The following is a 41,809-nucleotide window of genomic DNA, read 5'->3' as shown; positions in this document are numbered from 1 at the left end:
ATTTAGGAGAAAAGCAAGAAGCACTCAAATACTACAACCAAGCTTTACCCATATACCGTGCAGTGGAGGACAAGGGAGGGGAAGCTAACACCCTCAACAATATTGGCAGTGTCTACTCCAATTTAGGAGAAAAGCAAGAAGCACTCAAATACTACAACCAAGCTTTACCCATACGCCGTGCAGTGGAGGACAAGGGAGGGGAAGCCACCACCCTCAGCAATATTGGCAGTGTCTACGACTCATTAGGAGAAAAGCAAGAAGCGCTCAAATACTACAACCAAGCTTTACCCATGCGCCGTGCAGTGGAGGACAAGGGAGGAGAAGCCACCACCCTCAATAATATTGGCAGTGTCTACCACTCATTAGGGGAAAACCAAGAAGCACTCAAATACTACAACCAAGCTTTACCCATACTCCGTGCAGTGGAGGACAAGCGAGGGGAAGCTAACACCCTCAGCAATATTGGCAGTGTCTACGACGATTTAGGAGAAAAGCAAGAAGCACTCAAATACTACAACCAAGCTTTACCCATACGCCGTGCAGTGGATGACAGGGGAGGGGAAGCCACCACCCTCAATAATATTGGCAGTGTCTACCACTCATTAGGAGAAAACCAAGAAGCACTCAAATACTACAACCAAGCTTTACCCATACTCCGTGCAGTGGAGGACAAGCGAGGGGAAGCTAACACCCTCAGCAATATTGGCAGTGTCTACGACGATTTAGGAGAAAAGCAAGAAGCACTCAAATACTACAACCAAGCTTTACCCATACGCCGTGCAGTGGATGACAGGGCAGGGGAAGCCACCACCCTCAATAATATTGGCTTAGTCTACGACGATTTAGGAGAAAAGCAAGAAGCACTCAAATACTACAACCAAGCTTTACCCATACGCCGTGCAGTGGATGACAGGGGAGGGGAAGCCACCACCCTCACTAATATTGGTAGTGTCTACCACTCATTAGGGGAAAACCAAGAAGCGCTCAAATACTACAACCAAGCTTTACCCATACTCCGTGCAGTGGAGGACAGGGGAGGGGAAGCTAACACCCTTAATAATATTGGCTTAGTCCACGACTCATTAGGGGAAAAGCAAGAAGCACTCAAATACCTCAACCAAGCTTTACCCATACGCCGTGCAGTGGACGACAGGGGAGGGGAAGCCATCACCCTCAACAATATTGGCGGTGTCTACTCCGATTTAGGGGAAAACCAAGAAGCGCTCAAATACTACAACCAAGCTTTACCCATACTCCGTGCAGTGGAGTACAAGCGAGGGGAAGCCACCACCCTTGTTAACATGGCTGCCCTAGAACGCGATCGCGGCAACTTCCAACAAGCCCAAACACATATTCAAGCAGCTATTGAAATCGTTGAAGATTTACGCACCAAAATTGCCAGTCAAGAACTGCGTACTTCCTATTTTGCCACCGTACAGGGTTATTATCGGTTATACATCGACCTGCTGATGCAGTTGCACAAAAAAGACCCATCTAAAGGATACGACGCTTTGGCACTGCATATTAGTGAGCGATCGCGTGCCAGAATTCTTTTAGAACTATTAACAGAAGCCAATGCCAAAATCCGTACAGGCGTTGACCCGAAACTACTAGCAGAAGAACAAAACTTGCAGCAGAAACTTGATGCTAGAGAGCAACTGCGTCAAGAGTTACCAAATCAAGCACCCACAACCGTAATCCAAAAGCTCGAAAAAGAAATTGCCGACCTCCGTAGCCAATACCGAGAACTACAAACCAAAATCCGTACAAGTAGCCCCAAGTATGCAGCACTGAAATATCCCGAACCTTTGAAATTAGCTCAAATTCAGCAACAACTCGATTCAGACACCCTGCTGTTGCAATATTCTTTGGGTAAAGAACGCAGCTATCTTTGGGCTGTCACTCCCAATTCTCTCGATACTTATGAATTACCTGGAAGCGAACAGATAGAGAAAGCTACAAATAATTTTCGCCAAAGTTTGGTAGTAGTTACAAACCCGAAGGATACTATCAAAGCTGCAACCCAACTGAGTCAAATCATCCTTGCACCTGTCGCTAAGAAGTTAGGGAAAAAACGCTTGGTAATTGTCGCTGATGGTGCTTTGCAAAATATTCCCTTTGCGGCATTAACTGACCTAAACCCCCAGGCTGCTTCTCTACCAGAGAAAAAGGGGGAGCAGAATAAACTCCCATCTCCTAACGGAGGCAGAAGGTTCAATTACCAACCCCTGCTCATAAATCATGAAATCGTCAATCTTTCTTCTGCCTCAACCATAGCCATACTCAGACAGGAAACCAAAGGACGCAAAGCCGCACCCAAAGCCCTAGCCATCCTCGCTGACCCGGTATTTACTGCTGATGTGCGGGTCACTGGCAAACCAGATAAAGATTCCTCAACTCCCGAATTAAACCTACAACGTTCTGCCTTAGAACGTTCTGCCTTAGAACGTTCTGCCAAAAATCTTAACCGCAACGGTTGGAAACGACTTGATGGTACTCGCCAAGAAGCAGAGGCAATTCTCAGACTCGTCTCGCCAAAAGATAGCCTACAAGCTTTTGATTTTGATGCTAACTACAACTGGGTAACTAACCCACAACTAAGTCAATACCGCATCATTCATTTTGCAACTCACGGCTTTGCCAACACCAGCAACCCAGAATTATCAGGCATTGTACTTTCGTTGGTAGACAAACAAGGTAAGCCCCAAAGAGGTTATCTGCGGCTCAACGATATCTTCAATCTGAATTTACCCGCCGAGTTGGTGGTGTTGAGTGCCTGTGAAACTGGGCTAGGTAAGGAAGTTCAGGGGGAAGGGTTGGTAGGTTTGACAAGAGGATTAATGTATGCAGGTTCACAACGACTAGTGGTGTCTTTATGGAAAGTTAACGATGAGGGAACTAAAGAATTGATGAGCGAATTTTATCGCCAAATGTGGCAGCAAGGTAAATCTCCTATTGCTGCTCTGAGAGATGCACAACTGTATTTGTGGCAACAGAAAGATTGGCAAGATCCCCGTTATTGGGCTGCTTTCACTCTGCAAGGTGAATGGCGAAATAATTCGTAATTCGTAATTCGTAATGACGCTCCTGCGTCGCTAACGCTGCGATAACGTAATTTTTAATTAATGATGAATTGGCAACTATTGATTAACAAAGGAGTTCTAACAATGACTAAAAAGCCTATCTACAAACAATTTTTTGCTCTCTTTTTCGCTGGAATTATTAGTGCGATAACTTTGGGCGGTTGGGTATCAGTTCATGCACAAGCACAGACAGAAACTCAAGAAAGTAAACCACCAACATTCAGCAAATTTCAAGAAGCATCTGAATTCAAACTACCCGCGAATGGAAACCCTTTTAAACCTTCTGACCTCAATCAGTCGAAAAAAGCTGATGAAGTCAACCGGGGAATACCTACTGGTAAAGATTATCGTATCCCCATGACTAGCAGAAAATATCCTTGGTCAACTATTGGTCGAGTCCAGGGTACAACAACTGATGCCAAAAACTATCATTGTACAGGAACTTTAATTGATGATGATATAGTTTTAACAAATGCCCATTGCGTTATTGACCCTGATACGCATAAATTAAGTCAAAAAATTCTGTTTATGCCAAATATGATTAATGGTGTTGCAGAGGATAAAGTTTTAGTGGAGCAAGTTGTTTACGGTACAGATTTCACTGATGACAAGCTCACAAATCAAATAAACGACTGGGCACTTCTCAAAATTAATCAGCCTCTCGGTCGGAAGTATGGTCATTTAGGCTGGAAATCTTTGCGTTCTTCGACTCTCATTAATAACCCAAAAACGTTATTCTTTGTTGGCTACTCTGGCGATTTTCCCAATCCTAAGAAAAAAGGCTATGAAGACCTGACTGCCGGTAGAGGATGGACTGCAAGCTTTGAAGCTGGGTGTAGCATTGTTGGGGAGGAGTCAGGGGTACTTTTGCATGATTGCGCTACCGCAGGTGGTTCTTCTGGCGGGCCTCTTATCGCCTATGTGGGTGAACAACCTTATATTATTGCCCTGAATAATGCTGAAATTAAGAACTTGGAAACCAATCAAGATATAACCAATCTGGCTGTAAAAATCGATTTCTTGGATAAGTTGGCTGCTGGTAATTAATCCTTAGTGATTTGAATTTAGTAGGACGTGCAAGATGCGTGTCCTACTAAATAATTAATTTCTCAAAGTTGCTTAAACACCTTTTGGGCAGATTTTCTAAGTAATATTACAGAGATAGAGGTTGACCTCCTTTGCAAGAGTGGAAGCGATCTATGATAAAATTTTTTGGAGGGTTGCCAGGGCTTAAGCTTGCTTTCGTAGTCTTTCTAGGTTCTGTTGATGTAACTCTGGGAAGTTTTCTAAATCATCTATTGACTGCGGCGCAGGAAAGATTACAGCGTCTTCAGAGGTGAATCTATCTAAATAAGTTTGAAAAGCTTGATCATCTTCTCTATGCTCAAGGATATATTGACGCAATTGGGCACGGGGCATTGTCATAAAATCTGGCTTACTCATACATATCTCCACTTCCCGTCTAGGTAAATTATAATTTCATTTTCCTCACCAGCGAGAATTACAAGATTTTTTGTTCGTTCATCGATTCGCACCAAAAACACAGGTAAATACATTTTAGTAGCCCAAAAACTTAAGATAAACAACGTTTTCAATTGTTCTACAGTAGGCATATTTAAATTATTGCTACAACAGATTTTTTACTTTGGTGTGAATTTCAGTCAGATCAGTATCTTTCAACTAGGAAGTTGTCTAAACACATTTTATGCAGATTGTCTCGGTGATAGTACAGAAATAGAGGATTCCTTCTTTGCCAGAGTGGGAGGCGATCGCTCCTAAAACCTCTAAAATCTATTTGATATAGTTATGGCAATCACTCGCTCTATGCTAGGGGCCGTTTATTTAAAAAACCTAAACTCTAACTAGTGCGATCGCTCACTGTATTTGTGACAGCAGCAGGATAAAATTCTAAAACCATAATCGTACTAAAAGGTCTAAATGGCAGAAACACTATTCTTCAACGCCTTACGGGAAGCCATTGATGAAGAAATGGCGCGTGACTCCAGCGTATTCGTTCTCGGTGAAGATGTTGGACACTACGGCGGTTCCTATAAAGTTACCAAAGACCTGTACCAAAAATATGGCGAACTCCGCATTCTAGATACCCCCATTGCTGAAAATAGCTTTACTGGGATGGCTGTGGGAGCCGCAATGACTGGCTTACGTCCGATCATTGAAGGCATGAACATGGGCTTTTTATTGCTCGCCTTCAATCAAATATCCAACAACGCTGGGATGCTGCGCTATACTTCCGGCGGTAACTTTAAAATTCCGATGGTAATTCGCGGCCCTGGCGGTGTAGGACGGCAGCTGGGTGCAGAACATTCCCAACGACTAGAAACCTACTTCCAAGCTGTGCCAGGGTTAAAGATTGTTGCTTGCTCCACACCAAGAAACGCCAAAGGACTCCTGAAATCCGCAATCCGCGATGATAATCCAGTGTTGTTCTTTGAACACGTTTTACTTTACAACTTGAAAGAAGATTTACCAGAAGAAGAATACCTGCTCCCTTTAGATAAAGCAGAAATTGTGCGTGAGGGAAAAGATGTCACAATTATCACTTATTCCAGAATGCGGCATCATGTGCTACAAGCAGTAAAAACTCTTGAAAAACAAGGATACGATCCAGAAGTTATCGATTTAATATCCCTCAAACCATTAGATTTTGATACCATTGGTGCATCAATACGTAAAACCCATAAAGTCATTGTTGTGGAAGAATCGATGCGAACTGCGGGTATTGGAGCAGAAGTCATCGCCTCAATCAACGATCGCTTTTTTGATGAATTGGATGCGCCAGTACTGCGGCTTTCTTCCCAAGATATTCCCACACCTTACAACGGCAATCTGGAACGACTAACAATCATCCAACCAGAGCAAATCGTAGAAGCTGTGGAAAAAATGGTAGCATTGCGAGTTTAAAAGTTAGGAGTTAGGAGTGAGGAGTTAAGAATTCAAGATTGAATTTACAACTCCTAACTCTCAACTACTAACTCCTAACTCTCAACTCCCAACTCATAACTCCTCAAAAGAACGCTATTATAGCGTTTGTCAGTTGCGAGTTATGGTATGCAAAGACAGCGATCGCTATTAATTTTGATTTTAGTCCTGATAATCGCCGCTATTACGGTGATTGCCACAATTCCGATACCTCTAGGGCTGGACTTGCGCGGAGGTTCACAGCTCACAATTCAGGTGAAACCATCAGCGGATATCCCCAAAATCACCGAACGAGAATTAGAAGGTGTGAAGAAAGTTGTCGAAGGCCGGATTAATGGTTTAGGTGTTTCTGAGCCAGTAATCCAAACAGTCGGCGCAGATAAAATACTGGTGCAACTACCAGGAGTCAACGATCCAGAACAAGCTGAACGGGTGCTAGGTGGTACAGCACAGTTAGAATTTCGTACCCAAAAGGCGAATACAGAAACTCAACTGCTTGCTTTTCAAGCATCAAGAGCTGAATTGAAATTCAAGCAAGAAGAATTAAGAAAGAGTACCGACAAAGCGGCAATTGTCAAGAATCAAGAAGACTTACAAAAAAATAATCAAGCGATCGCAGAATTGTTTGAAAGCACCGATCCACCACTAATTGGCAAATACCTCAAGGATGCCTATGGTGAACCCACTCAAGGTAACAACTGGAATGTTGCCATTCGCTTCGACCAAAAGGGTGGCGAACTGTTTGCCAATTTGACGAAAAATCTCGCCGGTACTGGGCGTAGCATTGGTGTCTTTCTAGACAATGAACTAATTAGCGCTCCTACCGTAGGTATAGAATTTGCCGCTACTGGGATTACCGGTGGTTCTGCCGTGATTACAGGACGTTTTACCGCCCAGCAAGCCAATGACTTAGGCGTGCAGTTACGCGGTGGCGCATTACCCGTACCTGTAGAAATCGCCGAAAGGCGGACAGTCGGAGCAACCTTGGGTAAAGATAGCATTCAAAGTAGTATTTATGCTGGAGTCGGTGGTTTGACTTTAGTATTAATATTCATGGTGGTTTACTATCGACTACCAGGATTGATTGCGGATATATCACTAGTGATCTACTCTCTCTTAACTTGGTCAACCTTTGCTTTGTTGGGCGTTACCCTAACTTTGCCGGGAATTGCTGGTTTTATTCTCAGTATTGGGATGGCAGTTGATGCCAATGTGCTAATTTTTGAAAGGACGCGGGAAGAATTGCGGGCGGGTAAATCTCTGTATCGTTCTGTAGAATCGGGTTTTTATCGGGCATTTTCTAGTATTTTAGATAGCAACGTCACGACATGGATTGCTTGCGCTGCACTGTTTTGGCTGGGGTCTGGTTTAGTCAAAGGCTTTGCTCTTACCTTAGCTTTGGGAGTAGCTGTGAGTATGTTTACCGCAATTACCTGTAGTCGGACATTGCTATTTTTGGCAATTTCAATTAATTCTTTGCGGAAGACAGAACTTTTCTATCCAAACCTGCCAGCGTCGAATAAGGCAGAGGTGACTCAATGAAACTAAGTATTAATAAATCGCGATCGCTTTGGTGGAGTATTTCTGCCGCTATCATCATCGCTGGTATCATCTCAATGGTGATTTCTTGGCAACAACCCAATATTCGCGCACCCTTACGCCCCGGTTTAGATTTTATCGGTGGTACGCGGTTGCAGTTTGTCCGAGATTGCACCAAACCCGGTAACTGCGACAAACCAATTGATATCAACGCTGTCCGGGAAGTAGCAAAAGCACAGGGACTAGGTGATAGCAGTATCCAACTTGTCTCAGAAAATGGTGCAGAAAATGGTGTACTAATTCGATCGAAAGATTTGAGTGTCGATCAGCGTACCAAATTACAAAACGCTTTGAGCGAAGAAATCGGCGTTTTTGACCCACAAAAGAACCAGATTGACTCCGTTGGCCCCACCTTGGGAAAAGAACTGTTTACATCGGGGATGTTAGCTCTGATAGTTTCCTTCATCGGTATTACTATCTACATGAGCTTCCGCTTCCAGTTAGATTATGCTGTGTTTGCGATCGTTGCCCTACTCCACGATATCTTGATCACAGTAGGGTCTTTTTCATTTTTGGGTTTGGTAGCAGGCATCGAAGTAGATAGCCTTTTTATCGTCGCCTTACTTACGATCACAGGTTTTTCTGTCAACGATACAGTGGTAATTTACGATCGCATTCGGGAAACCCTTAAAGTCCATCCCGAACAGCCGATTGCCGAAATTGTAGATGATGCGGTTAACCAAACATTGACAAGATCGATCAACACTACCTTAACTGTATTACTGACATTATCTGCAATCTTTCTATTTGGTGGGGAAACACTGAAATACTTTTCCCTCGCTTTGATTATTGGCTTCACAATGGGAGCTTATTCGAGTATTTTCATCGCCAGTACTCTTCTAACTTGGTGGCGAGAGCGTAAAGGGGAATCCCAGGTGTTAGACAATGCTGATTCAATTGATACATCTCCCAGTTCCCAGGATAGTTAAACTTGTGTATATTTCACAATTGGGTGAAAGCATTTTGAATTGCTCACCCACGCCTTGCAATTTTTTAAGAAGAATTCAGAACTCAGGAGCCAGAATTCAGTATGAATTTTGTATGACTGGGTAATGAATATTGGTTTAAAACCAAGCCGAATTGTGGGCGAAAGCAAATTCAAACATTATTGCCTTAAAACTCTATCCCTTCATGGGTCAAGTGTTCTGAATTCTGAATCCTGACTCCTGAATCCTGACTCCATTTATTCCCCTATGGATCAACCGGAAGAACGATTAAATACTGTCCCAGATTTTGAGAAATCTGACCCATCGTTTGCTCAACAAGTACAAAGGCTACATCAGCTAACAGTATATGGCAGGTGGCTATTTGTGGGCTGTTTATGGCTGACGATTGCGCCTGTCTCCTTGTGGGGTCTACGTACAGAAATTGCTCTGTGGCAACAATATTTTACCTGGGTGGCAGTGAGATTTGGATTATTCTACCATCCACTGTCTACCTTCGGTCTCGCCTTTTGTCTGGGGATGACTGCTGCTGTTTTAGTTTGGCAAAGTCGGAATATTCTACTTGGACTACCACCGCAGGAAAAACAACGTTTAGAAAAACAAGTTTATCGGATACGTCAACAGGGAAAAACTCATCCTCTATGGAAGTGGGTTTGTCATTAAATTTTCTTTCTCTACACGTACAGCAATTTATAGAAAAATATGAATTAACTCAAAGTTTAAATTAATGGGTAAGCAAGTTCGTAGTAAAGACTTGAGTCCTTAATTTTCTCAGCACTAAAGTGCTTAGGGATCTGCGGGTTAATAGCGTCGAAACTCGGTTTATTGGTACTTTATTTTCACGCAAGTCCCTTACTACCAACTTTTCATTACTAGCTTAGACATTGTACGAGACATCTGCTGAAAAAGAATGTAGAGATGTAGTAGTGCTAAGTCTCTACAATATTTCTGAATAATGCATATTTAATTTCACCAAATGTCTGCTCAAAGATACTGCTAAAAGTGGATGCCATACATGAACGATCTTCAGATTAAATTTAGCGATCGCAAGTCTGAAATTGACCTTTACCAACTCCAAGAACTGTTAAACGTTTCCGCTTTCTGGGCAAAGGGACGCAGTATTGAAGATTTAGGTATAGCTATTGCCAATAGTGAGCCAGTGATTTCCGTCTGGAATAGCGATCGGCTCATTGGCTTTGCTAGAGCAACATCTGATGGCATCTATCGCGCCACAATTTGGGATGTTGTGATTCATCCAGAGTATCAACATAGTGGGTTGGGAAGCAATTTAGTAGAAACTGTTTTGAGACATCCCCGGATGAAGTCGGTTGAGCGTGTTTACCTAATGACTACTCACCAGCAGGGTTTCTACGAAAAGATTGGTTTCCAAACCAACAGCACCACTACGATGGTGTTACACAATCAAGCTAACCGTGCTTTTGTTTCTGCTACAGAAGTTCAGTTTCAGGAATCACTAGGGGGATAGAGATTTGTAGTCTGGTAAGCTGTTGATGTGGTTCTTTCACAGTAGTCGAGGGCAAGATTTCTAACTTTCCTCCCATAACTTCCACCAAAGTTTGATTGATTAATAGTCTCATTCCTGGGGAAAGAGCAGCCTTTTTTTGTTCAATCTGAGCCAACCGATCTTCAAATTTGAGCAAATCAATCGGTTCGCTCGATGCTACAGCATGGGTTGGTAAATCTAGCCAAATGTTTACAAAATTGTTTGTAGGTAGAGTGCTAGTGGAAATACAAATGCTGCCTTCCTCCATCTGAGTAATGGCAGTGTCTATTAAACTTATCAATACTTGGCGGAGCCAGAGGTAATCTGTCAAAACATAAATTTCTGTGTCGGTGGGTAATAATTTTAAGGGAAAATTGCGATTTGCCGCCAGCATATAAGTTAAGTCATGAACCTCCTCTAAAATTTGGGCTAAGGGTCTGGGCTGAATATCTAATTTATTGGTGCCGTGTTCAGCTCTAGCAACGTTAAGAATTTCATCCATTAGCTTTAGCAACTTCAGCGTTCGCTCGTGAGCTTGGGCAATAAATTCTCGCTCTTCAGCTGGATTTTCACACAAATCTGACAAAATTAATTGATGTAAGCCAATCAAACCATTAAAAGGCGATCGCAATTCATGGGTAGTCCGCGCCAAAAAACCAGCTTTAAACTGGCTCATTTCCCTTGCCATCAGATATGCCAGCTGTGTTTGCTGTAGCTGTTGTGATATTAGTGACATATCCTGTTCAGCTGATGGCGCTACTGGGAATGAGCTAGATGAAACATTAGGCGTTCGCCCAAATAACTGACGGAAAACCATACCTAGTGCTATTCCTACTCCTAGATATATCCAGTTGCTCCAATTCATATCTGGCAATTATTAATTTGCTAATGAAGTACAACAGCGCAAACTAAAGTTTCAGATTTCTCTGTTGTTAACACCATGAAAACAACATTATAGCTACCTATACTTGGTTATCACTCGAAATCTCTAACTCGATCGCACCTTGTCGCAAAATTTGCCAATTTCTCCCTGTCCATTTTGCAACGGTGGAAGGTACACCTATCCCCTGTATTTCACCCTGGTATTCTGTCGTTGCTAAAGTCAAAACCTGGGGAAACTGAGTCTCAATTTCTGTCATTGTTTGCAAAGATGGCTGACCAGAAAAATTGGCGCTAGTGGTCGCAAGAGGGCCTGTTTGCGCCAAAATAGTTTGAGCGATCGCACTGTTAGGTACTCGAATCCCAATTGTTGTTGGATCGATGGGATTCATAACTTTTGGTAAGCGTTCACTCGCTGGCAAAACTAATGTCAGCCCTCCTGGCCAATATTTATCTGCTACTTCTTGCCAAACTTTATATTCATTCTCACTACCTTTGACATACGGCCACAAATCTTCAGCACTAGCCGCCATCAAAATCAAAGGTTTGTCTTGACTACGTTGCTTCGCCGCAAATATTAATGCTGCTTTTTCTGGTATCGCTGCAAGTGCCGGAACAGTATCCGTAGGAAAGCTCACCAAAAGACCAGCGCGTGCGCCACTAATTAGATTTATTAGAGAAACTTGGGTCATATTTACAAAATTAGGAGTTAGAAGTTAGGAGTAAAGAATTTCATAACTCATAACTCATCACTCCTAACTTTTGTAGGCCAGGGCAAAACGTTCAATTCCAGCTAAATCAGCGTGAATTTGAATTTTACAATAGCTACCTTGATTTTGTAAAAGTTCTCGCACTGCATCTGCTTGCCCTGTCATCATCTCAATTAGCCAGACGCCACCCGATTGCAAATAACTGGGGGAGACTTCGATCAAATGACGAATGCAATCTAAGCCATCAGCCCCACCATCCAAAGCTAGATGTGGTTCATGCTTTACTACTTCTGGTTGCAAAGTAGGTAAGGTGCTGGTGGGAATGTAAGGAGGGTTGGACACCATACCACTGAACTGACCTTTTAAGAATGCCAGTGGCTCCCACCAGGAACCTTGATAAAATTGAATCCGGTCAGCAAAACCCAAATTATCAGCGTTGGTTCGAGCGATCGCCAGAGCCTCTAAACTGTAATCAACTGCATGAATTGTGGCTTTTGGCAAGACATCTGCTAATCCGATGGCGATCGCACCACTCCCAGTACCCAAATCTGCCCAGTGTCCTGAAGCATTGCTAGCAGATGCTTCAGCTAAATCGATTAAACACTCTGTCTCTGGCCTGGGAATCAAAACCGCACTCGACACCGCAATTTTAAACTGACGCCAAGTTGTAGCTCCCGCAATATATTGCACTGGTAAGCGGTCATTTAATCGCCTCTGCCACAACTGTTCTAACTCTTCTAGCGGCAATTGCAGTTGAATTTGCGGCCAGTTTTTAAAAGACTCCAAACGTAGTGCCAAACGGTCTAAGCCAGCAACTTCCAGGAGCAGCCAATCTACTTCCATTGGTGGGACATCAGTGGCGATCGCTGCTTTGAGAGCTGCATTCCGCCACTGCCAAAGTTGTAAACCAGAGACTATCAGATGTTTCTCCCCCATATCTCAACCTTGGAACGCATATCCGTTATTTTTTCGGAGCGGCGGCAGGAGCTGGCTTGGCAGCGGGTGATTGATTTGGCGCCAGGGAGCGAATAAAGTTGATCGACTCCCGTGATGGATACAGAACAATTTTATTGATACTAGGATCGCTGCTGCTATTGAGAGCTTCCATAACACCGTACAAATCCACCACCTGAATTTCAGTATTGGCTCCTTCCTTTGGCACGGCTTTTTTGAATTCTTCTAACAGAGCCACTGCTTGTTCTTTCTCAAAAAAGAAAGGGATGTATCGTTCATTACCTTTAGCAAGGGGAATAGTCAAATAGCTATTATCTTTCTTAAATTTAGGTACAAATAAGGGAATACCATTGAATTGCTCTCCCTTTTTACCATTTTGATTGAGCATACTTGTTGCCGAGGCTACTTGCTGTTGCGTCGGCACTAAAGTATAAATCACAGAATCTGATTTCTTTTTGCTTTCTTGGACTATTTTATAGTAGTCTGCCAAGGACAAAGGTCTAACCTGTAGAGTGCTTGCTAACTGGGGATTTTCTTTTTTGAGGCGATTGTCAAGGAATTTTTGAGCATCTTGCTTGCTAATAAAAAATCCCACTTGTGATACAGGCTTGGATGCGTTGTTTGCGTTGTTTCTCGAAAGAACTACGAATTCGCCTTTAGGATTGGTGAGCGTGAATACAGGCACTTCTTGGAGCTTTTTCACTACCTGATCTTGTGGCAGAGCGATCGCCTCTAGATTGCCCATTCCTGGTAGATTGCCTATTCCTGAAAGCCCCGTTAAAAATACACTGCCAGCTATACCCAATGTTGCGCCTAAGCGAATAAATGATTTCATGACTGCTCCTCGCATCAATAGTCCAATTAAATTAACAAATGGTTGGATTTGCACAGCACCAACTAGCTTTAGTTATATAGCAATCTATTTCAGTTGTGAAAAATTCATTATGCGCGTTGAGGTTGAGTGTTAAGCTCAACGGTCAAAATCCAATGTTCCCTAACTATTTATAGTTACTGTAGTATCGTTTTCACAAATTGGCTGTGCTAACGTTGTGTTTTTCGAGGTTTTGCTTCGCTATATGACCGCGAAATGCCGTAGATGCTTATTATATGTCTTCTCAAACAGCAAAAACTCTCTCCATCTCTCCAACCTTGGAGATGATAAATGCCATTTTATCGGCTTTTTCTAAAATTAGTTGACGCTATTAGTTAATCAATCGTTCCATCTGCGATTGCTTTAATATCTTCTCAAATCTATACAAAGCTCAGTGTTAAAAATCACCTTACTACTTAACTGCAAAATTTACCTGTTAAGCCTCAACAGGAAAACAGCTTAATTGGTCTTCTCCATAAAAATATCCAATTAAATTGCAGATGTTAGCAAATAAAACCTACCTAACTGCTCTAACTATTAACTATATTAATTAAATCGGGATGACAGGATTTGAACCTGCGGCATCCTGCTCCCAAAGCAGGCGCGCTACCAAGCTGCGCTACATCCCGTTATACTCATCCGCTTTTTTGGGTTTAGTTTTAGCTTTCCATCAAAGCGATCGCGCTTTCACAAAAGCATTAAGGCAATCATATCACATAACATCGCTCATGCCTAATATATTTATATCTTCTGCAAATAGTAGCTAGATTAGATATTTAGACTCACAAAGGTTTGTCTGCCGACTTAGTTTTACAAGAGATATTACTTGTGCGTTCGTCGGCTAAACCTCGTCAAACCAAATTTAAATAATAGATTTGTACTACTATACCTGACTTTATTGTGCGAATCGGGTTTTATTTGGATTGAGCATTAGTGAGGATACCAGAACATACCTTTGATACCTTCTGGATCAGCCATAAACCCCATAGTTCGGTAGAAATCTACAACATGGGGATCAGCGAAGAGAGTGACATTACTAATTTCTTCACTCCTAAGTTTTTTGAGAACGTATTTCATCAGCGCTTTTCCCAGTCCTTGACTTTGAAAGTCTGGGTGAACCACTACATCCCAAATAGTGGCATTAAAGGCGTGATCTGAGGTAGCACGGGCAAAACCAATGAGCCGCTTTTGGTTTCCTCTCACTTGCCACATTGAGGCAACGAGAAAACTATGCTCAATAGCTTTTTTTACTTTTCTTAGAGGACGACGCGACCAACCAACTGCATCACAGAGTTCTTCTAGCTCATATAGGTCAATATCTCGTTCCGTACTGAAGACGATCCGAGCCTCCTTTGAAGCAGCTTCGCTAATACTACTGGGGCTGGAGTTGCCCGCAGTTTCCGCGGTATGCTCTTCAAAGAGGTTTGTCCTACTTGTCCCTACAGATTCAGGAGTACTAAACCAAGTTTTCCAAAAACCCATGCCAACGCGGTTCGGGTAGTATAACTGAATTGGTTTCCACTCTCAGGAGTGTTGATTCACTTTTAACATCGCTACTCCCATTTATTACCCTTTACACTCAAAGTTTTTCGGTTGTTTTCGGGATTTGCAATGGTAGCAGCCAGTTAGAGCGTGTTTCACACCAATCATTTTCAACTTTAGCATTTTGTTGTAAAGGCTAGGAGAAATTCACTAAAAGGGTAAGGATATAAACAATTCAAAATTTAAAATTCATAATGGAAAAACCTAATCCTGGCAATTGCTCGTATAGAGCTTAAATGCACGTTAGCTTAGGAATGAATTGTATACACGGGATTGGGCATTGATAAAGAGGCAGAGGGGCGGGGTGTAGGGTAAAACTCTTCTCCCTTGATCCCTCCTCTCAGTCCCCAATCCCCAGTCCTTAACACCCAGCCCCCAACACCCAGCCCCCAGATGACGAAAGCAAGCGAGTCTTACCTTTAACAATGGCTTCTGGTTTAAAATCTTCGACACTGGAACTCCTAAAGCGCTTTAACCGAGCGTTTCCCCAGTTTTATGAGCAATTCGTCAGTAGTGAAATTCAACTGCAAAATTTGCGGTTAGCCTACCGTCTCTATAAAACTAGACGCGCTGTTATTGAGCTGAAACCGGAAGGTAGCAAAAGTGCCCTGCATTTTGCTTACCGCAACCAGTCTTTTCTCCTCAGCGATATTTTTGGTGTACTAGCAGCTTATGGGTTGACTATCCACGGTTTAAGTCTATACGGTCAAATCCGTCCGCCAATGTTAGTTTTTATCAAACTGTTGGTATCTCGTGGTAGTAAAGCCTTGACCGAGAAAACCGCAGAAAATGTTTGTCGCGCCATTCGCGAGGCTTTAGGAGGTCGGTTTGAGGTAGAAGAGATGCTGGCAGTAGAATTTAATCTTGACACTGGCTTAGAGCAGGTACAAACTGAATTCTATGTAGATCCGGTATTTCATCTCCCTGCCTTAGTGATTGAAGCTGATAATCAACCAGGATTATTCTACAAAGTAATGTACGCTATCTGGCAGGAAGACCTTCTGGTAGTCAATGCGAATTTACTGGTTTGGCGCGGACGTACACGGCTAATTCTCTACTTGTTAGGGCCGAATGAAAGTCTCATTCCTGAATATCTGGGTCACAAAATTGCTGAAGGAGTGCGACAGAGGTTGCTGGGTAAATAAAAAAAGTGAAAAGTTATGAGTTATGAGTTATGAGTTATGAGTTATGAGTTAAAAATTCCTCACTCCTAACTTCTAACTCTTTCTACTTTAGTATTTAGTCGCACCCGTCCTTAAGGGTACGATACAAGTATGGCAACTATCGAAATCTTGGGCGTTCCACACGCATACGAGCTAACGGCTCCCACTTCCTGCCCCCATGCTTTAGTATTTATCCACGGTTGGCTCAATAGCCGTGGATATTGGCAACCTGTGATTTCCCGCCTATCAGATGATTTGCAGTGCCTGTCCTATGATTTGCGGGGTTTTGGTGAATCCCAATCCCAGGTAAAAACTGATTTTAGTCGAGCACAAACGTCTTTGAGTCTGACGCCCATCTCCAGTAGTACGGCTGACTCATCTTTCGATTCTCTTTATACTCCTGCTGCGTATACTCAAGATTTAGCAGCTCTCCTGAAACAGCTAAATATTACGAGTGCTTGGCTAATTGGTCATTCATTAGGGGGGACGATCGCTCTTTGGGGAGCAGATCAAATGCCTGAGTGTGTTAAGGGAGTTATCTGTATCAACGCTGGCGGTGGTATTTATCTCAAAGAAGCCTTTGAGCAGTTTCGCTCGGCGGGTCAGAAATTTTTGCAAGTCCGTCCGCGCTGGCTGTCCCAAGTGCCTTTGATTGATTTGCTGTTTACCAGAGCTAGTGTGGCTCGTCCTTTGGAGCGCTATTGGGCACGTCAGCGAGTAATAGATTTCGTTGTGGCTGATCCAGAAGCAGCTCTGGGAACTCTGTTAGACTCCACAACTGAAGAAGAAATCAATCGTTTACCTGAGTTAGTATCTCAACTTAAGCAGCCAGTTTATTTTTTGGCTGGCGCGGAAGACAAGGTTATGGAACCCAAGTATGTGCGCCATTTAGCGAGCTTTCACAGGCTTTTTCAATATTGTGGTGACAATGTTCTGGAAATTCCTAATTGTGGACACCTGGCTATGTTGGAACAGCCGGATGCAGTGGCCGATCACATCCGGGCGATAGTCAATAGTTATAGAGTATAGGGAATTGGGGATTGGGGATTGGGCAAAACAGTGCTGAGTGCTGAGTTAGGAGTTAGGAGTTAGGAGTTAGGAGTTAAGAGTTATTCTCCCCTCTGCCCCACTCAAGACTCGAAACTCGGAACTCAGCACTCTTGAGGGGCATTGGGCATTGGTAGTTATAAATGACAAATGACAAATGACAAATGACAAACGACTACTCAACAGGTTGATACAACTTCATCACCTGAGTAAGCCCTAGCCTAGACTCAACGCCCAGTGTAAGGGGCGATGTATGATCACGGGATAGATGGTCAGCGGCGGCACAGCCAATCATGGCGGCGTTATCGGTACAGAATTTTAGAGGTGGGAATAAGACGCGTAGGTTATGTTTAACGGCGGCGGCTTGGAGGTTTTTTCTCAACCCGCTATTAGCTGCTACACCGCCACCAATGGCAATTGTGTCTAGACCATAGTCTAGGGCACAGGCGATCGCTCTTTTAGTTAGCGATCGCGCTACCGCATCCTGAAAGCTAGCTGCTACATCTGCCACTGGTACTTGTCCACGATCTTTCTCTAACTGCTGCACTAAACGTAATACAGCCGTTTTTAACCCACTAAAACTCGCATCATAACGATGAAACCCCCCACCGGGTAGAGAAACTCTTCCTTCCGGTAAAGCAAAGGCTTGAGGATTACCCTGCTGTGCCAACTTGTCAATCACTGGCCCACCGGGATAACCCAGCTTTAACAATCGCGCCACTTTATCAAAGGCTTCACCCGCAGCATCATCACGGGTTTGTCCCAGAGTTTCGTAAATACCACAATCTTTGACATAAATCAAGCTTGTATGTCCGCCTGAAACCAGTAAGCTAAGAAAAGGGGGATTTAAAGTTGATTCGCTCAAGTAAGTTGCGTAAATGTGACCTTCAAGGTGATGAACTCCCAAAAATGGTTTGTTATGTACCATCGCTAGGGTTTTGGCAGCAGTTAACCCCACCAATAGCGCTCCTACGAGTCCAGGGGCACAAGTGGCAGCAATTGCGTCAATTTGTCCCCAATCTAGTTGGGCTTGCTCTAAGGCTTGTGCGATCGCTTCATTGATAGTTTCCAGGTGCTGGCGAGAGGCTACTTCTGGCACTACCCCGCCATACTGCTGGTGTACTGGAATTTGCGAGGATACAATACTACTGCAAACTTTACGATTGTTAACAATTGCGACGGCTGTTTCATCACAACTGGTTTCTATTGCTAAAACGGTTGTCATTGAGAGTGCTGAGTGCTGAGTCCTGAGTCCTGAATAGTAGAGAAAAAATCTTGCTTCTTTACTACCCTACAACAACTCTTATACTTAGCACTCGGAACTCAGCACTCAGCACTAATTTTGGTTGAGAAGCTTTAACTTTTATTTACTTAAACTTTACTCGGTTCCCACCCAAGAGTATGATGACTTCCTAGTTATGCAAATAAACAACTGTACAAGCCGCTTCGTTTTGTACAAAGAACTTCTTGTTTTGTAATAAAAGGAAACAACTCTATGCGACGATTGTTTGCTTTGATGTTAGCGATTAGTCTTTGGTTCAATTTTGCCCCCCCAGCACAAGCTTTAGGGGCTAATTTGACACCGTGTAAAGACAATCCCGCTTTTCAAGAGCTAGCAGCTAATGCCCGTAACACCACCGCCGATCCCCAATCAGGGAAAAAGCGGTTTGAGCGTTATTCTCAGGCGCTATGCGGCCCTGAAGGATACCCACACTTGATTGTTGATGGTCGTCTAGATCGTGCTGGTGACTTTTTGATCCCTAGCATTTTGTTTCTATATATTGCTGGTTGGATTGGTTGGGTAGGGCGTGCCTATCTGCAAGCAATCAAAAAGGAATCTGACACTGAACTAAAAGAAATCCAAATCGATCTTGGTTTGGCACTACCCATCATGGCTTCAGGCTTTGCTTGGCCAGCAGCAGCAGTCCAAGAATTGCTCTCTGGAAAATTAGCAGCTAAGGATTCAGAAATCCCTATTTCTCCACGCTAAATCAGCTTAATTAATTCATTCGTTTTGGAGACTAAATTCATGGCAGACAAAGGCGATCAATCAGCTTATTTGATTAAATTCATTTCCACAGCGCCCGTGGCCGCTACCATCTGGATGACGATCACAGCAGGTATCTTGATTGAATTCAACCGCTTTTTCCCCGACCTACTTTTCCACCCACTGCCATAAGTGTTAAATGGAATTTAGGACTGTTGAATCAATGTCTTGTTTTTTGCTTAATATTGTGTAGTTGATGTATTCAGCTTAGTTAGGCAGAATTATCACCAAAATATGCAGCAAAAATAGTTTTTTGAAACTCGTGATACTGTTTACAGATCGCGAGTTTCACGGTTTTAAAATCAGCTAAATTAATTTTTCTAAACTTATTAAACAAAATGCTTCTTTAGCCACAATTATTATTAATATAAAAATGCCACCATTTTAATTTAGAGGCGAACATAAAATATGGCACAAGCAGTAGATGCATCAAAGAATCTTGCCAGCGATCCCAGAAATCGGGAAGTTGTTTTTCCCGCATTTGGCGATCCACAGATAGGCAACCTAGAAACGCCGGTTAATTCTTCTCCCTTGATCAAGGGGTTTATTAATAATTTACCTGCTTATCGCCCAGGTCTGGCTCCTGCTAGACGCGGTTTAGAAGTTGGTATGGCTCATGGTTACTGGCTATTTGGCCCCTTTGCCAAATTAGGCCCACTGCGGGACACAGATAATGCTAACTTAGCTGGGTTACTGGGAGGTATCGGCCTGGTTGTTGTTCTTACTGGCGCCCTATCGCTGTATGCCAATAGCAATCCACCCAAAGCACTTCCTAGTGTTACAGTACCTAAGCCACCAGCAGATGCCTTTAACTCTAAAGAAAGCTGGAACAACTTCGCCAGTTCTTTCTTGATTGGTGGTATTGGTGGTGCAGTAGTTGCTTACTTTTTAACTAGTAATTTAGCACTAATTCAAGGTCTATTTGGTTAATTACTAGAAGTTAGAAGTTAGGAGTTAGGAGTTAGGAGTTTAAATTCATGACTTCTAACTCTTAACTCCTAACTTATTTAAACAAAACAGCTTCAATATCATTTAAAGCAGTTTCAAAATCGTCATTAACGATTTGAATATCAAATTCATCTGCGGCTTGAATTTCTTCTTGGGCGCGGAGCAGACGGCGGGCGATCGCTTCTTCAGAGTCTTGGGCGCGAGAGCGTATTCGTTTCTCTAATTCATCAAAGGAAGGCGGTAAAATAAAAATGCTGAGGGCACTGGGGAAGGAAGCACGAATTTGTCTTGCCCCTTCTAGTTCAATTTCCAGCACCACCAACTTACCGGCATGAATTTGGTTAAGTACAGCTTCACGGGGTGTGCCGTAATAGTTACCAGCAAATTCTGCCGATTCTAAAAATTCACCTTCAGCAACTAATTGTTCAAACTTACTGCGGCTAATGAAGTAATAACTTTTGCCATCGATTTCCCCTGGACGGGGAGAACGAGTTGTCACCGATACGGAATAATAGAGTTCTGGATGACGCTCTAGGAGCGATCGCATTAAAGTGCCTTTACCGACCCCACTGGGGCCAGTTAAAACAATTAACCTGCCTAAATGTAAGCATTCTTCGGTAGTCGCACTACTCTGGATGGGTAAAACTGGCATCATCCCTTCAACCTGTGAATCAATCAATACATATTATTCATTAGTCTTGTGTTCCTGGTCTAGTCCACTGGTGACTAAAGAATTTGTAGCAAGAGTGACAGAAAATTTGTCTAATTCACATGGTACTACCGATACGGTGCAAAGAGGAGTGGGAAAAACCCACTGCTAGTCAATTATCTACAGTTTGATGCTCGCGAGAAATCACAAAGCGATTCGCTACCGTTTCCGGCTGAATCGCTGACAAAATTACGTGGCTGGAATCGGTAATAATTACAGCTCTAGTCCGACGACCGTAAGTTGCATCAATCAGTTGACCTCTGTCTCGTGCATCGGTAATAATCCGCTTAATCGGGGCAGACTCTGGACTGACAATGGCAACTACTCGGTTGGCAGACACGATGTTACCAAAGCCGATGTTGATTAACTGAATGTCCATAAAAAAAACTGACGCTAAACGCGGTTTGATAAAGCTTGAAATAAACTTCTTTCCATGTTATCGCCAAAAAACGGGAGTTACAACGCTTAAATTCAAGCCAGTCTAGGTTTTTAAATAATGTCTCCTTCTTTTAGCTATTTATCAGCTATTTTTCCTAAAAATATTCCTAAAGATACAGGTGTAATTCCGCTGATCCAAGCTAGTTAGATGATGTATTTTTATCTTTATGTAAAGAGACTAGTACCGCAAAACGGAATTCAAAATTCAAATGGTGGTAAATAATCCACATCTAAAATTTGCTCAATGCTATAAGGACAAGTTTGCGGAAAACAATTCAATCCACTTTTCTTTTTTGCTTGTCGTAGCGCATCAATGTAGACTTCTTCAAGCACTGTGAGCAGATAGTTGTAGAGGTTTTTAGATTTAGTTAATTTCCTGAGTTCCACCCGAAAATTATCAATTTCCACTTCCCAATGATTTTTACATTCAGGGAGGCTCCAATGTTGATACAAAAGCAAATGTTTGAGAAGTTGCAGTAAATAACTTTCGAGCTTGTGCTTCTGTTCATTAACCAATCTTTCAATCTCCTCAATCAAATGATCCCAATCAAGATACTCTAAATCTCTTTCTTGCAATTGTTTCAATGTAGTTTCTAACCACAAGTGATAATCCTGTTTATAGAGAATTTGAGTAAGTATTTTAGACATTATTTAATATTCTCCTAATTTACGAAGATTTGGAATTAGGTTTTATTGACGTAAACTTCCAGCTTCACAATCGCGCAACCAAGCTTTAACCCCTTGGGCAACAGTACCGTTACTACTATCGCGTGGGGGAGATAGTGGCTGCTGTTCTGAATGGGAACCAGCTTGAGAAAACATCATTACTAGTTGCCAACCACTTTGAGTCTTAGTCAATAACAACCAGTGAAATTGTTGCAATTCTACAACTTTATTTCCTATGTACTGCCGCTCCAAGGTAGTAAAGAAAACTTGCTCAACTCCTGATGCAGCGCTTTTAGACGTATCTGCACTATATTCTTCAAGGTTAAGGGGCAGAGGAGTAAACTCAGGTCTTCCTGCCACTAACATATAACTGTAAACCTGACTGCTTCTACTCAGGCGGCGGGCGCGTTGACTAGCGCGATTGGTATAACTAGGTAATTTTTGCAGTAACTGTATAGTTAATGTTTCTAAATTTTGCTCAGAACACAAAGACCTCGCGCCACTGTTGACATTTTCCCTTTCTGCGATCGCCGAGGGTTTAGGGGTGGGGTTTATCGAGAAGGCTGGGTAGGCAAAGCTATTTGAGACTACAACCCAGAAGCCACAAGCAAACAGGAAACTATAATTTTTCTGACTAAGTGAAGAGGCAGGATTGCTCTCCCCTGCGCCCTGGACTCTCAGTGTCTCACTAACTCTTAGCTTCATGCCACCGTGGTTAACTCCTCAGAAATCCTCTTCCAGGCTAGCTCAGGCTCAGTAGCAGTGGTGATGGGACGCCCAATCACGAGATAATCTGCACCGGCAATAATTGCTTGGGCTGGAGTGAGCGATCGCTTTTGATCGCCAATATCAGCCCAAGTTGGTCTAACTCCCGGACAAACTAGCAAAAAGTCATTTCCACAAGTTTGTCGTAGCTGTGCCACCTCTTGAGGCGAACAAACTACCCCATCCAAACCAGATTCCTGAGCCAGCAGGGCCATTTCTAGAGCATATTCTGGCAATTCTAGGGGAATTTTTAAATCAAATGCCAACTGCCGAGCAGAAATGCTCGTTAGCAGGGTAATCGCAATTAACTTTGGTGGTTGTACACATGCTTTTGCAGCCCCTTCCTGTGCCGCCTCAGTTGCGGCTTTCAGGGCATCTCTACCAGCAGTAGCATGAATTGTCAGTAAATCCACTCCATATCTAGCTGCACTCCGGCAAGCACCAGCAACGGTATTGGGGATATCATCAAACTTTAAATCCAAGAAAATGCGCTTTTGCCGAGACTTTAACTCTTCCAGAATTCTCGGGCCAGTGCTGGTAAACAACTCTAAACCGACTTTCCACCAAACTACTTGCGGTAGCCGATCTATAAGAGCGATCGCACTTTGTTCATCTGGCACATCCAAAGCCACAATAACTCGTTGTTCTACCTGTTCCCTATTCTCCATTCCCCACTCCCCATTTAAGGTACTAAGCGCACAAACTTATTTTTCCCAACTTGTAAAACTTTACCTTTTAACTGACTAGGAGCATCGAAAGTGGTATCAGCATCAGTGATGCGATCGCCATCTAGGCGCACTCCACCCTCTTGAATTTTCCGCTTTCCTTCACCTGTACTTTTGCACAAGCCAGTAACATTGAGAATATATGCTAACTTCGTAGGAAATTGCTGCACACTAGCTAGAGAAAATTCTGGAACAGCACCTTCTTTACCGCCGCTTTGGGCTGCTTCTTTCGCTTCTTGGGCTGCGGTTTCGCCATGATACTGTTTAACAACTTCCCATGCTAAGAGTGTTTGGCGATCGCGGGGATTTTCTGGCAGTTTATCCAAAGGTAAATCCGTCAACAGTTCAAAATACTGTTCTAAGAGATTATCGGGAACTCCTTGCAACTTTTGATACTTTTGTCCTGGGTGTTCTGACAATCCGATATAATTACCTAAAGACTTAGACATTTTTTGCACGCCATCCGTGCCAATCAAAATGGGCAGCAGCATACCAAATTGGGGCTTTTGACCAAAATGGCGCTGCAAATCTCTGCCTACAGCTATATTAAATTTCTGATCGGTGCCGCCTAATTCCACATCTGCCTCAACTGCAACCGAATCAAAACCCTGCATTAACGGGTACAGGAACTCATGGATAAAAATCGGATTCTCTTTTTTATAGCGATCGGCAAATCCTTCCTTCGCTAACATCTGCCCCACCGTCATCGTGGAGAGTAACTCCAAAATTTTCTCTAAGTTGAGCTTAGAGAGCCATTCAGAGTTATAGCGCACCTCTAACCTTCCTGGTGTGTCAAAATCCAAGATAGGACGTACTTGATCTAAATAAGTCTGAGCATTTTTAGCTACATCTGCTTCTGTAAGCTGACGACGCACTTCAGATTTACCAGTTGGATCGCCAATACGTGCTGTAAAATCGCCAATAATTAAAACTGCTGTATGACCTGCATCTTGAAATCCTCGCAGTTTTCGTACTGGTATGCTATGACCAAGATGAATATCAGTACCAGTAGGGTCAATCCCTAATTTTACCCTTAAAGGTTGGTTTGTAGTTAGTAAGAGCCTTTCTAGACTTTCGCTGTTAACATCAACTGATTGTGGGAATACTTCTACTACACCACGACGCAACCAAGCAAAATCTTGCGTCATGTTAAGAGATTCATTATTAGCTATGTTTTGCACACTAGAAGTTAAGTTGGTTATAAACACTTGCAATTTATCCACTTTCTCATCTGCCAAACTACTATAATTGCAAAAAACTAACCGCCTTGCTTCACCCAATCAATTACAGTTAAATTTACAAATGAGGAAGTGAAATAGCCGTGTCGTCGTCTAGGACTTTTGAAGATAAACAGCCACAGCGTCGGGCTTCATCAGGTTTTGAGTTTTTGAAAGGAGTCGGTCAGGTGACTGGCGGTACTCTCCTCTCAATCACCATGCTGGCAAGTTCCATTGTAGCCGGAGGACTAGTTGGTTTAGCCATCAGTTTCCGTAATTTGCCAGATGTGAGACAGCTACGTAACTTCTTTCCCTCAGAAACGACTTACATTTATGACGTTAAGGGCAAGCTCTTAACGAGTATTCACGGGGAAGCCAACCGGGAAGTCGTACCCCTAGATAGAATTTCCCCGAATTTAAAACGGGCAGTGTTGGCAAGTGAAGATAGCCACTTCTACGATCACCACGGTATCAACCCTACTGGTGTCGGGCGGGCTGTAGTAGTTAACGCTGTAGCAGGTGGAGTCAAAGAGGGTGGCTCTACTGTTACTATGCAATTGGTAAAAAACCTATTTTTGTCTCGTAAGCGCGCCTTTACCCGAAAGTTAGCAGAAGGGGTGCTAGCCATCCGGTTAGAGCAAATTCTTACTAAAGACCAGATATTAGAAATGTACCTCAATCAAGTTTATTGGGGTCATAACAATTATGGTGTACAAACGGCAGCCCGCAGTTACTTTAATAAATCATCAGAATATTTAAGCTTGGGTGAGTCGGCAATGATGGCGGGTTTGATCCAAGCACCAGAGGAATTCAGTCCATTTGTGAGCATGAAGCTGGCAAAACAGAAACAAAAAGAAGTGCTAGGACGGATGCTGGAATTGAACTGGATCAACCAGTCAGACTATGACAGTGCCCTCAAACAAGAAATCAAACTTGGCAGAATCAAATCCTTTCAAGGTAGTGCCCTACCTTATATAACCAATACAGTAGCGCAGGAGTTGGCTAAAAAGTTTGGGCGTGAGACATTACTCAAAGGCGGGATGCGTGTACAAACTACAGTTGATGCCAACTTCCAAATAATGGCAGAGGAAACTGTCGTTAAGTGGCATAAATCATTGCTTGGACAGGGATTATCGAAGAATCAAATCGCCTTAGTGGCAATTGATCCGCGCACCCATTTTATTAAAGCACTGGTGGGCGGTGTAGATCCTAAGACCAGTGAATTCAATCGGGCAACTCAATCTCAACGTCAGCCCGGCTCTTCCTTTAAACCGTTTGTCTACTATGCTGCTTTTGCTACTGGTAAATATGGGCCAGACTCAACGGTGGTAGATTCTCCAGTCAGCTATCAAGATGGTAATGGTCGGTACTTCCCCAGAAATTATGATGGGGGTTTTAGCGGTCCTATGCCAATTCGCACGGCTTTAGCCCAGTCGCGCAACATTCCCGTGATTAAGATTGGTAAGGCTGTTGGCATGAATCGAGTGATCGAAACTTGCCGTACTTTGGGGATCATGAGTCCGATGGAACCTGTTACCTCTCTGCCTCTTGGTGCAATTGGTGTCACTCCCCTAGAAATGGCTAGTGCTTATGCTACCTTTGCGAATTATGGCTGGCAATCTCCACCCACTGTAATAGCCCGTGTCACCGATAGTAGTGGTAACGTCTTACTAGATAACACCCCGAAACCCCAGCTAGTTCTAGACCCTTGGGCATCGGCAGCCATTATCGATGTAATGCGAACGGTAGTTACTAATGGTACAGGTAAAGGTGCTGCCATAGCTCGTCCAAGCGCTGGGAAGACGGGTACAACTTCCTCAGAAAAGGATATCTGGTATGTTGGCACTGTGCCACAGCTAACCACTGCGGTTTGGGTAGGGAGGGACGACAACAGACAACTAGCTAGCCGTGCTACAGGTGGCGGTATGGTTGCTCCCATTTGGAAAGATTTTATGGAGAAGGCACTTAAGAACGTACCAGTAGAAAACTTCAAGTCACCTTCCCAGTTTTCTCGTCCCAAGTCAAATTAAAGTTAGGAGTGATAAGTTATGAGTTATGAGTTTATTGAGAACTCTTAACTCCCAACTCCTAACTTTTGCTAGGGCTGCTTTTCTAGCTCGGCTTTCATCCGTTCTAAAGTGAGGTGCATTTGGTCAAACATTTGTTGCGGGGTGACACCGAACTGACCTAATTGCGTTTTCAGTTGTTCTACTGTCATTTGTGCCATGAAATCTTCTGATAGCTCGAAACGCTTCATAAAGATGCGATATCGATCCATCATGGTTTCCATTTGCTCAATAAACAGCTTTTTGCCATCGCGGTCAAATTTGCCGTAGCTGTTGCCAAGCTTGATCAGCGCTTGATAATCCTCAAACAGCTGTTTTGCTTCTTGCTGAACTATTTCAGAATCGAAGAATCCCATGTTGCTTATATTAAACTGAGCGCCCAGACTCAGTAGCTTAATAGTTTTACTTCTATTTATTATTTTAGTCTAGGGGAGTAATCTAGTCACGAAGCTTCGGTTTTGGTACGGTTTGTTACCGAAATTTCAACACTTGACTTGAGAACGTTTCCCCTTGTTAAATCGACTTAATAAAGCGGCGATACTCAGAGCTTTAGCTATTGATTTAGGATTAGTATTTTCGCCCGGTTCAATTTTCAGTCTGGTAGCGTATTTCTGAGCTAGTGAATCTTGCGGGTTAAGTTTTAATGCTTGACGGATGTAAACCCTGGCCATGCCGATAAATTTCTGTTTTAGATGTACTAAACCTAATAAGGCATAATATTCGCTGTTATTTGGCTCTAACTTGATGGCATCGCGCAGTTCTTGCACGGCTAGGGGCCAGTTGGCTAGCTTGACGTACTCAATAGCTCGCTGGTAGTGACGTTGAGCGTAGTTTGTCAAAACTGGTTCGACATTAGTTTTTTCATTTAATGTCAATTCCACTGGCTTGACTTCTATTTCAGGGGTGATGCGAACAGCTTTTTGCGCTAGAAACAAGTCAGGTTTATGCAACTGTAAGTAAACTAAATTCAGTATGCTAATTTGTTGTGTAATTTGATAGAACTGATGGAGTGATTTGTATTGAGCTTCTGCATAGGAAGCGATCGCTTCTTCGTACAACAATTCTGCTTGGGGTGCAGACATTTCTCTAAGTTCTTGAGCTATGGCACTTTTCCCACACAAAGCTTCCTGCTGTAATACTCTTGCATCTGATCGCAGCATGGCTATGGCAATCAAGCGCTTGTGTCGATTTTTGAGTTGTTCGTAAGCTGGATTGATTAAATAGCTAAGTATTGCCGTTGCTAATTCTTGGTCTGGATTGCAGCTTTTAGCATAGCGATCGGGATGTAGCAGTTTCGCTAAAGTATGATAGCGTTTAAAAATCTGGCGATCATCAGCACTCACAGAAATTCCTAGCACAGCGTAAGGATCACAAAGCTGTTTAAACCATTCTGGCGGTAGGAAGGTCTGTGACATTGCAGTAATCTGATCCGTTAAAAACTTAAAATTAGCATCAAAGCTCAATGCACAGTCATGTGAAACTTACTCAAATTTTTTCAAATTAGGGATTGGGAATTGGGAAGATTTAGTTAGGGATGAATTGTTTCTGTGCCTTTTGGCTGTCTTATTGTAGGAACTATGATATTCGTATACTTATTAGAAATATGTTGACTAAGCGCAAAAGTCGAAGTGTTGCCGCTGTTTTAGCTTTTTCTGGCACGCTGACAATTTCAGGATTACATAAATTCTACCTGGGACAACCTCTGTGGGGTGTTTTGTATGTGTTGCTTTCCTGGACACCGATCCCCAAGGTAGCTAGTGCGATTGAGGGAGTTTGGTATTTAGCCCAAGATGAAGAAGCTTTTGATCGTAATTTTAATCTAGGCAAGTCAGCAGCGAGGACTTCACAAAAGGCGATTAATCAGGTAGGAGCGATCGCTGACGCAATGCGGGAATTAGATGCTTTGCGCCAGGATGGACTGATTTCAGAGTATGAATTTGAGCAAAAGCGCCGCCAATTGCTAGACCAGATTTCTTGAGGTAAGCGACAATCATGAATAATTGGCTACCTTTAAATTCCAGACTGCAAAAACTTCGCGCCAAGCTCCTCAACGATCCCTACTATCGCCTACAATCTGGGGAAGAAATTCAGATTGCAGCTCAATTAGGTATCCGTATTGATGCTAATCAAGCCACTGTAGATGATTGGTTACGCTTACCAGGTTTGTCAATTCACCAAGCGCGATCGCTTGTGGAACTTTCACATTCGGGTGTGAAATTTTACTGTATTGAAGATATCGCTGCGGCTTTGGGTATACCAGCGCCGCGCTTAGAGCCATTAAAGCCTCTGCTGAATTTTATTTACTATGACCACGAATCTTTAGAAAATCCTACCCATTTACTCAACCCGAACACAGCAACCGTTGAAAAATTAGCACAAATTCCATTTATAGATTTGTCTTTGGCGGAAGCAGTGGTGCAAAATCGGCAATCAGCCGGGCCTTACCGTAACCTGGCTGATTTCCAGCGACGGCTGGAGTTAACTGGTGATGCGATCGCCCAGATAATGTATTATTTGAGATTTTAAGTTAAAAGTTAGAAGTCTTAAAATAACTCCTAACTCTGGCAATTTTGGATTGAAAGAAAAATCCAAAATCTAAAACTGATTAAATGAACCCAATGCGATCGAGAGGCCAAAAGCGAAATGTTGCCCTACCAATGACATTTTTTCTGGGTAAAAAGCCCCAATAGCGAGAGTCATTACTATCGTTGCGATTATCTCCCATAACGAAAAATTCGTCTTCTGGGACTTTTACTGGTTGATATGGCTGATTTGGAGGTTCCGCGATGTAGTCTTCTGCTAAGGGTTGACCGTTGAGGTAAACTTTACCAGAAGCAACACTTATTACCTCACCAGGCTGGCCAATAACTCGCTTGATAAACGCTTGGTCTTTGGGATATCCTCGACGTTGTAGTTCTGCGGGTGGCTGAAAAACAATAATATCGCCAGTTATGGGAGGGTGAAAATGGTAGGAGATTTTTTCAACTACCAAGCGATCGCCTGTATGTAAGGTGGGTAACATCGAGTCAGAAGGTATATAGCGCGGTTCGGCGATAAAAGTCCTGATTAAGAATGCCAAACACAGTGCGATCGCAATTAAAATCAGATTTTCTCGCCAACTACGCCATACTTTTAACGACGCACGCTCTTCTTTTGCATCACTTTCGTGAGGAATCATAAAAGTTTCTAGCCAGTTTCAGAAGTGAGACAAATACCTTGATTATTTTGACTCAAAAGGTATGTCAATAGGAAAGCAGGGTTGAGGGTCAATCTATACAGACATTAAATAATACACTTATTTATTTACCAAAGATAAGCAAAAGTGCTGTACATAAACTATGACTTGTCTAAGGTAAGATAAGCAAATAATTAAGATTGCTAAATAGATTATTAAAAATAAAAATTCTAATTGCTGTAATTATAAGGCAAGTTATGAGACAATCATTACTTTTGTTTCTTCCTGCCAAACAAGCTAGTTACAGACTGCTAGAGCGATACAACCAGTAGGTTTTTTCTTTAAACGGCAAAATACTCTACCCCATGTTTGACAGTATCTACCTCACTTTACTGAAAAAAGGCAGAGGGCAGTTTTGCTGGAGGTTGAGTTGGAAGAAAATATATTTTGATCTGTATTTTTAAGTGATATTACATAAATTTAGTGAAATTTTAAATGTATTATTTAATGCAGAAATATAATTAAATTAAGCGTTTTTAGTAAAAAATACGACTTTTAAAGATGAAATATAGACCTTATTGCTTCAAGGGATAGATGTCATACTATTGTGATTTTAATCACTTGCCTATATACCCGAAATTAATTTCCGTAATTACACGGTGACAGTGCATATTAAACTGTACTATTAATTAAGATATAAACATACTTAATTATCTGAGAAAAACATTCACAGACAGAAAGCTCTAGCAATTTCGGCTAAAGTATCAGCATCCGAAAGAGAAGTAAGCTGCTGATAGAATTATTTTTCTTGAATGAGTCAAAGGTGACTAGATTTAAAGAATAAATGCCCCTTGGCAATGAGAAACTATATTGAATCAATTTTCGTCTGGTCTATTTCAGAGAAAATACTAGGTAACATTCTGTCAGTTGAAAATTTAACTTTTTCTTAAAAAGGAAACAATGGCAACAGGCAGTAAAATATATCCTATCAAGAATAGAACTAATAGTTTCCCAGACTCTTTTTTTTAAAGAACCCCACCCTTGTAAGTAGTTTTGTATGTTATCAAACAATTGACTTAAGTTGTAAATTATACAGATTTGCTGTCACAAAGTCTGGCTAAAAGAACTTCAGTCTGCTAAAAGTGTAAATTGTAAGTATGAAACTGAGTTCATATTATTTGAAGAGCTATAAAACTTGAAAGGATAATGCTGCCTTAGCGGTGAGCTGAAAAATAGCAACTAATTCAGAACTGCTATTTAAGAGGATTTTGGGGTGTGGTTAATTATCTGATTCTGTTCCTCTCCTTCTTAGAGCTAGCAGTAAGAATGTGGAAGCGTAGAGCTTACCTTTTCTGACTGGGTTGAAATTAAACAGTACCAAGTATTGTATATTCAACGCTGTCCAAATCTAGAGCATATAGATTTTAGTTAAAGCAATATAGTCTGTCTTATCAATTCTGAATTCCCGTTAGTAACAATTCCAATTTTCATGATTACCAGAAAGTAACTGGTATCTAAATATCTAATAAACATGTGCTACAACGTACCGTCATAAGCGTGGTGATGGTTCGATCTTTGAAGGAGCTTTGAGGTGGAAAATAATAAGTCGTTTCTGTGGCCAGAAGGAATATTAATTGCGCTACTTGCTTTAGGTGGTGTTTTTAGTCTTGCTTTTATGATGCTTCTAAGACCAAATGCTTCGGATGCTCAAAGTAGACCAAGTATAAATATCAAGGATGTATCTGCAAACGTAGGAACTCAGCAGCGCATTGAGAAATTAAAGGCAGCGATGCTTACAAGCTGGCAGCAAGAAGCACAAACAAAGGGTCTAGCCTACCCTATACCATCACGTTTTCAAGGGCAAATTATTAAAGCTGCAAAACTTACTCAGGGTGAGAAAGTGATTGCTCTCACCTTTGATGATGGCCCTTGGCCTGAGACTACAGAGCAAGTGCTAAGTATTCTGAAATCAAATAATATTAAAGGGACGTTTTTTGTAGTCGGGCAGAACCTCAAAAATTATCCAGAGTTAGGAAAGCAGATTGTCGCTCAAGGTCACGTCATTGCCAACCATACTTGGCATCACTGGTATCACTTTTTTAATCAACAAGCAGCTGCTTTTGAAATTGAGCGCACAACAGACTTAATTTATCAAGTTACAGGTGTTAAAACAAATCTGTTCCGACCGCCTGGTGGCAACCTACACAATGGATTATCTGCTTATGCTAAAGGACAAAAGTATGCTGTGGTGATGTGGTCGGCTGACTCTATAGACTACAAGTTACCAACTGTACCAAAGTTGATCGATAACGTGATTAAAGATTCTAAACCTGGTGGGATTGTGCTAATGCATGATGGTGGTGGTAATCGTTCTAGAACTGTGCAAGCTTTACCAGAAATTATTAACAACTTTAAAAAGCAAGGCTATCGCTTTGTGACTATTCCAGAACTTTTAGAAATCGAAGATACAGATCGAAAGTTGCTTGCTAACAAAAAGTAATAATTATTAATTATAAATAATTAGTCATTAGTCAATAGTAATTGGCTAATGACTAAAATTATCTTTTTTGGTTAAGATGGTTATTTTTGCGTTCGGTTAGAGACTGATAATTAAGTGCATTCTAGCTGTGAGCCAAAATTTTTTATTCAAAGAGCGATCGCCCAAATATTGATCCTGTATTGATATTATTACATGACTATTACGAAAGTTTTTTGGCGCTGAAAACCTTGTTTTATTAAAAGGCAGGCCAGAAGGCCTGCCTCACAAGATTGAATTTATTTGTTGGAAGTCTCTTAATGACTGCTGACTAAACTAAACTCAGTTGTTTTTTCAGGATTAGCTTCTGGACTATCAGCTTCAGAAGGCGGAACTAACTGCCAGAATTTCGGCAAAAATGCTTGCCAGTTTTGCAGAATTTTCTTCGCCTTTGGTGAACCAGTGCGTTCTGCATGATTTTGAATTAATTCTTGCAGTTGCTTTGCACCTACTTCGGTAATTACCCGCTGAATTTTGACAATTTCTGGGTTGACTAACTCACGAAATGAGTCGTCTTCATCCAAGAAGTATGCCAGTCCACCAGTCATTCCAGCAGCTACGTTACGTCCTACTTTGCCAAGGACGACAATCACACCACCAGTCATGTATTCACAGCAGTGATCCCCAGCGCCTTCAATCACTGCTATGCCTTTGGAGTTTCTCACAGCAAAGCGTTCTCCTGCTAGACCGTTGGCAAATAATATGCCACCAGTAGCACCATAGAGGCAGGTATTGCCAACTATCACGTTTTGTGATGCGTTATAAGTAGCATCGGTTGGAGGTTTGATGATGATTTCACCACCATGCATCCCTTTACCTACATAGTCGTTTGCTTCTCCTTGTAGGCTCAGAATTATGCCGGGGAGGTTGAAAGCACCAAAGCTTTGCCCAACACTACCTGTAAAGTTGAGATTAATTTGTCCTTCAAAGCCACTGTCACCGTACTGGGAAGCGATCGCACCCGCTAATCTTGTGCCCACTGTTCTGTCAGTATTGATAATTGGGTAAGTCTTGGTGACAGTAGACTGATCCCTAATAGCAGCCTGAATGTCAGGATCGGCAAGGAACTTGTCATCTAAAACCACGCCGTTGCTGTGAACTTCTTCATGCACCAACCAGCTACGATTGTCTCTGCTATTTGGTAGCTGAAGTAAACAATCGAGATTCAGCGATCGCGTTTTGGCGAGATTTACCTCTGGGCGCAGTTTCAACAAATCTGCACGTCCAATGATTTCTGACAAAGAACGGTAGCCAAGTCGGGCTAACAAACTCCGCACTTCTTCGGCAATAAAGTAGAAGAAGTTGACAACTTGTTCCGGTATTCCCGTAAACCGCTTGCGGAGTTCTTCTTTCTGAGAGGCGACACCGACGGGGCAATTATTTGTGTGGCAGATCCGCGCCATGATACAGCCTTCAGCAATCATGGCGATGGAGCCGAAACCAAATTCTTCGCCGCCCATCAATGCACCTATTACCACATCCCAACCACTCTTGAGTCCGCCATCTACGCGTAAAATCACGCGATCGCGCAAGCCATTTTCCATCAAGACGCGATGCACTTCGCTTAAACCCAGTTCCCACGGTGAACCAGCATGTTTAATCGAACTTAGTGGCGATGCACCTGTACCACCATCATGTCCAGAAATCTGGATAATATCAGCGTTTGCCTTGGCTACACCAGCGGCGATCGTGCCAATGCCAACTTCTGAAACTAGCTTCACCGACACCTTTGCTTTCGGATTAATTTGGTGCAGATCAAAAATCAGTTGTGCTAGGTCTTCAATGGAATAAATATCGTGATGCGGTGGTGGCGATATCAGCGTGACGCCTGGTTTGGAGCGTCTTAACATCGCAATGTATTGGCTTACTTTGGGGCCTGGCAGTTGTCCACCTTCCCCAGGCTTTGCACCTTGGGCAATTTTGATTTCAATTTGTTGGGCGTTGACTAAGTACTCTGGGGTAACACCAAAGCGTCCCGATGCAACTTGCTTAATGGCACTATAAGCTCGATCGCCATTCCGCAATCCTTTTAAATGAGGTAGGGTTGGCGAGTGACCAAACTCGTCTACATCATCTAAAACTGTGTAGCGGACTGGATCTTCGCCGCCTTCTCCAGAATTGGATTTACCGCCAATCCGGTTCATGGCGATCGCTAAAGTTTCGTGGGCTTCTCTTGACAAAGCGCCTAAAGACATGCCGCCTGTACAGAAGCGCTTGACTATTTCATATACCGATTCCACTTCTTCTAGAGGAACTGGGGTGCGATCGCCTTGGAAGTCTAGTAAATCTCGCAAGGCTGTTACCGGTCTGCCTTGGAGGTGCTTTTTGTAAACTTCGTAGTGGTCGTAGTTTTTGCCATCTAGAGCCTTATGCAGCGCCTTAACCATTTCGGGGCTATTCATGTGGTACTCGCCGCCAGGACGGTACTGCACAAAACCCAAGTTTTCTAACTTCTTGGTCGTTAGTTCTGGGAAAGCTTTGACGTGGAAGGAAAGCACTTCATCAGCAAGTTCGGTAATGCTTAAACCACCGATGCGGGAAGTCGTCCCACGGAATCCCAGGTCGATTAAATCTCCACCGATGCCAATAGCTTCAAAGATTTGGGCTGCTTGATAGCTGGAAAGCAGAGAAATTCCCATTTTGGAGAGAATTTTCAGCAAACCTGACTCTACTGCTTTGCGATAGTTTCCTAAAGCTTGTTCTAGGGTGAGGGTGGGAATTTTTTGCACGCCCATTAACTTTTGAGTTTTGGGATCGGACCACCAATCACGCACCGTATCTAAAGCCATGTACGGGCAAACTGCACCAGCACCATAGCCAATCAGACAAGCAAAGTGATGGGTACTCCAGCATTGAGCAGTATTCACAATCAGGGATGTTTTCATTCGCAACCCCTCACGAATTAGATGGTGATGCACCGCACCCACTGCTAATAGGGGAGGAATGTAGGTATATTCTGTGTTGATACTGTCATTAACCCGATCGCGATCGCTTAATATTAAAATCTTTGCACCTGCCCGGACTGACTCAGCTGCTTGTGCTTGTAAAGATTGCACTGCGGCTTTCAATCCTTCTGGGCCGCTAGCGATCGCAAATAGGGTTGATAACTCAGCCGTGGCAAATCCTGACAGCTTAATGGTTTCTAATTCACTATCAGTTAACACTGGCGATTCGAGTTTCAATCTCCGAGCATATTCTGGCTTGGGTTCTAATAAGTTACCCCGTTCACCCAGTTCCACTTTCAGAGACATCACTAGCTTTTCTCGCAGGGGATCGATCGCTGGGTTCGTCACCTGAGCAAAGCGCTGTTTGAAATAGTCATAAAGCAGGTGGGGCTTTTGTGACAGAACAGCTAAGGGAATATCATCACCCATGCAGAAAGTCGGTTCTGAACCGGCGATCGCCATTGGATGAATCACCATTTCTACATCTTCTGTGGTGTAGCCAAAGGCAGTTTGACGCTGAAGTAAAGTTTGCTTGTCAATAGTCAATTGTCCTTGGTCATTTGTCATTTGTCCTTTGCCATTGCCATTGCCATTTGCTAATGACGGATGACCAATGACCAATGACTTTAATTCTTGACGATGCTGTTGCAGCCATTCTCCATAAGGGTGCTGCTTGGCGATGCGCCCCTTTATATCCCAATTCTTCAGCACTTCATGATTTTCTAAATCCACGGCAATCATTTGCCCTGGGCCGAGTCTACCTTTCTCGACAATATCGGCTTCTGGGAAATCCACCACACCAGCTTCCGAAGCTACAACAATGTAATCATCTTTGGTGATTGCGTAACGAGCTGGTCTTAAACCATTACGATCTAGTGTTGCGCCAACTTTTTTGCCATCGCTGAATACTAAAAGTGCTGGCCCGTCCCAAGCTTCTTGCAAACCACTGTAATATTCGTAGAAATCAACAATTTCTGGAGATTCACGTAAAGAAGGCTGATTTTGGTAAGCCTCTGGAACCATAATCATTAAGGCTTCCAAGGGGGTGCGTCCAGAGCAAACCAGTAATTCCACTACGTTATCTAAAGTAGCTGAGTCGCTGTTATCAATGTGAACTAATGGCTTGAGTTCCTGGATGCGATCGCCCCATACAGGATGATTCAGGCTAGCTTCTCGTGCCATCATCCAGTTTATGTTACCCAATAAGGTATTGATTTCGCCGTTGTGACCCAAAAGCCGCATCGGTTGGGCTAGGGGCCACTTGGGCATAGTATTGGTACTAAAGCGGCGGTGATAAACAGCAAAGGCGCTTTTGTAAGCTGGATTTTTTAAATCGTCATAAAAGCTTCCCAAAACAGCAGAACGCACCATGCCTTTGTAGACAATTGTGCGACTTGACAACGAACAGATATAAAATTCTTCTGAGATGTTAGTTGCAGCTTTACTAATTCGGCGGCGGGTAATGTACAACTGCCGTTCTAATTCATCACCGCTTTTGTCAACAGAAGCTAACAAAACTTGCTCAATCTGGGGTTGATTTTCTCTTGCTTGTACCCCCAGCAAATCAGATTGCACTGGCACTACTCGCCAACCCAATACAATTAATTTCTCTTCAGCAGCTACTTGCTCGACAGTCACCCTAGCTTGTTGTGCAGCTTGCTGGTCTTGTGGTAAAAATATCATCCCCACAGCTATGCGATCGCTAGATGGAAATTCCTTCCCCCTTTGGGCAAAGTCTTGTTGGAACAACTCCCAAGGGATTGCTGTCAATACTCCAGCACCATCACCTGAGTCGCGATCGGCGCTACAACCTCCTCGGTGTTCTAAGCAGGTTAAAGCAGCTAAGGCTTTTTCGACAATTTCGTGACTGGTATGATTTTGGCGATGAGCAATAAAACCTACACCACAGGCATCTCGTTCTTCTACTAACCACTTTTGCCCTTGATAGGTATCTCTTGAGTTGATATTCGCTGTGATTTTCTGGTCTTGATTCATCGGTTTATTATTCATACCCTGTTCCTGAAGTATTGAGTTACCAATTTTGTCACTACATTGTGGGAGAAAATTTCTAAATTCAGCGATGGAAAAATATATAAGCACCGAAATTTAGGGAAAAAAAATTTTAACTTCGGTTTTACTTTATCAGTTCCCCCGTGTTAAAATTATTGCGTGTTTTTATGTGTTTATGCGGTGTTAGACAATTTACCTCCGCCAAGACATTATTTTTGCCCTGACAGTTTCTTTTTTATATTTTGAAGTTAAGTATTTTCTCAATCCCTTTTTTCCAGATGCACACTAGCTACTCATAGAGCCTATTTCGGCTCACCTGAAACAAAACTAAAACTGAACGCTGCACTATTTTTTAAAATCACAGCCCAGATAATTCGTAATTGCTCGTGACAATCAAGAACTCACTATAAGCAGTCGCGTTGCGTTTCTGAGAGAAGCTATGCTAAAAGCTTTACGCTACGCTACCTTAATTCGTGGTTGCAATCAGTGAGGGGTTCTACCCTCCATTGTCTTGTTAACCATTGAATTAAAAATTGAGTCTGATCTGGTGTACCTTTTTAATTACGAATTAGTAATTATTTGGTTATCCCGATCCAGCAATAAAATCAGCGTATTACAATATATACCCATTTGACAATTCCCAAATATTGTTGTTGTCTAGAATTTTACCGCTTACCACTTGCCGCATGTATTACTATTAACTAGACATTACTGAAGTAATAACAGTAGCAACCTTCAGCTAGGATTAAATATCTTAATCCAATTTTGATAACCAAAACTACCGTATATAGTGTGGTTAGAATTAGTGGGAGTTAAAAAACTTGATTGCAGTGGCTTTAGCGTCTAAATAAATTAATGTGTTTCTAAAAGAGATAACTAGCCAATATATAGATTAACATATTTATTCAAAAATAAAGTCATGTTTCCTTTATATTTCCAAATAATTGGTTAGTTTAAACCTTGGGTAATAGTTTTCCAAAGCATCTAGTAAATTATGGTAAAAATGCCGAATTGTTGCCAATCAGAGATTAGCGATGGCTCTGCAAACGCCAAGGGCGATCGCAAGTTTTTTCAGGCTACTGTGTCATCAATACTTTTGACAACACTGTGCTTAACTACCACCTATGCTACCAACGCCCAGGAGTCCCCAAAAACCACCAAATCAACACCCAGGTTAATATCACAGTCACCCACACCTCCTTTACCAGGTGTGGCATCCTCTGGTAATCAAATTTCCCTCAATGGTCGTACTTTACCAGGAACTTGGTTACAGCGACCTGGAAAATCGGGACAGGTGACAACCAATATTAGTGATGGGGCATTTAGGCAATTAATTGGAGTAAATTTCTTAAACAGTAGTAATTCAGCGAAGCAACCAATACAGTGGTTTTCGTCGTTGACAAAGCCACTGGTATTAGCCACCAGCCTACTAGGAGCATATCGCTATCTGGATATCACTAATTTTGCTCAAACATCTGGCTGGCAAATTCAAGCTAATGGCAACACTTTGGTGATTGCTACCCCAAAAACACAAATCACAAATATTGTTCAGAGTCAGGAACCTCCAGAAGCGAGTACCCCTTTGCAGCAGTCTCGGATTCTTGTCGATTTAGATCGTCCCACTCCCTGGCAAGTTGTACAAGGGTCAGCGATCGCAAAACCCCAAACTCCATCTTCCGATCCAGATACGCCAACTCCCAAATCTACTGTACCGCCAAATAGACAATGGACAATTACCCTGGATGGAATAGCCGATCCCGTTTTGATAGAACGCTATACTCCCCAGCCACCAGCAGCACCAACATTGCTGCCAAACTTGCTAAAACAATTATTACCAACTACACCAACAGAACTAATACCACCAGCCCCTGAGCCACTGATTCAAAAAGTGGAGGTAGTGAAAAACCAAACGATTATTAGTCTGAGCGTTCCCTTTGGTCTATCGCCTCAAGTTATTACTGTAGATAACCCCAATCGCCTGATTATCAATATTCGACCCGATCCTCTAGAAGAACGGGATATTACTTGGGCCCCAGGATTGCGCTGGCGACAGCATTATGTCAACTTAGGCACACAACGCTTTCCTGTGGTTTGGTTAGAAGTTAATCCTCGCAAATTTGGGCTAACGTTGAAACCTATGTGGGCTAGTCCTGATGGGCTTGCGGGTACTGCTCCCTTAATTCAAACAGCACAACGTTACTTAGCAGTAGCTGGAATTAATGGTGGTTACTTTAACCGTAATAACAAATTGCCATTGGGTGCGATTCGTCGAGATAGTCAATGGTTATCAGGCCCGATTCTTAACCGAGGTGCGATCGCTTGGAATGATTCAGGCCAATTTTACTTTGGTCGTCTCACCTTAGAAGAAACTTTAATCGCAGCAAATGACCAACGCCTACCAATTCTGTTTCTCAACAGTGGTTACGTCCAGAGTGGCATTGCTCGTTACACCACAGCTTGGGGATCAACTTACACACCCCTGACAGATAACGAAATTATCTTAGTGGTACAGAAAGACCAAATTACTAATCAGTTCCCAGGCGGCAAAGTTGGTGTAGCTGCGGTTCCCATTCCCCAGGATGGCTACCTGCTAACTTTACGCGCTAACGCTACTACTGCTGTCTCCCAGCTACCTATTGGAAGCACAGTAAGCATTTCCAGCGCCACTACTCCGACTGATTTTAGTCGTTATCCCCACATTATCGGGGCTGGGCCGCTATTAGTCCAAAATCGTCAAATTGTCCTTGATGCCAAAGGCGAAAAATTCAGCAATGCCTTTATTGCCGAAAAAGCTATTCGTAGCGGTATTTGCACAACGGCAACAGGCACACTAATGATTACTGCTACCCATAATCGTGTCGGCGGTTATGGGCCTAATTTGGCAGAACACGCCCAATTGATGCAACTCATGGGCTGTGTAGATGCCCTAAATTTGGACGGCGGTAGTTCTACCAGCCTTTATTTAGGAGGGCAACTACTCGATCGATCGCCCAGTACCGCTGCTCGTGTTCACAACGGAATTGGTATTTTCCTAAAACCACGAAGAAAATGAGGTAATAGAAAAAAACTCAATCCCCAGTCCCAAATCCCCAGTCACTTTTTAAAGTTTAGAACAAGCTGTCATTTTGCTTGATGAAGACTTGGTGTAGACATCAGAATTTTAGTAGTGATGGTTTACACCATCAGGTTTGATTTTGCTATGTTTATCAAAGTGCGACAAAATTGCTGATTTTCAAGGTTGCAAGATAGCGCCAGATTTTTTATCAATAATTAAGAGTACCAACGGTTTGTTATGTCTTCAAATGAGGTAACTATGGCTCGATATCAAGAAACTACACAGACTGAAACTCTACACCTCCCTCCAACCATAACTTCCAGGGGCGTTGCTGCAACTGAATTACGTCCTTGGGGTGCTTTTACAGTTTTAGAAGAAGGGCGCGGATACAAAATTAAGCGCATCGAAGTTAAGCCTGGACACCGCCTCAGTCTACAAATGCACCATCACCGTAGTGAACATTGGATTGTCGTCTCTGGTACAGCTAGAGTAGTTTGTGGTGAGAAAGAAGTACTACTGAGCAATAATGAATCAACTTACGTACCCCAATGTACATCTCATCGTTTAGAAAATCCTGGCGTGATCCCCTTGGTGTTGATTGAAGTCCAAAATGGCGAATACTTGGGAGAAGATGATATTATTCGCTACCAAGATGACTATGCCCGTACCAAAGATTAAAACCAAAAGAACGCTATTAAAGCTTTAATCCCAAAGCTAATTCGTGTAAACCGTCTTTGTAAACGAACTACTACACCCCAGAAGTCCCTACCTAGTTAAGGTGGGGACTGAAATATGTTAGTGTTATAAATGTAGTAATAGCGATCACGCTCATGCCTTGGGTAATTTGGAATTTTGCACAAGCAAGGGTCAACCTATCTGTAAAATGGAAGATGGGGTATTCAATTGCAAAAAACGAGTTCCATGATTCATCTGAGTCAAGCAGCCGTAAGTGAGATTGGGCGAATAAAGCCCAAGCAGCCAAATCTCTTGTTTCGATTGGCAGTAAAACCAGGTGGTTGTTCCGGGTTCTTTTATGATATGTCCTTCGATGAAGCAATAAAAGTTGACGACCAGGTTTTCGACTTGGATGAGATTCAATTAGTCATAGATGCCACAAGCTTAAATTACCTCAACGGTTTGAGAGTTGATTATTCAGAAGACTTAATGGGTGGTGGTTTTCGCTTCCACAATCCTCTGGCGATCGCTACCTGTGGGTGTGGCAATTCCTTCTCCTTGAGTCCCTAGTGATTGAGCATTAGTCAAAAAACAGA

37 protein-coding genes and 1 tRNA gene are annotated in these 41,809 nt (G+C 42.7%); 19 read left to right on the top strand and 19 right to left on the bottom strand.

Annotated features, from left to right (window positions below):
• A partial coding sequence (locus RMX69_RS03750) for a CHAT domain-containing tetratricopeptide repeat protein (protein ID WP_322636542.1) occupies positions 1-3,065 on the top strand: 3,065 nt, incomplete at its 5' end.
• 102 nt (positions 3,066-3,167) lie between these two features.
• Entirely contained in the window at positions 3,168-4,130 is a 963-nt protein-coding gene (locus RMX69_RS03745) for a trypsin-like serine peptidase (RefSeq protein ID WP_322636541.1), read from the top strand.
• Positions 4,131-4,313: 183 nt separating this feature from the next.
• Here the strand turns inward: RMX69_RS03745 and RMX69_RS03740 are convergent, their stop codons facing one another.
• Positions 4,314-4,526 carry a DUF6887 family protein gene (locus tag RMX69_RS03740; protein ID WP_322636540.1) on the bottom strand — a complete coding sequence of 71 codons (213 nt, stop codon included), beginning with the start codon at positions 4,524-4,526 and terminating at the stop codon, positions 4,314-4,316.
• On the bottom strand, positions 4,523-4,696 hold the full coding sequence (locus RMX69_RS29380; protein WP_292706907.1) for a DUF6888 family protein: 174 nt from the start codon (positions 4,694-4,696) through the stop codon (positions 4,523-4,525). Before RMX69_RS29380 ends, RMX69_RS03740 begins: the two co-directional genes overlap by 4 nt.
• A 325-nt stretch (positions 4,697-5,021) precedes the next feature.
• Between RMX69_RS29380 and RMX69_RS03735 the strand changes: the two genes are divergently transcribed.
• The 5 genes from RMX69_RS03735 to RMX69_RS03715 all read left to right on the top strand — a co-directional run bounded on the left by RMX69_RS03735 (position 5,022) and on the right by RMX69_RS03715 (position 10,052).
• On the top strand, positions 5,022-6,005 hold the full coding sequence (locus RMX69_RS03735) for an alpha-ketoacid dehydrogenase subunit beta (protein ID WP_289795353.1): 984 nt from the start codon (positions 5,022-5,024) through the stop codon (positions 6,003-6,005).
• A 147-nt stretch (positions 6,006-6,152) separates the two neighbouring features.
• On the top strand, positions 6,153-7,565 hold the full coding sequence (gene secD, locus RMX69_RS03730) for a protein translocase subunit SecD (RefSeq protein ID WP_322636550.1): 1,413 nt from the start codon (positions 6,153-6,155) through the stop codon (positions 7,563-7,565).
• Positions 7,562-8,551 (top strand): protein translocase subunit SecF, encoded by a 990-nt coding sequence (gene secF, locus RMX69_RS03725; protein ID WP_322636539.1) that lies wholly within the window; start codon positions 7,562-7,564, stop codon positions 8,549-8,551. The genes secD and secF overlap by 4 nt, the downstream gene beginning before the upstream one ends.
• 264 nt (positions 8,552-8,815) lie before the next feature.
• Positions 8,816-9,229 (top strand): hypothetical protein, encoded by a 414-nt coding sequence (locus RMX69_RS03720; RefSeq protein ID WP_289795351.1) that lies wholly within the window; start codon positions 8,816-8,818, stop codon positions 9,227-9,229.
• A gap of 352 nt (positions 9,230-9,581) precedes the next feature.
• Positions 9,582-10,052: a GNAT family N-acetyltransferase gene (locus RMX69_RS03715; RefSeq protein WP_289795350.1), complete on the top strand. Its 471-nt coding sequence runs from the start codon at positions 9,582-9,584 to the stop codon at positions 10,050-10,052.
• On the opposite strand, the gene RMX69_RS03710 is transcribed toward RMX69_RS03715, so the two are convergent.
• From RMX69_RS03710 to RMX69_RS03685, 6 genes are all read right to left on the bottom strand, one after another.
• Complete coding sequence (locus tag RMX69_RS03710) at positions 10,015-10,935, bottom strand: sensor histidine kinase (protein WP_289795349.1); 921 nt, start codon at positions 10,933-10,935, stop codon at positions 10,015-10,017. The genes RMX69_RS03715 and RMX69_RS03710 overlap by 38 nt on opposite strands.
• 97 nt (positions 10,936-11,032) lie before the next feature.
• Entirely contained in the window at positions 11,033-11,641 is a 609-nt protein-coding gene (locus tag RMX69_RS03705) for an L-threonylcarbamoyladenylate synthase (protein WP_322636538.1), read from the bottom strand.
• A gap of 63 nt (positions 11,642-11,704) precedes the next feature.
• A complete protein-coding gene (prmC, locus tag RMX69_RS03700; protein ID WP_289795347.1) occupies positions 11,705-12,595 on the bottom strand; it encodes a peptide chain release factor N(5)-glutamine methyltransferase in 891 nt (296 codons plus the stop codon).
• A 25-nt stretch (positions 12,596-12,620) separates the two neighbouring features.
• Complete coding sequence (locus RMX69_RS03695; RefSeq protein WP_289795346.1) at positions 12,621-13,448, bottom strand: Tic22 family protein; 828 nt, start codon at positions 13,446-13,448, stop codon at positions 12,621-12,623.
• A 591-nt stretch (positions 13,449-14,039) separates the two neighbouring features.
• Positions 14,040-14,113 (bottom strand) — tRNA-Pro (locus RMX69_RS03690).
• A 301-nt stretch (positions 14,114-14,414) separates the two neighbouring features.
• Positions 14,415-14,966, bottom strand: coding sequence for a GNAT family N-acetyltransferase (locus RMX69_RS03685; RefSeq protein ID WP_289795344.1), 552 nt, complete (start codon positions 14,964-14,966; stop codon positions 14,415-14,417).
• Positions 14,967-15,451: 485 nt separating this feature from the next.
• Here RMX69_RS03685 and RMX69_RS03680 point away from each other — a divergent pair, with 485 nt between their 5' ends.
• Entirely contained in the window at positions 15,452-16,171 is a 720-nt protein-coding gene (locus RMX69_RS03680) for a hypothetical protein (protein ID WP_012410214.1), read from the top strand.
• Between the two features lie 129 nt (positions 16,172-16,300).
• Positions 16,301-17,218, top strand: coding sequence for an alpha/beta fold hydrolase (locus tag RMX69_RS03675; RefSeq protein WP_289795343.1), 918 nt, complete (start codon positions 16,301-16,303; stop codon positions 17,216-17,218).
• Between the two features lie 193 nt (positions 17,219-17,411).
• Here RMX69_RS03675 and tsaD read toward each other — a convergent pair whose 3' ends face one another.
• Entirely contained in the window at positions 17,412-18,461 is a 1,050-nt protein-coding gene (gene tsaD / locus RMX69_RS03670) for a tRNA (adenosine(37)-N6)-threonylcarbamoyltransferase complex transferase subunit TsaD (protein WP_289795342.1), read from the bottom strand.
• Between the two features lie 270 nt (positions 18,462-18,731).
• Here tsaD and RMX69_RS03665 point away from each other — a divergent pair, with 270 nt between their 5' ends.
• The 3 genes from RMX69_RS03665 (at position 18,732) to RMX69_RS03655 (ending at position 20,213) form a co-directional block, all read left to right on the top strand.
• Positions 18,732-19,226, top strand: coding sequence for a Photosystem I reaction center subunit III (locus tag RMX69_RS03665; protein WP_322636537.1), 495 nt, complete (start codon positions 18,732-18,734; stop codon positions 19,224-19,226).
• Positions 19,227-19,265: 39 nt separating this feature from the next.
• Positions 19,266-19,415, top strand: a complete 150-nt coding sequence (gene psaJ, locus RMX69_RS03660) for a photosystem I reaction center subunit IX (protein ID WP_289795340.1) — start codon at positions 19,266-19,268, stop codon at positions 19,413-19,415.
• A 276-nt stretch (positions 19,416-19,691) separates the two neighbouring features.
• Complete coding sequence (locus tag RMX69_RS03655; protein ID WP_289795339.1) at positions 19,692-20,213, top strand: photosystem I reaction center protein subunit XI; 522 nt, start codon at positions 19,692-19,694, stop codon at positions 20,211-20,213.
• A gap of 73 nt (positions 20,214-20,286) precedes the next feature.
• Here RMX69_RS03655 and gmk read toward each other — a convergent pair whose 3' ends face one another.
• The 6 genes from gmk to tyrS form a co-directional block, all read right to left on the bottom strand.
• Complete coding sequence (gmk, locus tag RMX69_RS03650; protein ID WP_289799893.1) at positions 20,287-20,886, bottom strand: guanylate kinase; 600 nt, start codon at positions 20,884-20,886, stop codon at positions 20,287-20,289.
• A gap of 166 nt (positions 20,887-21,052) precedes the next feature.
• Complete coding sequence (gene remA, locus RMX69_RS03645) at positions 21,053-21,319, bottom strand: extracellular matrix/biofilm regulator RemA (RefSeq protein ID WP_041233849.1); 267 nt, start codon at positions 21,317-21,319, stop codon at positions 21,053-21,055.
• A 257-nt stretch (positions 21,320-21,576) separates the two neighbouring features.
• The gene (locus RMX69_RS03640) at positions 21,577-22,026 is read right to left on the bottom strand and encodes a DUF29 domain-containing protein (RefSeq protein ID WP_289795338.1); all 450 of its coding nucleotides are present in this window, start codon (positions 22,024-22,026) and stop codon (positions 21,577-21,579) included.
• Positions 22,027-22,068: 42 nt separating this feature from the next.
• Complete coding sequence (locus RMX69_RS03635) at positions 22,069-22,749, bottom strand: hypothetical protein (RefSeq protein WP_322636536.1); 681 nt, start codon at positions 22,747-22,749, stop codon at positions 22,069-22,071.
• Positions 22,746-23,477: an orotidine-5'-phosphate decarboxylase gene (gene pyrF / locus RMX69_RS03630; protein ID WP_289795336.1), complete on the bottom strand. Its 732-nt coding sequence runs from the start codon at positions 23,475-23,477 to the stop codon at positions 22,746-22,748. The genes RMX69_RS03635 and pyrF overlap by 4 nt, the downstream gene beginning before the upstream one ends.
• Positions 23,478-23,491: 14 nt before the next feature.
• Positions 23,492-24,682 carry a tyrosine--tRNA ligase gene (gene tyrS / locus RMX69_RS03625; protein ID WP_322636549.1) on the bottom strand — a complete coding sequence of 397 codons (1,191 nt, stop codon included), beginning with the start codon at positions 24,680-24,682 and terminating at the stop codon, positions 23,492-23,494.
• Between the two features lie 173 nt (positions 24,683-24,855).
• Here tyrS and RMX69_RS03620 point away from each other — a divergent pair, with 173 nt between their 5' ends.
• Complete coding sequence (locus tag RMX69_RS03620) at positions 24,856-26,781, top strand: transglycosylase domain-containing protein (RefSeq protein ID WP_322636535.1); 1,926 nt, start codon at positions 24,856-24,858, stop codon at positions 26,779-26,781.
• A 68-nt stretch (positions 26,782-26,849) separates the two neighbouring features.
• On the opposite strand, the gene RMX69_RS03615 is transcribed toward RMX69_RS03620, so the two are convergent.
• The gene (locus RMX69_RS03615; RefSeq protein WP_094349476.1) at positions 26,850-27,173 is read right to left on the bottom strand and encodes a DUF1825 family protein; all 324 of its coding nucleotides are present in this window, start codon (positions 27,171-27,173) and stop codon (positions 26,850-26,852) included.
• Positions 27,174-27,299: 126 nt separating this feature from the next.
• A complete protein-coding gene (locus RMX69_RS03610; RefSeq protein ID WP_289795334.1) occupies positions 27,300-28,232 on the bottom strand; it encodes a J domain-containing protein in 933 nt (310 codons plus the stop codon).
• Between the two features lie 188 nt (positions 28,233-28,420).
• Between RMX69_RS03610 and RMX69_RS03605 the strand changes: the two genes are divergently transcribed.
• Entirely contained in the window at positions 28,421-28,795 is a 375-nt protein-coding gene (locus tag RMX69_RS03605) for an NINE protein (RefSeq protein ID WP_289795333.1), read from the top strand.
• Between the two features lie 14 nt (positions 28,796-28,809).
• Complete coding sequence (locus RMX69_RS03600; RefSeq protein ID WP_194042369.1) at positions 28,810-29,343, top strand: helix-hairpin-helix domain-containing protein; 534 nt, start codon at positions 28,810-28,812, stop codon at positions 29,341-29,343.
• 79 nt (positions 29,344-29,422) lie between these two features.
• Here the strand turns inward: RMX69_RS03600 and lepB are convergent, their stop codons facing one another.
• The gene (lepB, locus tag RMX69_RS03595) at positions 29,423-29,995 is read right to left on the bottom strand and encodes a signal peptidase I (RefSeq protein ID WP_322636534.1); all 573 of its coding nucleotides are present in this window, start codon (positions 29,993-29,995) and stop codon (positions 29,423-29,425) included.
• A gap of 1,588 nt (positions 29,996-31,583) precedes the next feature.
• Here lepB and RMX69_RS03590 point away from each other — a divergent pair.
• On the top strand, positions 31,584-32,492 hold the full coding sequence (locus tag RMX69_RS03590; protein WP_322636533.1) for a polysaccharide deacetylase family protein: 909 nt from the start codon (positions 31,584-31,586) through the stop codon (positions 32,490-32,492).
• Positions 32,493-32,785: 293 nt separating this feature from the next.
• On the opposite strand, the gene RMX69_RS03585 is transcribed toward RMX69_RS03590, so the two are convergent.
• Positions 32,786-37,483, bottom strand: a complete 4,698-nt coding sequence (locus RMX69_RS03585; protein WP_322636532.1) for a glutamate synthase-related protein — start codon at positions 37,481-37,483, stop codon at positions 32,786-32,788.
• Positions 37,484-38,477: 994 nt separating this feature from the next.
• Here RMX69_RS03585 and RMX69_RS03580 point away from each other — a divergent pair.
• The 3 genes from RMX69_RS03580 (at position 38,478) to RMX69_RS03570 (ending at position 41,783) form a co-directional block, all read left to right on the top strand.
• Complete coding sequence (locus RMX69_RS03580) at positions 38,478-40,535, top strand: phosphodiester glycosidase family protein (protein WP_322636531.1); 2,058 nt, start codon at positions 38,478-38,480, stop codon at positions 40,533-40,535.
• Between the two features lie 261 nt (positions 40,536-40,796).
• Positions 40,797-41,216 carry a cupin domain-containing protein gene (locus tag RMX69_RS03575; RefSeq protein ID WP_099099760.1) on the top strand — a complete coding sequence of 140 codons (420 nt, stop codon included), beginning with the start codon at positions 40,797-40,799 and terminating at the stop codon, positions 41,214-41,216.
• A gap of 243 nt (positions 41,217-41,459) precedes the next feature.
• Entirely contained in the window at positions 41,460-41,783 is a 324-nt protein-coding gene (locus RMX69_RS03570; protein ID WP_289799891.1) for a HesB/IscA family protein, read from the top strand.
• Positions 41,784-41,809: the final 26 nt, after the last annotated feature.

Origin of the sequence: Nostoc sp. EspVER01 (assembly GCF_034530635.1) — a bacterium.
Classification (GTDB): Bacteria; Cyanobacteriota; Cyanobacteriia; order Cyanobacteriales; family Nostocaceae; genus Nostoc.
Note: the sequence above shows the minus strand (reverse complement) of the source record. Positions and strands in the feature narration are given on the sequence as shown.

Excerpts from the sequence above, each read along its gene's own strand:
- lepB (WP_322636534.1), bottom strand. The coding sequence starts at position 29,995 with ATGATTCCTCACGAAAGTGATGCAAAAGAAGAGCGTGCGTCGTTAAAA.
- tyrS (WP_322636549.1), bottom strand. The coding sequence starts at position 24,682 with ATGACGCAAGATTTTGCTTGGTTGCGTCGTGGTGTAGTAGAAGTATTC.
- RMX69_RS03710 (WP_289795349.1), bottom strand. The coding sequence starts at position 10,935 with ATGAATTGGAGCAACTGGATATATCTAGGAGTAGGAATAGCACTAGGT.
- RMX69_RS03615 (WP_094349476.1), bottom strand. The coding sequence starts at position 27,173 with ATGGGATTCTTCGATTCTGAAATAGTTCAGCAAGAAGCAAAACAGCTG.
- RMX69_RS03675 (WP_289795343.1), top strand. The coding sequence starts at position 16,301 with ATGGCAACTATCGAAATCTTGGGCGTTCCACACGCATACGAGCTAACG.
- RMX69_RS03655 (WP_289795339.1), top strand. The coding sequence starts at position 19,692 with ATGGCACAAGCAGTAGATGCATCAAAGAATCTTGCCAGCGATCCCAGA.
- RMX69_RS03580 (WP_322636531.1), top strand. The coding sequence starts at position 38,478 with ATGGTAAAAATGCCGAATTGTTGCCAATCAGAGATTAGCGATGGCTCT.
- RMX69_RS03600 (WP_194042369.1), top strand. The coding sequence starts at position 28,810 with ATGAATAATTGGCTACCTTTAAATTCCAGACTGCAAAAACTTCGCGCC.
- RMX69_RS03685 (WP_289795344.1), bottom strand. The coding sequence starts at position 14,966 with ATGGGTTTTTGGAAAACTTGGTTTAGTACTCCTGAATCTGTAGGGACA.
- secD (WP_322636550.1), top strand. The coding sequence starts at position 6,153 with ATGCAAAGACAGCGATCGCTATTAATTTTGATTTTAGTCCTGATAATC.
- gmk (WP_289799893.1), bottom strand. The coding sequence starts at position 20,886 with ATGATGCCAGTTTTACCCATCCAGAGTAGTGCGACTACCGAAGAATGC.
- psaJ (WP_289795340.1), top strand. The coding sequence starts at position 19,266 with ATGGCAGACAAAGGCGATCAATCAGCTTATTTGATTAAATTCATTTCC.
- RMX69_RS03720 (WP_289795351.1), top strand. The coding sequence starts at position 8,816 with ATGGATCAACCGGAAGAACGATTAAATACTGTCCCAGATTTTGAGAAA.
- RMX69_RS03640 (WP_289795338.1), bottom strand. The coding sequence starts at position 22,026 with ATGTCTAAAATACTTACTCAAATTCTCTATAAACAGGATTATCACTTG.
- remA (WP_041233849.1), bottom strand. The coding sequence starts at position 21,319 with ATGGACATTCAGTTAATCAACATCGGCTTTGGTAACATCGTGTCTGCC.
- RMX69_RS03680 (WP_012410214.1), top strand. The coding sequence starts at position 15,452 with ATGGCTTCTGGTTTAAAATCTTCGACACTGGAACTCCTAAAGCGCTTT.
- pyrF (WP_289795336.1), bottom strand. The coding sequence starts at position 23,477 with ATGGAGAATAGGGAACAGGTAGAACAACGAGTTATTGTGGCTTTGGAT.
- RMX69_RS29380 (WP_292706907.1), bottom strand. The coding sequence starts at position 4,696 with ATGCCTACTGTAGAACAATTGAAAACGTTGTTTATCTTAAGTTTTTGG.
- prmC (WP_289795347.1), bottom strand. The coding sequence starts at position 12,595 with ATGGGGGAGAAACATCTGATAGTCTCTGGTTTACAACTTTGGCAGTGG.
- secF (WP_322636539.1), top strand. The coding sequence starts at position 7,562 with ATGAAACTAAGTATTAATAAATCGCGATCGCTTTGGTGGAGTATTTCT.
- RMX69_RS03695 (WP_289795346.1), bottom strand. The coding sequence starts at position 13,448 with ATGAAATCATTTATTCGCTTAGGCGCAACATTGGGTATAGCTGGCAGT.
- RMX69_RS03635 (WP_322636536.1), bottom strand. The coding sequence starts at position 22,749 with ATGAAGCTAAGAGTTAGTGAGACACTGAGAGTCCAGGGCGCAGGGGAG.
- RMX69_RS03605 (WP_289795333.1), top strand. The coding sequence starts at position 28,421 with ATGTTGACTAAGCGCAAAAGTCGAAGTGTTGCCGCTGTTTTAGCTTTT.
- RMX69_RS03585 (WP_322636532.1), bottom strand. The coding sequence starts at position 37,483 with ATGAATAATAAACCGATGAATCAAGACCAGAAAATCACAGCGAATATC.
- RMX69_RS03745 (WP_322636541.1), top strand. The coding sequence starts at position 3,168 with ATGACTAAAAAGCCTATCTACAAACAATTTTTTGCTCTCTTTTTCGCT.
- RMX69_RS03715 (WP_289795350.1), top strand. The coding sequence starts at position 9,582 with ATGAACGATCTTCAGATTAAATTTAGCGATCGCAAGTCTGAAATTGAC.
- RMX69_RS03610 (WP_289795334.1), bottom strand. The coding sequence starts at position 28,232 with ATGTCACAGACCTTCCTACCGCCAGAATGGTTTAAACAGCTTTGTGAT.
- RMX69_RS03705 (WP_322636538.1), bottom strand. The coding sequence starts at position 11,641 with ATGACCCAAGTTTCTCTAATAAATCTAATTAGTGGCGCACGCGCTGGT.
- RMX69_RS03570 (WP_289799891.1), top strand. The coding sequence starts at position 41,460 with ATGATTCATCTGAGTCAAGCAGCCGTAAGTGAGATTGGGCGAATAAAG.
- RMX69_RS03735 (WP_289795353.1), top strand. The coding sequence starts at position 5,022 with ATGGCAGAAACACTATTCTTCAACGCCTTACGGGAAGCCATTGATGAA.
- RMX69_RS03740 (WP_322636540.1), bottom strand. The coding sequence starts at position 4,526 with ATGAGTAAGCCAGATTTTATGACAATGCCCCGTGCCCAATTGCGTCAA.
- RMX69_RS03665 (WP_322636537.1), top strand. The coding sequence starts at position 18,732 with ATGCGACGATTGTTTGCTTTGATGTTAGCGATTAGTCTTTGGTTCAAT.
- RMX69_RS03575 (WP_099099760.1), top strand. The coding sequence starts at position 40,797 with ATGGCTCGATATCAAGAAACTACACAGACTGAAACTCTACACCTCCCT.
- tsaD (WP_289795342.1), bottom strand. The coding sequence starts at position 18,461 with ATGACAACCGTTTTAGCAATAGAAACCAGTTGTGATGAAACAGCCGTC.